This is a genomic window from Thermomonas flagellata (genome assembly GCF_022419185.1).
Lineage (GTDB): Bacteria > Pseudomonadota > Gammaproteobacteria > Xanthomonadales > Xanthomonadaceae > Thermomonas > Thermomonas flagellata.
Genome location: NZ_JAJOZK010000001.1, coordinates 112,558 through 167,259 on the forward strand (window position 1 = coordinate 112,558; position 54,702 = coordinate 167,259).

53 protein-coding genes, 1 tRNA gene and 2 pseudogenes (2 of these 56 cut by a window edge) are annotated in these 54,702 nt (G+C 72.1%); 35 read left to right on the forward strand and 21 right to left on the reverse strand.

The window, feature by feature from the left end:
- Positions 1 to 1,221: the 3' portion of a GmrSD restriction endonuclease domain-containing protein gene (locus ML340_RS00505; protein WP_240095560.1), read on the forward strand. 516 nt of this gene lie to the left of the window's left edge; only the last 1,221 of its 1,737 coding nucleotides appear in the window; the start codon falls outside the window, past its left edge; the stop codon is at positions 1,219 to 1,221.
- Positions 1,218 to 4,622, forward strand: coding sequence for a DEAD/DEAH box helicase family protein (locus ML340_RS00510; RefSeq protein ID WP_240095562.1), 3,405 nt, complete (start codon positions 1,218 to 1,220; stop codon positions 4,620 to 4,622). The genes ML340_RS00505 and ML340_RS00510 overlap by 4 nt, the downstream gene beginning before the upstream one ends.
- Positions 4,623 to 4,690: 68 nt before the next feature.
- Here the strand turns inward: ML340_RS00510 and ML340_RS00515 are convergent, their stop codons facing one another.
- Positions 4,691 to 5,185, reverse strand: a complete 495-nt coding sequence (locus tag ML340_RS00515; protein WP_240095564.1) for a hypothetical protein — start codon at positions 5,183 to 5,185, stop codon at positions 4,691 to 4,693.
- A 226-nt stretch (positions 5,186 to 5,411) separates the two neighbouring features.
- Here ML340_RS00515 and ML340_RS00520 point away from each other — a divergent pair.
- The 3 genes and pseudogenes from ML340_RS00520 to ML340_RS00530 all read left to right on the forward strand — a co-directional run bounded on the left by ML340_RS00520 (position 5,412) and on the right by ML340_RS00530 (position 7,660).
- Positions 5,412 to 5,966 (forward strand): annotated as a pseudogene (locus ML340_RS00520) (lipocalin family protein).
- Positions 5,967 to 6,003: 37 nt separating this feature from the next.
- Positions 6,004 to 6,747, forward strand: coding sequence for an HAD family hydrolase (locus tag ML340_RS00525; protein ID WP_240095565.1), 744 nt, complete (start codon positions 6,004 to 6,006; stop codon positions 6,745 to 6,747).
- A 31-nt stretch (positions 6,748 to 6,778) separates the two neighbouring features.
- Complete coding sequence (locus tag ML340_RS00530; RefSeq protein WP_240095567.1) at positions 6,779 to 7,660, forward strand: SDR family NAD(P)-dependent oxidoreductase; 882 nt, start codon at positions 6,779 to 6,781, stop codon at positions 7,658 to 7,660.
- A gap of 3 nt (positions 7,661 to 7,663) precedes the next feature.
- Here the strand turns inward: ML340_RS00530 and prpF are convergent, their stop codons facing one another.
- Both prpF and acnD read right to left on the reverse strand, forming a co-directional pair.
- Entirely contained in the window at positions 7,664 to 8,860 is a 1,197-nt protein-coding gene (gene prpF, locus ML340_RS00535; RefSeq protein WP_240095569.1) for a 2-methylaconitate cis-trans isomerase PrpF, read from the reverse strand.
- Positions 8,857 to 11,493, reverse strand: a complete 2,637-nt coding sequence (gene acnD, locus ML340_RS00540) for a Fe/S-dependent 2-methylisocitrate dehydratase AcnD (protein WP_240095571.1) — start codon at positions 11,491 to 11,493, stop codon at positions 8,857 to 8,859. The genes prpF and acnD overlap by 4 nt, the downstream gene beginning before the upstream one ends.
- Positions 11,494 to 11,595: 102 nt before the next feature.
- On the opposite strand from acnD, the gene dusA reads away from it, so the two are divergent.
- From dusA to ML340_RS00560, 4 genes are all read left to right on the forward strand, one after another.
- On the forward strand, positions 11,596 to 12,591 hold the full coding sequence (dusA, locus tag ML340_RS00545; RefSeq protein ID WP_240095573.1) for a tRNA dihydrouridine(20/20a) synthase DusA: 996 nt from the start codon (positions 11,596 to 11,598) through the stop codon (positions 12,589 to 12,591).
- Positions 12,592 to 12,717: 126 nt separating this feature from the next.
- A complete protein-coding gene (locus ML340_RS00550; RefSeq protein WP_240095575.1) occupies positions 12,718 to 13,047 on the forward strand; it encodes a PepSY domain-containing protein in 330 nt (109 codons plus the stop codon).
- Between the two features lie 70 nt (positions 13,048 to 13,117).
- A complete protein-coding gene (locus tag ML340_RS00555; RefSeq protein ID WP_240095577.1) occupies positions 13,118 to 13,801 on the forward strand; it encodes a response regulator transcription factor in 684 nt (227 codons plus the stop codon).
- Positions 13,802 to 13,825: 24 nt separating this feature from the next.
- Positions 13,826 to 15,265 carry an ATP-binding protein gene (locus ML340_RS00560; RefSeq protein ID WP_240095579.1) on the forward strand — a complete coding sequence of 480 codons (1,440 nt, stop codon included), beginning with the start codon at positions 13,826 to 13,828 and terminating at the stop codon, positions 15,263 to 15,265.
- Positions 15,266 to 15,272: 7 nt separating this feature from the next.
- Here ML340_RS00560 and ML340_RS00565 read toward each other — a convergent pair.
- Together ML340_RS00565 and ML340_RS00570 are read right to left on the reverse strand one after the other, a co-directional pair.
- Positions 15,273 to 16,080: pseudogene (locus tag ML340_RS00565) on the reverse strand (M90 family metallopeptidase).
- A complete protein-coding gene (locus ML340_RS00570) occupies positions 16,047 to 16,352 on the reverse strand; it encodes a hypothetical protein (RefSeq protein WP_240095580.1) in 306 nt (101 codons plus the stop codon). Before ML340_RS00570 ends, ML340_RS00565 begins: the two are co-directional and overlap by 34 nt.
- A gap of 150 nt (positions 16,353 to 16,502) precedes the next feature.
- On the opposite strand from ML340_RS00570, the gene ML340_RS00575 reads away from it, so the two are divergent.
- The 12 genes from ML340_RS00575 to ML340_RS00630 all read left to right on the forward strand — a co-directional run bounded on the left by ML340_RS00575 (position 16,503) and on the right by ML340_RS00630 (position 25,264).
- Positions 16,503 to 18,323 (forward strand): DegV family protein, encoded by a 1,821-nt coding sequence (locus ML340_RS00575; RefSeq protein WP_240095582.1) that lies wholly within the window; start codon positions 16,503 to 16,505, stop codon positions 18,321 to 18,323.
- Positions 18,324 to 18,361: 38 nt separating this feature from the next.
- Complete coding sequence (plsY, locus tag ML340_RS00580) at positions 18,362 to 18,991, forward strand: glycerol-3-phosphate 1-O-acyltransferase PlsY (RefSeq protein WP_240095584.1); 630 nt, start codon at positions 18,362 to 18,364, stop codon at positions 18,989 to 18,991.
- Entirely contained in the window at positions 18,955 to 19,977 is a 1,023-nt protein-coding gene (locus ML340_RS00585; protein WP_275672556.1) for a biotin--[acetyl-CoA-carboxylase] ligase, read from the forward strand. The genes plsY and ML340_RS00585 overlap by 37 nt, the downstream gene beginning before the upstream one ends.
- Complete coding sequence (locus ML340_RS00590; RefSeq protein WP_240095588.1) at positions 19,974 to 20,696, forward strand: type III pantothenate kinase; 723 nt, start codon at positions 19,974 to 19,976, stop codon at positions 20,694 to 20,696. The genes ML340_RS00585 and ML340_RS00590 overlap by 4 nt, the downstream gene beginning before the upstream one ends.
- A 9-nt stretch (positions 20,697 to 20,705) precedes the next feature.
- Positions 20,706 to 21,407, forward strand: a complete 702-nt coding sequence (locus tag ML340_RS00595) for a hypothetical protein (RefSeq protein ID WP_240095590.1) — start codon at positions 20,706 to 20,708, stop codon at positions 21,405 to 21,407.
- Between the two features lie 12 nt (positions 21,408 to 21,419).
- Positions 21,420 to 21,495, forward strand: a tRNA-Thr gene (locus ML340_RS00600).
- A gap of 46 nt (positions 21,496 to 21,541) precedes the next feature.
- On the forward strand, positions 21,542 to 22,465 hold the full coding sequence (gene rocF / locus ML340_RS00605) for an arginase (RefSeq protein WP_240095592.1): 924 nt from the start codon (positions 21,542 to 21,544) through the stop codon (positions 22,463 to 22,465).
- Positions 22,466 to 22,561: 96 nt separating this feature from the next.
- Complete coding sequence (locus ML340_RS00610; protein ID WP_240095595.1) at positions 22,562 to 22,714, forward strand: entericidin A/B family lipoprotein; 153 nt, start codon at positions 22,562 to 22,564, stop codon at positions 22,712 to 22,714.
- A 56-nt stretch (positions 22,715 to 22,770) separates the two neighbouring features.
- The gene (locus ML340_RS00615; RefSeq protein ID WP_240095597.1) at positions 22,771 to 22,923 is read left to right on the forward strand and encodes an entericidin A/B family lipoprotein; all 153 of its coding nucleotides are present in this window, start codon (positions 22,771 to 22,773) and stop codon (positions 22,921 to 22,923) included.
- Between the two features lie 80 nt (positions 22,924 to 23,003).
- The gene (locus tag ML340_RS00620; protein WP_240095599.1) at positions 23,004 to 23,165 is read left to right on the forward strand and encodes an entericidin A/B family lipoprotein; all 162 of its coding nucleotides are present in this window, start codon (positions 23,004 to 23,006) and stop codon (positions 23,163 to 23,165) included.
- Positions 23,166 to 23,295: 130 nt separating this feature from the next.
- Positions 23,296 to 24,609: a tryptophan--tRNA ligase gene (locus ML340_RS00625; RefSeq protein WP_240095601.1), complete on the forward strand. Its 1,314-nt coding sequence runs from the start codon at positions 23,296 to 23,298 to the stop codon at positions 24,607 to 24,609.
- 181 nt (positions 24,610 to 24,790) lie between these two features.
- A complete protein-coding gene (locus tag ML340_RS00630; protein WP_240095603.1) occupies positions 24,791 to 25,264 on the forward strand; it encodes a CZB domain-containing protein in 474 nt (157 codons plus the stop codon).
- Positions 25,265 to 25,334: 70 nt separating this feature from the next.
- Here ML340_RS00630 and ML340_RS00635 read toward each other — a convergent pair whose 3' ends face one another.
- The 5 genes from ML340_RS00635 to ML340_RS00655 all read right to left on the reverse strand — a co-directional run bounded on the left by ML340_RS00635 (position 25,335) and on the right by ML340_RS00655 (position 32,553).
- Positions 25,335 to 25,724, reverse strand: coding sequence for a VOC family protein (locus ML340_RS00635; protein WP_240095605.1), 390 nt, complete (start codon positions 25,722 to 25,724; stop codon positions 25,335 to 25,337).
- 76 nt (positions 25,725 to 25,800) lie between these two features.
- Positions 25,801 to 27,099: a dihydrolipoamide acetyltransferase family protein gene (locus tag ML340_RS00640; protein WP_240095607.1), complete on the reverse strand. Its 1,299-nt coding sequence runs from the start codon at positions 27,097 to 27,099 to the stop codon at positions 25,801 to 25,803.
- Positions 27,100 to 27,156: 57 nt separating this feature from the next.
- A complete protein-coding gene (locus ML340_RS00645) occupies positions 27,157 to 28,143 on the reverse strand; it encodes an alpha-ketoacid dehydrogenase subunit beta (protein WP_240095609.1) in 987 nt (328 codons plus the stop codon).
- A complete protein-coding gene (pdhA, locus tag ML340_RS00650) occupies positions 28,140 to 29,216 on the reverse strand; it encodes a pyruvate dehydrogenase (acetyl-transferring) E1 component subunit alpha (RefSeq protein WP_240095611.1) in 1,077 nt (358 codons plus the stop codon). The genes ML340_RS00645 and pdhA overlap by 4 nt, the downstream gene beginning before the upstream one ends.
- A 148-nt stretch (positions 29,217 to 29,364) precedes the next feature.
- On the reverse strand, positions 29,365 to 32,553 hold the full coding sequence (locus tag ML340_RS00655) for a lamin tail domain-containing protein (protein ID WP_240095613.1): 3,189 nt from the start codon (positions 32,551 to 32,553) through the stop codon (positions 29,365 to 29,367).
- Positions 32,554 to 32,689: 136 nt separating this feature from the next.
- Here ML340_RS00655 and ML340_RS00660 point away from each other — a divergent pair, with 136 nt between their 5' ends.
- The 3 genes from ML340_RS00660 to ML340_RS00670 all read left to right on the forward strand — a co-directional run bounded on the left by ML340_RS00660 (position 32,690) and on the right by ML340_RS00670 (position 35,862).
- Positions 32,690 to 33,568: a tryptophan 2,3-dioxygenase gene (locus ML340_RS00660; RefSeq protein WP_240095615.1), complete on the forward strand. Its 879-nt coding sequence runs from the start codon at positions 32,690 to 32,692 to the stop codon at positions 33,566 to 33,568.
- A gap of 3 nt (positions 33,569 to 33,571) precedes the next feature.
- Positions 33,572 to 34,237 carry an energy-coupling factor ABC transporter permease gene (locus tag ML340_RS00665; protein ID WP_240095617.1) on the forward strand — a complete coding sequence of 222 codons (666 nt, stop codon included), beginning with the start codon at positions 33,572 to 33,574 and terminating at the stop codon, positions 34,235 to 34,237.
- 125 nt (positions 34,238 to 34,362) lie between these two features.
- A complete protein-coding gene (locus ML340_RS00670) occupies positions 34,363 to 35,862 on the forward strand; it encodes a peptide MFS transporter (protein ID WP_240095619.1) in 1,500 nt (499 codons plus the stop codon).
- A 73-nt stretch (positions 35,863 to 35,935) separates the two neighbouring features.
- Here ML340_RS00670 and ML340_RS00675 read toward each other — a convergent pair whose 3' ends face one another.
- A complete protein-coding gene (locus ML340_RS00675) occupies positions 35,936 to 36,424 on the reverse strand; it encodes a MarR family winged helix-turn-helix transcriptional regulator (protein WP_240095621.1) in 489 nt (162 codons plus the stop codon).
- A gap of 68 nt (positions 36,425 to 36,492) precedes the next feature.
- Between ML340_RS00675 and hppD the strand changes: the two genes are divergently transcribed.
- Together hppD and hmgA are read left to right on the forward strand one after the other, a co-directional pair.
- Positions 36,493 to 37,590, forward strand: a complete 1,098-nt coding sequence (gene hppD, locus ML340_RS00680; protein WP_240095623.1) for a 4-hydroxyphenylpyruvate dioxygenase — start codon at positions 36,493 to 36,495, stop codon at positions 37,588 to 37,590.
- Between the two features lie 123 nt (positions 37,591 to 37,713).
- Positions 37,714 to 39,012 carry a homogentisate 1,2-dioxygenase gene (gene hmgA / locus ML340_RS00685; RefSeq protein ID WP_240095625.1) on the forward strand — a complete coding sequence of 433 codons (1,299 nt, stop codon included), beginning with the start codon at positions 37,714 to 37,716 and terminating at the stop codon, positions 39,010 to 39,012.
- Between the two features lie 7 nt (positions 39,013 to 39,019).
- Here hmgA and ML340_RS00690 read toward each other — a convergent pair whose 3' ends face one another.
- From ML340_RS00690 to ML340_RS00720, 7 genes are read right to left on the reverse strand one after another with little or no spacing between them, the layout of a single operon-like run.
- A complete protein-coding gene (locus ML340_RS00690) occupies positions 39,020 to 39,619 on the reverse strand; it encodes a hypothetical protein (RefSeq protein WP_240095627.1) in 600 nt (199 codons plus the stop codon).
- A gap of 45 nt (positions 39,620 to 39,664) precedes the next feature.
- Positions 39,665 to 40,075, reverse strand: a complete 411-nt coding sequence (locus ML340_RS00695) for a Na+/H+ antiporter subunit G (protein WP_240095629.1) — start codon at positions 40,073 to 40,075, stop codon at positions 39,665 to 39,667.
- The gene (locus ML340_RS00700) at positions 40,072 to 40,356 is read right to left on the reverse strand and encodes a K+/H+ antiporter subunit F (protein ID WP_240095631.1); all 285 of its coding nucleotides are present in this window, start codon (positions 40,354 to 40,356) and stop codon (positions 40,072 to 40,074) included. Before ML340_RS00700 ends, ML340_RS00695 begins: the two co-directional genes overlap by 4 nt.
- A complete protein-coding gene (locus tag ML340_RS00705) occupies positions 40,353 to 40,856 on the reverse strand; it encodes a Na+/H+ antiporter subunit E (RefSeq protein ID WP_240095633.1) in 504 nt (167 codons plus the stop codon). The genes ML340_RS00700 and ML340_RS00705 overlap by 4 nt, the downstream gene beginning before the upstream one ends.
- The gene (locus tag ML340_RS00710; protein ID WP_240095635.1) at positions 40,853 to 42,388 is read right to left on the reverse strand and encodes a monovalent cation/H+ antiporter subunit D; all 1,536 of its coding nucleotides are present in this window, start codon (positions 42,386 to 42,388) and stop codon (positions 40,853 to 40,855) included. Before ML340_RS00710 ends, ML340_RS00705 begins: the two co-directional genes overlap by 4 nt.
- Positions 42,385 to 42,816 (reverse strand): Na+/H+ antiporter subunit C, encoded by a 432-nt coding sequence (locus tag ML340_RS00715; protein ID WP_240095637.1) that lies wholly within the window; start codon positions 42,814 to 42,816, stop codon positions 42,385 to 42,387. Before ML340_RS00715 ends, ML340_RS00710 begins: the two co-directional genes overlap by 4 nt.
- Positions 42,816 to 45,638 carry a monovalent cation/H+ antiporter subunit A gene (locus ML340_RS00720; RefSeq protein WP_240095639.1) on the reverse strand — a complete coding sequence of 941 codons (2,823 nt, stop codon included), beginning with the start codon at positions 45,636 to 45,638 and terminating at the stop codon, positions 42,816 to 42,818. Before ML340_RS00720 ends, ML340_RS00715 begins: the two co-directional genes overlap by 1 nt.
- A gap of 81 nt (positions 45,639 to 45,719) precedes the next feature.
- Between ML340_RS00720 and ML340_RS00725 the strand changes: the two genes are divergently transcribed.
- Positions 45,720 to 46,592, forward strand: a complete 873-nt coding sequence (locus tag ML340_RS00725) for an NAD-dependent epimerase/dehydratase family protein (protein WP_240095641.1) — start codon at positions 45,720 to 45,722, stop codon at positions 46,590 to 46,592.
- A gap of 4 nt (positions 46,593 to 46,596) precedes the next feature.
- Here the strand turns inward: ML340_RS00725 and ML340_RS00730 are convergent, their stop codons facing one another.
- Positions 46,597 to 47,097 carry an Mpo1 family 2-hydroxy fatty acid dioxygenase gene (locus ML340_RS00730; RefSeq protein WP_240095643.1) on the reverse strand — a complete coding sequence of 167 codons (501 nt, stop codon included), beginning with the start codon at positions 47,095 to 47,097 and terminating at the stop codon, positions 46,597 to 46,599.
- Between the two features lie 221 nt (positions 47,098 to 47,318).
- Between ML340_RS00730 and ML340_RS00735 the strand changes: the two genes are divergently transcribed.
- Both ML340_RS00735 and ML340_RS00740 read left to right on the forward strand, forming a co-directional pair.
- Entirely contained in the window at positions 47,319 to 47,819 is a 501-nt protein-coding gene (locus ML340_RS00735) for a hypothetical protein (protein WP_240095645.1), read from the forward strand.
- A 77-nt stretch (positions 47,820 to 47,896) separates the two neighbouring features.
- Positions 47,897 to 48,814, forward strand: a complete 918-nt coding sequence (locus tag ML340_RS00740) for a hypothetical protein (protein ID WP_240095647.1) — start codon at positions 47,897 to 47,899, stop codon at positions 48,812 to 48,814.
- Positions 48,815 to 48,868: 54 nt separating this feature from the next.
- Here the strand turns inward: ML340_RS00740 and ML340_RS00745 are convergent, their stop codons facing one another.
- Positions 48,869 to 49,765, reverse strand: a complete 897-nt coding sequence (locus tag ML340_RS00745) for a phosphoribosylaminoimidazolesuccinocarboxamide synthase (RefSeq protein WP_240095649.1) — start codon at positions 49,763 to 49,765, stop codon at positions 48,869 to 48,871.
- A gap of 68 nt (positions 49,766 to 49,833) precedes the next feature.
- On the opposite strand from ML340_RS00745, the gene ML340_RS00750 reads away from it, so the two are divergent.
- Together ML340_RS00750 and rpe are read left to right on the forward strand one after the other, a co-directional pair.
- Positions 49,834 to 50,160: a J domain-containing protein gene (locus ML340_RS00750; RefSeq protein ID WP_240095651.1), complete on the forward strand. Its 327-nt coding sequence runs from the start codon at positions 49,834 to 49,836 to the stop codon at positions 50,158 to 50,160.
- A gap of 73 nt (positions 50,161 to 50,233) precedes the next feature.
- Positions 50,234 to 50,911 carry a ribulose-phosphate 3-epimerase gene (rpe, locus tag ML340_RS00755; protein ID WP_240095653.1) on the forward strand — a complete coding sequence of 226 codons (678 nt, stop codon included), beginning with the start codon at positions 50,234 to 50,236 and terminating at the stop codon, positions 50,909 to 50,911.
- Positions 50,912 to 50,928: 17 nt separating this feature from the next.
- On the opposite strand, the gene ML340_RS00760 is transcribed toward rpe, so the two are convergent.
- Entirely contained in the window at positions 50,929 to 51,606 is a 678-nt protein-coding gene (locus tag ML340_RS00760; protein ID WP_240095655.1) for a hypothetical protein, read from the reverse strand.
- Positions 51,607 to 51,969: 363 nt separating this feature from the next.
- On the opposite strand from ML340_RS00760, the gene trpE reads away from it, so the two are divergent.
- The 4 genes from trpE to ML340_RS00780 all read left to right on the forward strand — a co-directional run.
- Complete coding sequence (gene trpE, locus ML340_RS00765) at positions 51,970 to 53,445, forward strand: anthranilate synthase component I (RefSeq protein WP_240095658.1); 1,476 nt, start codon at positions 51,970 to 51,972, stop codon at positions 53,443 to 53,445.
- Positions 53,446 to 53,594: 149 nt separating this feature from the next.
- On the forward strand, positions 53,595 to 53,807 hold the full coding sequence (locus ML340_RS00770) for a hypothetical protein (protein WP_240095660.1): 213 nt from the start codon (positions 53,595 to 53,597) through the stop codon (positions 53,805 to 53,807).
- 146 nt (positions 53,808 to 53,953) lie between these two features.
- Positions 53,954 to 54,634, forward strand: coding sequence for a response regulator transcription factor (locus ML340_RS00775; RefSeq protein WP_240095662.1), 681 nt, complete (start codon positions 53,954 to 53,956; stop codon positions 54,632 to 54,634).
- A protein-coding gene (locus tag ML340_RS00780; protein ID WP_240095663.1) for a sensor histidine kinase crosses the window boundary here: on the forward strand, positions 54,631 to 54,702 show its start. It continues 1,284 nt past the right edge of the window; the window shows 72 of its 1,356 coding nt (coding positions 1-72); the start codon lies at positions 54,631 to 54,633; the stop codon falls past the right edge of the window. The genes ML340_RS00775 and ML340_RS00780 overlap by 4 nt, the downstream gene beginning before the upstream one ends.

A 54,702-nucleotide genomic window follows, 5' to 3' on the forward strand; every position in this document is an offset into this window, starting at 1 on the left:
AAGAACCTGGCGTCGCTGCCCAACTGGGTGTCGGTCACGCAGGTGTTCTCGACCGAAGGCGATGCCCCGCTGCTGAAGAAGGCCGGCATCACCTCGTTCGACGACCCGCGCTTCCAGCGCTACTCCGACCGGCTGAAGAAGCTGCGCGCCATCAAGGACTACACCTACGTCGTGCACGTGCTGGAACGCAGCATGAGCTACGAGGAGGTGACCGAAATCTTCGTGCGCGTGAACTCGCTGGGCGCGAAGCTGAAGTCCTCGGACCTGGCCCTGGCGCAGATAACCTCGCGCTGGCCCAACCTGCTCAAGGAGCTCGAAGCTTTCCAGGAGGAGTGCGAGAAGAGCGCCTTCACCATCGACATGGGCCACCTGGTGCGCTCCATCGTGGTGTTCGCGACGCAGCAGTGCCTGTTCCGCAGCGTCGCCAGCACGCCGGTCGAGAAGCTCAAGGACGGCTGGGCGCAGGCGCAGGAAGGCCTGCGCTTTGCCATCAACTTCCTGCGCAGCAACGCGGGCATCGAGGACGAGTCGCTGCTGTCGTCGCCGATGTTCCTGCATGTGCTGGCGGCGCTCAGCTGCGTGAAGGACAACAAGCTCACCGCCGACGAGCAGCGGCAGCTGCTGCACTGGCTGCTGGTGGCCAACGCGCGGGGCCGCTACTCGCGCGGCTCGACCGAGACGCTGCTGAACGAAGACCTGGCCATCATCTTCCGTAGCGGCAACGTGGCGGCGCTAATGGAGCCGCTCAAGCGCCAGTTCGGCCGCCTGCACGTGGAGCCGGGCGACCTGGCGGGCCGTGGCGTGGGCAGCCCGCTGTTCTCCCTGGCCTACCTGGCGCTCAAGGCCCAAGGGGCCAAGGACTGGTACAGCGGCCTGGGGCTGTCGCTCACGCACCAGGGCAAGCTGCACTTCATCCAATGGCACCACGTGATTCCGAAGTCGCTGCTCAAGGAGCGCGGCTACGAGCCCGGCGAAATCAACGAAATCGCCAACATGGCCTTCATCACCGGCCAGACCAACCGCCGCATCAGCAACAAGGAGGCGGTGGAATATCTGCGCGACGTCGTCGCCAAGCAGGGTGCGGCCGCGCTGCAGAGCCAGTGCGTGCCGGTGGACGAGGCGCTATGGAGCACCGAGCGGTATCGTGACTTCCTCTCCGTGCGGCGGCAGGCCCTGGCCGACCGCATGAACGCCTTCATCCGGGAGAAGTCGGGGACATGAGCAACTTCGCCTTCCTCCAGGCCGAATGGGCGCTGGTGTTCGAAGCGGCCAGCAAGGCCGAACACCACGCCCACGCCGATGCGCGCAGCAGCTGCTTCTACGCGCGCCGGGCCCTGGAGCTGGCGGTCAACTGGCTCTACACGCACGACAAGGCGCTGAAGCTGCCGTATCAGGACAGCCTGAGCGCGCTCATCCACGAGCCGACGTTCCGCCAGCTGGTGGGCGACGCGCTGTTCACCAAGGCGCGGTTGCTGAAGGACCTCGGCAACCTCGCGGTGCACAGCACCAAGAAGGTGCCCACGGCCGACGCCGTCACGGCCGTGCGCGAGCTGTTCCACGTCTGCTTCTGGCTGGCGCGCACCTACGGGCGCGCGGCGCGGCCCGACCCCGGCCTGTCGTTCCGGCCCGAGCTGCTGCCGCAGCCGGCGCAGACTGCCGCCACGGCCGCGTCAGCCGAGCAGCTGAAGAAGCTCGGCGAGGCGCTGCGCCAGAAGGACGCCAAGCTCTCCGAGGTGCTGGCGCAGCACGCAGCGCTGGATGCCGAACTGCAGCGGCTGCGCGAGGAGGTGGCCGCGGCCAAGAAGGCCAACAGTGCCGTTGCCGACACGCACGACTACGCCGAGGCCGAGACGCGCAAGGCCTTCATCGACCTGCTGCTGCGCGAGGCCGGCTGGCAGCTGGATCCGGCCCGCAACTTCGAGGTCGAGGTCACCGGCATGCTCAACACCGAGGGCAAAGGCTTCGTCGACTACGTGCTGTGGGGCGACGACGGCAAGCCGCTGATGCTGGTGGAAGCCAAGCGCACGACCAAGAGCCCGATGGAGGGCCAGCAGCAGGCCAAGCTCTACGCCGACTGCCTGGAGAAGCAGTACGGGCAGCGCCCGGTCATCTGCTACTCCAACGGCTACGAGCACTGGATGTGGGACGACCTTGCGTACCCGCCGCGAGCCGTGCAGGGGTTCTACAAGAAGGACGAGCTGATGCTGCTGATGCAGCGGCGCAGCGTGCGCAAGCCGCTCGCCGAGGCGGTCATCGACGGCGCCATCGTCGAGCGCTACTACCAGACGCGCGCCGTGCGGCGGGTGAGCGCTGCGTTCGAGACCGACCGCCAGCGCAAGGCCCTGCTGGTGATGGCCACCGGCAGCGGCAAGACGCGCACCGTCATCGCGCTCGTGGACCTGCTGATGCGCTGCAACTGGGTCAAGCGGGTGCTGTTCCTCGCCGACCGCGTGGCGCTGGTGAACCAGGCCGTCAACGCGTTCAAGGCGCATCTGCCCGACGCCGCGCCGGTGAACCTGGTGACCGACAGGGCCACCGAGGGGCGGGTGTTCGTCTCGACCTACCCGACGATGATGGGACTCATCGACGAGACGTTCGAGGGGCAGCGGCGTTTCGGTGCCGGCCACTTCGACCTCATCGTCATCGACGAGGCGCATCGCTCCGTCTACCAGAAGTACGGCGCCATCTTCGATTACTTCGACTCGCTGCTCGTTGGCCTGACGGCCACGCCGAGGGACGAAATCGACCGCAACACCTACGGCCTGTTCGAGCTCGAGACGGGCGTGCCGACCGACGCCTACGACCTCGACCAGGCGGTGGCCGACGGGCACCTGGTGCCGCCGGTGGCCATCTCGGTGCCGCTGAAGTTCCAGCGCGAGGGCATCCGCTACGCCGACCTGAGCGAGGAGGAGAAGGCGCAGTGGGACGAGCTGGACTGGAACGACGACGGGACTGTGCCCGACGAGGTCAGCGCCGAGGAGCTGAACAAGTGGCTCTTCAACATCGACACCGTCGACAAGGTGCTCGAGGTGCTGATGACCAAGGGCCAGCGCGTGGCCGGGGGCGACCGGCTGGGCAAGACCATCATCTTCGCCAAGAACAACCCGCACGCCGAGTTCATCGAGCAGCGCTTCAACGCCAACTATCCCGAGTACAAGGGCCACTTCGCCCGCGTGGTGACGTACAAGACCGAGTACGCGCAGAGCATCATCGACGACTTCTCCAACAGGGAGAAGATGCCGCACATCGCCATCTCGGTGGACATGCTCGACACCGGCATCGACGTGCCGGAGGTCGTCAACCTGGTCTTCTTCAAGCTGGTCCGCTCGAAAACCAAGTTCTGGCAGATGCTGGGGCGCGGCACAAGGCTGTGCAGGGACTTGTTCGGACCGGGCGAGGACAAGAAGAACTTCTTCGTCTTCGACTTCTGCCAGAACCTGGAGTACTTCAGCCAGAACCCGGCAGGCTCCGAAGGGATCATGGCGGAGTCGCTGACGACGCGGCTGTTCAAAGGACGCCTGGAGCTCGTCGCCGAGCTCGACAAGCGCCTCCAGACGGGCGAGGCTGCTCACGAGAGTGCCCCGAAGGCCTACGGGGGTCACCCCACCCTCGCGGAGCTGCGCGAGGCGACGGCACAGGCGCTGTACGAGCGCGTGGCGGCGATGAACCTGGACAACTTCGTCGTTCGCCCGCACCGCCAGGTCGTCGAGCGCTACGCGAAGCCGGCCGCCTGGCGAACGTTGGGGGCCGAGGACTTGGACGTCCTCGCGCAGCGCGTGGCGGCGCTGCCGTCGCAGCGCATCGACGACGACGAAGAGGCCAAGCGCTTCGACATGCTCGTGCTGCGCGCGCAGCTGTCGATTCTTCAGGCGCGGCCGGACTTCATGGCGCTGCGGCAGAAGATTCAGACCATCGCCGAGAACCTCGAGGGCGAGATGGCCATTCCCGCCATCAAGGCAGAGGCGGCGCTCATCCAGGCCGTTGCGAGCGACGAGTGGTGGCAGGACGTGACGGTGCCGATGCTCGAGACCGCGCGCCGCCGGCTGCGCTCGCTGGTCAAGTTGCTGCCGAAGGGCCAGAAGAAGGTGGTCTACACCGACTTCGAGGACGAATTGGGCGAAGGCACGGTCATCGACCTGCCACAGGTGGCTGCAGGCCTGAACATGGCCAAGTTCAAGGAGAAGGCGCGCGTGTTCCTGCGCGAGCACGAGTCGCACCTGGCACTGCAGCGGCTGCGGCGCAACCAGCCTCTGACCCCGACGGACCTCGAGGAGCTGGAGAAGATGCTGGTGCAGGCTGGCGGCACGCAGCCGTTGATGGCCGAGGTAAAGAACGTCGGGCTGGGTCTGTTCGTTCGGTCCCTGGTGGGCATGGACCGCGAAGCTGCCATGCAGGCGTTCGGTGAGCTGCTGCAGGGGAGCACGCTGACTCCCGAGCAGATCGAGTTCATCGAGCTGGTCGTCGAGGAGCTCACGCAGAACGGTGTCGTGCCGCCGGAGCGGCTGTTCGAGCCGCCGTTCACGGACATCCACGCCCTGGGACCGACGGCGGTGTTTCCGATGGCCCAGGTCATGCAGATCAAGCAAGTACTCGAGGAAATCCGCGCGCGGGCCGTCGCCTGACGTATTCGGTATGAACGCTGCGTGTGGCGATGGATCGCCAGCCTGATCGAGCCGCGCTCGGAAGGGCCTCAGAGGCCGACTTGGGTCGTCTGGTCCACATAGGCCGGGATGATCAGGCCCGGGTTCAGCTCGATGTTGTGGCCGCGCTTGAGCAGACCCAGCGGCCCGAACAGCACGGTCAGGGCCACCGTTGTTCCGACCTTGTCCTCACCCTGGCCGGACTTGGCCGCGCGCAAGCGAACGCGTTGGCCGTTGACCAACAGGTAGTCGACCATGATGTTCAGCTCGCCGCCCTTGCCCATGAACCCTTTCTTCTTGGACGTGATGACGGTGCCGACGGCCTTGGTGCCGGGCGCTGCGACGAGCTGACCGTTGACGGTCAGGGGCTCGTCCAGTTCGAGGTTGAAGCGTTCGCCCTCGGTGGCCACTCCGGATACCAGCTTGTCGAGCAGGCGCAGGCGGACTTCGGTGCCTTCGGGGACGGTGACGGTCTCGACGGCGGCGCCGGCCGAGGCCAGGAACAGCAGGGCAGTGGTGAAGATGGCCTTGACCCAAGTATGCATGGCGTGTCCTCCCTGGACGATGGGCAATGCGCCGATCACGGCGCGAAACGCAAGGATGGATCCCCTGGGCGCGCCGCAGCATGGCGGTACGCACCTGCTCAATCATGCATGCAAGCGCGCATGGCGGCAATGGCGCGTCGCTGGCAGGCATCGGGTGGAAGGCATTCACTGCGCGGCGACGTCGGGTCCGCCAAAAATGAGCATCGGATTTGAAGAATCGCCCCCCATGCGCACCGTGCCTGCCCTATCGTCCCTGCTGCTAGCCCCGACGGCGGCCGTAGCGGCAGCATCCGCGGTCGAACCGCTGGCGAACGCGCCGGTGTCGGCGCTCGACCTGCAGTGCTACGCCGGGACCTGGCACGAGATCGCCCACCTGCCGATGGTCTTCCAGCGCCAGTGCGTGGCCGACATCACGGCCACCTAAACCCTGCGCGTGGATGGCCTGGTGGGCGTGCGCAACACCTACCGCACGCGCGACGGCCGCACCGACGTGGCCGACGGCGTGGCGCGTCCGCTACCAGGGATGCCGGGCGCGCTGCAGGTGCGCTTCGTGCCGGATTGGCTGGCGTGGCTGCCGTTCACCTGGGCCGATGACTGGGTGGTCGAGCTCAATCCCGACTACCGCTGGGCGGTGGTCGGCAGCCCCTCGCGCGACTCCCTGTGGGTGCTCTCGCGCACGCCGGCGATGCCGCGCGCGCAGTTCGAGGCAATCCGCGCGCGCGCCGCGCAGCGCGGCGACCCGGTGCAGCATCTGGTGCTGCCGCCGGGCACGCTGGAGTGAGCCAGCCCCGCGCGGCGGGGGCGGGTAGACTGCGGTGATGCGGCCCGACGCCTCCGACTCCCCCCGCGGCATCGCCATGGTCGGCTTCGATGCCGACGACACCCTCTGGCGCAGCCAGGACTACTTCGACGCCGCGCAGGCGCAGTTCGAGCGCCTGCTCGCCGACTACGTCGATCTGGCCGACGTCGGTGCGCGCCTGTATGCGGTCGAGCAGCGCAACCTGGCCCTGTTCGGCTACGGCGTGAAGGGCATGCTGCTGTCGATGGTGGAGACGGCGGTCGAACTGACCGGCGGCCGTATCCGCGGCGAGGACGTGCATCGCATCGTCGAACTCGGCAAGCAGCTCTTGCAGCATCCGGTCGAGCTGCTGCCGGGCGTGCGCGCGGCGGTGGAGGCGGTGGCCGCCGAGTTCCCGGTGGTGCTGATCACCAAGGGCGACCTGTTCCACCAGGAGGCCAAGGTGCGCCAGTCCGGGCTGTCCGACCTGTTCGGCCGGATCGAGATCGTCAGCGAGAAGGACCCGCCGACCTACGCGCGGCTGTGCCGGGAATTCGGGATCGCGCCGCAGCAGTTCCTGATGGTGGGCAACTCCCTGCGCTCGGACATCGCGCCGGTATTGGCACTCGGCGGCTGGGGCGTGCACGTGCCCTACCACACGACCTGGGCGCACGAGGCGCAGGCGCGGGTGGAGGCGGGCGGCGAGCGCCTGCGCACGGTGCCGGACCTGGCCGCGCTGCCGCCGGCGGTGCGCGACCTGGCCGCGCTGGCCGTGGCAGGATGAGCGCCACTCACCACGCACACGGGGGCGTCGCATGATCGACCTGAGCGGCCGGGTGGCCATCGTCACCGGCGCGGGACGCGGGCTGGGGCGCGCGCATGCGCGGCTGCTGGCACAGCGCGGCGCGGCCGTGCTGGTGAACGACCTCGACCCGCCGCAGGCGGAGGCGGTCGCGGCCGAGATCGTGGCGGCCGGCGGGCAGGCGCGCGCGGTGCCCGGTTCGGCCGCCGACCCGGCGCAGGTGCAGGCGCTGGTGGACGCCGCGCGGGCGGCGTGGGGGCGGGTGGACATCGCGGTGGCCAATGCCGGCCTGCTGCGCGACCGCAGTTTCGGCAACCTCGGCGAGGACGACATCCGCGCGGTGCTGGAGGTGCACCTGCTCGGCGGCTTCTACCTGTGCAAGGCGGTGTGGCCGGTGATGCGCGCGCAGCAGTACGGCCGGATCGTGCTGACCACCTCCTCGTCCGGGCTGTACGGCAATTTCGGCCAGGCCAACTACGCGGCCGCCAAGATGGGCCTGGTCGGGCTGATGCAGACCCTGGCGCTGGAGGGCGAGAAGTATGGCATCCGGGTCAACTGCCTGGCGCCGACCGCCGCGACCCGGATGCTGGAGGGCATCCTGCCGCCCGAGCAGCTGGCGTTGTTGGATCCGGCGCTGGTCAGCCCGGCGCTGCTGGCGCTGGTGGCGGAGGCGGCGCCGACCCGCGCCATCCTGTGCGCGGGGGCGGGCAGCTTCGAGCTGGCGCACGTCACCCTGACCCGCGGGCTCTACCTCGGCCCGCAGGCGGATGCCGAGACCTTGCTCGCGCGTTGGGCGGAGCTGGCCGACCGCGACGGCGAGCAGGTGCCCGCCACCGGCTTCGACCAGGCCCGCCACGAGCTGCGCAAGGCGGGGCTGGCGATCCCGTCGGGCTGAGCCTCAGGCGCGCAGCTGCTCCGGCGGCACCCGCACCCAGCCGTCCATCAGCACCCGCGCGCTGCGGCTCATCACCGCGCGCGTCACCGTCCACTGGCCGTCGCGCCGTTCCACCGCGGCGCCCACCCGCAGCGTGCCGGAGGGATGCCCGAAGCGCACCGCGTCGCGGCGGCCGCCGCCGGCCGCGCGGTTCACCAGCGTGCCCGGCACCGCGGCGGCGGTGGCGATCGCCACCGAGGCGGTGCCCATCATCGCGTGGTGCAGCTTGCCCATCGACAGCGCGCGCACGTTGAGGTCGATGGCGCCGGCGGCGACGTGTTTGCCGCTGGAGGCCACGTAGGCCTTCGGCGGCGCCACCAACGCGAGCTTCGGGGTGTGCTGGCGGGTGGCGGCCTCCTCCGGCGCCCGGATCAGGCCCATGCGCAGCGCGCCGGCGACGCGGATCGCTTCCAGCTTGGCCAGCGCGGCCTTGTCGTCATTGATCGCCGGCTGCAGTTCGGTGCCGTCGTAGCCGAGGTCGGCGGCGTCGATGAACACGGTCGGAATGCCGGCATTGATCAGCGTCGCCCGCAGGGGGCCGATGCCGGGCACGTCGAGGGTATCCACCAGGTTGCCGGTGGGGAACATCGCGCCGCCGTCACCCTCCTCGTCGGACGGGTCGAGGAACTCCAGCACGATTTCCGCCGCCGGGAAGGCCACACCGTCCAGTTCGAAGTCACCGGTTTCCTGCACCTGGCCGCCGCTGATGGGCACGTGCACCAGCAGGGTCTTGCCGATGTTGGCCTGCCACACGCGCACGGTCACGGTGCCGTCCTGCGGAATGCGCGCGGCCGGGAGGAAGCCGCCCGCGACCGCGAACGGGCCGACCGCGGCGGACAGGTTGCCGCAGTTGCCCGACCAATCCACGAATGCGCTGTCGATGCTGACCTGGCCGTACAGGTAGTCCACGTCGTGGTCGGGCCGGGTGCTGGCGGAGATGATCACGCACTTGGAGGTGGACGAGGTCGCGCCGCCCATGCCGTCGGTGTGCTTGCCGTAGGGATCGGGCGAGCCGATCACCCGCAGCAGCAGCGCGTCGCGCGCCGGCCCCGGCACCTGCGCCGGCGGCGGCAGGTCCTGCAGGCGGAAGAACACGCCCTTGCTGGTGCCGCCGCGCATGTAGGTGGCGGGGATGCGCAGCTGTGGCGGATGCGCGCTCATGCCGCCTCCCCGCGGGCCGCGGCCAGGAAGTCCTCGGCGAAGCGCTGCAGCACCCCGCCGGCCTGGTAGATCGCCACTTCCTCGGCGGTGTCCAGGCGGCAGCTGACCGGCACCGCGACGCGCTCGCCGTCGCGGTGATGGATCACCAAGGTCAGGGTCGCGCCCGGCGCCGGCTGGCCCTCGACATCGAAGGCCTCGCTGCCGTCGATGCCCAGGGTGAGGCGGGTGGTGCCGGGCTGGAACTGCAGCGGCAGCACGCCCATGCCGATCAGGTTGGTGCGATGGATGCGCTCGAAGCCCTCGGCCACGACCGCCTCCACCCCGGCCAGGCGCACGCCCTTGGCCGCCCAGTCGCGCGAGCTGCCCTGGCCGTAGTCCTTGCCGGCGATCACGATCAGCGGCTGGCGGCGGGCGAGGTAGGTCTCGATCGCCTCCCACATGCGCAGCACCGTGCCCTCCGGCTCCAGCCGCGCCAGCGAGCCTTGCAGCACCTGGCCGTCGGCGCCGCGCACCATCTCGTTGAGCAGCTTGGGGTTGGCGAAGGTGGCGCGCATCGCGGTCAGGTGGTCGCCGCGGTGGGTGGCGTAGGAATTGAAGTCCTCCTCCGGCAGGCCCATCCGCGCCAGGTACTCGCCGGCCGCGCTGTCGGGCAGGATCGCGTTGCTGGGCGAGAGGTGGTCGGTGGTGATGTTGTCGCCCAGCACCGCCAGCGCGCGCATCCCGCGCAGGGTACGCGGGTAGGCCGCCAGCGCGCCCACCCCCGCGCGGTCCCAGTACGGCGGACGGCGGATGTAGGTGCTCTGCGCGCGCCAGGCGTACAGCGGCGGTGCGCGTTCGCCCAGCGCGCGCGGCGCGAACATCGGCGCGTACACCGCGCGGAACTGCTCCGGCTTGACGTGCGCCTGCACGATCGCGTCGATCTCCTCGTCGCTCGGCCAGATGTCCTTCAGCCGCACCGGCCGGCCCTCGGCGTCGGTGCCGAGCACGTCGCGCTCGATGTCGAAGCGCACCGTGCCGGCGATCGCGTAGGCCACCACCAGCGGCGGGCTGGCCAGGAACGCCTGCTTGGCGTAGGGGTGGATGCGGCCGTCGAAGTTGCGGTTGCCCGACAGCACCGCGGTGGCGTACAGGTCGCGGTCGATGATCTCCTGCTGGATCGCAGGGTCCAGCGCGCCGCTCATGCCGTTGCAGGTGGTGCAGGCGAAGCCGACGATGCCAAACCCCAGCCGCTCCAGCTCCGGCAGCAGGCCGGCGTCCTGTAGATAGGCCTCCACCACCCGCGAGCCGGGCGCCAGCGAGGTCTTCACCCACGGCTTGCGCGCCAGCCCGCGCGCGTTGGCGTTGCGCGCCAGCAGCCCGGCCGCGATCACGTTGCGCGGGTTGCTGGTGTTGGTGCAGCTGGTGATGGCGGCGATGATCACCGCGCCGTCCGGCAGCCGGCCCGCGGCCTCGTCGGCGCGCGCGGCGGCGAGCTTGGCTTCGTCGGCGATCCCGCGCTCGGCCAGCGCCGCCAGCGGCAGCCGGCGGTGCGGGTTGGACGGCCCGGCCAGCGTGCGCTCCACCGCGCCGAGGTCGAAGCGCAGCACGCGGTCGTAGCGCGCCTGCCGCAAGTCGTCGGCCCACAGTCCGGCCGCCTTCGCATAGGCCTCGACCAGCGCGACCTGGTCCGGTTCGCGCCCGGTCAGGCGCAGGTAGTCCAGGGTGTTGGCGTCGATCGCGAACAGCGCCGCGGTGGCGCCGTATTCGGGGGCCATGTTGCTGATGGTGGCGCGGTCGCCGATGCCGAGCGCGGCGGCGCCCTCGCCGCGGAACTCCAGGTACGCGCCGACCACCTTCTCCCGGCGCAGGAACTCGGTCAGCGACAGCACGATGTCGGTCGCGGTGATGCCGGGGGCGGGGCGGCCGCCGAGCTCCACCGCCACCATCTCCGGGGTGCGCATCCACACCGCGCGCCCGAGCATCACGCTCTCCGCCTCCAGCCCGCCGACCCCGACCGCGATCACGCCCAGCGCGTCCACGTGCGGGGTGTGCGAGTCGGTGCCGACGCAGGTGTCCGGGAAGGCCACGCCGTCCCGCGCCTGCACCACCGGCGACATCTTCTCCAGGTTGATCTGGTGCATGATGCCGTTGCCGGCGGGGATCACCTCGACATTGGCGAACGCGCGCCGGCTCCACTCGATGAAGTCGAAGCGGTCGGCGTTGCGGCGGTCCTCGATCGCGCGGTTCTTGGCGAACGCCTGCGGATCGGAGCCCGGCGCCTCCACCGCCAGCGAGTGGTCCACGATCAGCTGCACCGGCACCACCGGGTTGACCTGCGCGGGGTCGCCGCCGGCCGCGGCGATCGCTTCGCGCAGGCCGGCCAGGTCCACCAGCGCGGTCAGGCCGAGGATGTCGTGGCAGACCACGCGCGCCGGGAACCACGGGAAGTCGCGGTCGCGCCGGCGCTCGACCAGCTGGCGCAGGAAGTCGTCGCGCTGTGCGGGATCGGCTTTGCGCACGATGTTCTCGGCGTGCACGCGCGCGGTGTAGGGCAGCTGCGCCCAGGCGCCGGGGGCGAGCGCCTCGACCGCGGCGCGGGCGTCGTACCAGTCCAGCCCGGTGCCGGGCAGCGGACGGCGGAAGTCGGTATTCATGGGGCGGGTGCGGGCGTGCGGTGGGAAGCCGTATTGTCGCGCAGCGCGCGCCTGCGGATGGAGCCCGGCGCGGCCGTCGTTTGCGCTCCGTACAATGCGCGGATGCCGGCCAGTCCTGCCATCCCCCCCGCACAGCTGCGCCTGTCGGTCGCCCCGATGATGGACTGGACCGACACCCATTGCCGCGCCTTCCACCGCGTGCTGGCGCCGCATGCGCGGCTGTATTCGGAGATGGTGCACGCCAACGCGGTGATCCACGGCGACCGCGCGCGCCTGCTGGCGATGGATCCTTCCGAGCACCCGGTCGCGCTGCAACTGGGCGGCAGCGAGCCTGGACTGCTGGCGCAGGCGGCGCGGATCGGGGCGGAGGCGGGGTTCGACGAGATCAACCTCAACTGCGGCTGCCCGTCCGACCGCGTGCAGGCCGGCCGCTTCGGCGCCTGCCTGATGCGCGAACCGGTGCTGGTGGCCGACAGCGTGGCGGCGATGATCGCGGCCTGCCCGGTGCCGGTGACGGTGAAATGCCGGCTGGGCGTGGACGACGACCACGAGTGGGAGCGCTTCCTCGCCTTCATCGACACCGTCGCCGCGGCCGGCTGCCGCAGCTTCATCGTGCACGCGCGCAACGCCTGGCTGCAGGGCCTGTCGCCGAAGGAGAACCGCGAGGTGCCGCCGCTGCGCTACGACTGGGCCTACCGGCTCAAGCGCGAGCGGCCGGCGCTGCAGGTGGTGGTGAACGGCGGCATCGCGGATGCGGCGGAGGCCACCGCGCACCTCGCCCACGTCGATGGCGCGATGCTCGGCCGCGCCGCCTACCACACGCCCTACCTGCTGCACCGGCTGGACGTGCAGTGGTTCGGTGGCCCCCTGCGCACGCGCAGCGAACTGCTGCACGCCTACCGGCCCTACGTGGAGGCGCAGCTGGCGCGCGGGGTGTTCCTCAGGCACATCACCCGCCACCTGCTGGGGCTGTTCGCCGGCGAGCCCGGCGGGCGCGCGTTCCGGCAGGTGCTCAGCGAAGGCGCGCACCGGCCCGGCGCCGGTTGGGCGCTGGTGGAGCAGGCGCTGGCGCTGACCGAGCGCGCGCGGGCGGCCTGAGCCGGCGCGCCGCGCCTGAACGCCGCGCTATCCTGTTCAGGAAATTTCAGGGGCGATTCACCGCCCGGCGCCAGAATGCAAGCCCGAGCCTACTGCGTGTCCGCCATGCCGATCCGCCGCCCGCCCATGCCGACCCTGCTGGCCGCCGCCATCCTGGCGCTGCTGCCGGCCGCGCCGGTGCTGGCCGGCCCGCAGGCGCAGGGGCGCGGCAACGACGACCGCCGCGGCCACAGCAGCCTGTCCGATGCGGTGCGCCGGGTGGAGCGCAACACCGGCGGCGAGGTCCTTTCCGCCGAGCGGGTGCCCTACGACGGCCGCGAGATGCACCGGGTGAAGGTGCTCGACGACCAGGGCCGGGTACGGGTGTTCATGCAGGACCCGCGCCCCGGGCGCGGGCCCGAGCGCCGCGACGACGATGGCCGGCGTCCGCCGTCTGCACGCCCCGGCGACGACTGAACGGGTACTCTGACGGCACGGCCGGAGCGCCGGCCGCCGTTTCCTCCCGCGCACCGCACAAGGAGATCCCATGCGCATCCTGCTGGTCGAAGACGAAGCCCCGCTGCGCGAGACCCTGGCCGCGCGGCTCAAGCGCGAAGGCTATGCGGTGGACGCCGCGCAGGACGGCGAGGAGGGCCTGTACATGGGCCGCGAGGTGCCGTTCGACGTCGGCATCATCGACCTCGGCCTGCCCAAGATGAGCGGGATGGAGCTGATCCGCGCCCTGCGCGAGGAGGGCAAGAAGTTCCCGATCCTGATCCTGACCGCGCGCTCGAGCTGGCAGGACAAGGTCGACGGCCTCAAGCAGGGCGCCGACGACTACCTGGTCAAGCCGTTCCACGTCGAGGAGCTGCTGGCGCGCATCAACGCGCTGGTGCGGCGCGCCGCCGGCTGGAGCAAGCCGACCCTGGAATGCGGCCCGGTCACCCTCGACCTCGCCGCGCAGACGGTCAGCGTGCACGGCAGCAACGTCGACCTCACCAGCTACGAGTACAAGGTGCTCGAGTACCTGATGATGCACGCCGGCGAGCTGGTCTCGAAGGCCGACCTCACCGAGCACATCTACCAGCAGGACTTCGACCGCGACTCCAACGTGCTGGAGGTGTTCATCGGCCGCCTGCGCAAGAAGCTGGATCCGGACGGCAGCCTCAAGCCGATCGAGACCGTGCGCGGCCGCGGTTACCGCTTCGCGATCCCGCGCAGCGGCGAGTAAGCCGATGCGGGCTGCGCGGCCGGCATGAGCGCCACGCCCCCCGCCGGTCCGACGCCGGGGCCCGCGCGCCGCCTGCGCCTGGCGCAGCCGCGCTCGCTGCAGTCGCGCCAGCTGTGGGCGGCCAGCCTCGGCCTGGTCGCGTTCCTGGCGCTCGCCGGCTTCGCCCTCGACCGCGCGTTCCTGAGCACCGCCCAGAGCGGCATGCGCGAACGCCTGCACAGCTATGCGCTGGCGTATGCCAACAGCGACTTCGCGCGCGACGGCAGCGTGATCCCGCCGTGGGATCCGCCGGATCCGCGCTTCAAGCGGCCCGGCAGCGGGCTGTATGCGCAGATCGTGATGCCGCAGGGGCATTGGGAATCCGATTCCGCGCAGGGGCCGCGGCTGCCGCCGGCGCCGCTGCTCGGCCCGCGCGAGCAGGTGTTCGAGGGCCCGCTGCCACTCACCCAGATCAGCGGCGCGCCGGGCCAGGTCTACCGCTACGGCATCGGCCTGATCGACGCCACCCGCGCCGACGGCCGCGAGATCCCGTACACGGTCTACGTGCTGGAGGACACCACCGCGCTCGGGCGCCAGGTGGCGGCGTTCCGCTCCGCGCTGTGGATCAACCTCGGTGGCGCCGGGGTGGTGCTGCTGCTGCTGCAGATCCTGGTGCTGCGCTGGAGCCTGCGCCCGCTGCGCGAGGTGATCGCCGAGCTCAAGCGGGTGCAGGCCGGGCAGGCGGCGGGCATGAGCGAGGCCCACCCGCGCGAGCTGGAGCCGCTGACCGAGAGCATCAACGCCTTCATCCAGAGCGAGCGCGAGAACCTGGAGCGCCAGCGCAACACCGTGGCCGACCTCGCGCACAGCCTGAAGACGCCGCTGGCGGTGCTGCGCGCGCGCCTGGACAGCGGCGCCGGCGAGGCCGAGCTGCGCGAGGAGCTGGACACCCAGCTGCGGCGCATGAACGACCTGGTGAGCTACCAGCTGGCGCGCGCCGCGCGCTCGGGGCACCAGCTGTTCGCGGCGCCGGTGGAGATCGAGCCGCAGGCCGAGCAGATCGTGACCGGGCTGGAGAAGGTGTACGCCGCGCGCGGGGTGCTGTGCGAGTTCGAGATCGACCCGCAGGCGCGCTTCCACGGCGAGCTCGGTGACCTGCAGGAGCTGCTCGGCAACCTGCTGGAGAACGCCTTCAAGTGGGCCAAGTCGCGGGTGCTGCTGACCGTGGCCGAGGATGCGGCGGCGCCCGGCCGCCGGCCGGGGCTGCGCCTGCGGGTCGAGGACGATGGCCCCGGGATCGCCGAGGACCGCATCGCGCACGTGCTCCAGCGCGGCGTGCGCGGCGACGAGCGCGTGCAGGGGCACGGCATCGGCCTGGCGATCGTGCAGGACATCGTGCGCAGCTACCGCGGCGAGCTGCAGGTCGGCCGCTCGGCCGAACTCGGCGGCGCGCGCTTTGAGGTGGTGCTGCCGCCGGGGCTGTGAGCCGGCGTCAGCCGCCCAGCAAGGGCGGCCCGTAGAAGCGCTCCAGGTGCGCGGCCACCGCCGGCAGCGCCCGGCGCAGGCGCGCCGGCGCGCTGAAGTGGTACTCGGTGCAGACCGCGAAGAATTCCTCCGGCGCCTCCGCGGCGTAGGGGTCGATCGCGGTGGCATGGCCGGCCTCGACCTGCGCGTGCAGCGCATCGAAGGCGCGCTGGAAGTCCTCCGCCCACTGCCGCTGCCAGGCGCGCGGCAGCGGCGGGGTGCCGTCCATCACCCCGTCCAGCGCGTCCAGCTTGTGCGCGATCTCGTGCGCGGCCACGCAGTAGCCCTCGCCGGGCGCGGCGATGTCGGCGCGCACGTCGGCCCACGACAGCACCACCGGGCCCTGGGTCCAGGCCTCGCCGATCAATTCGTCGTCCCACTCGTGCAGCACGCCCTGCGCGTCCATCCGGCTGCGGTGGACGCGGAACGCGGCCGGGTACACCAGCAGCTGCGACCAGCCATGCAGGCCCTCGCGCCCGAACTCGAGCAGCGGCAGGCAGCACAGCATCGCCAGGCGCAGGCGCTGCACCGGGTTCAGCTGCAGGCCCTGCACCGGGGTGATGGTCTTGCGCTGCTGGAACTCGGCGACCAGCGCCTGCAGCCGCGCCTCGCGCGCGGGGTCGATGCCGCGCAGCCACGGCAGCCCGGCGGCGGCCTGGCGCCACTGCGCGGGATCGAGGTCGGCCGCCTGCGGGCGGCGTCGGAAGGGCCAGAGCATCCGCGCCAGGGCGCCGCCGCTGGATCAGCGGAACATCCCGGGCAGGAAGCTGTGCCAGCGGGGGGCCGCCGAGCGGCTGCCGCCGGCGCGCGGCGCGAGGAGCGCCGGTGCATGCGGCTTGCCGCTGCGCGGGACAGGGGCAGCGCCGGCGGGATCGAACTCGGCCTCGTCCGCGCGCTCGACCGGGCTGCTGGTGGCCGGCGTCTCCGACTCCGGGCAGCTGCCGCTGCCGTCGGCCGCCTGGTGGCGCGCATCCGCGGCCAGCGCGGGGCCGCCGCACAGGGCGGTCGCGATCAGGGCCAGACGCAGGCAGTGGCGGAGGCGGGGCATGGGCGCATCCTTGGGAGCGGCGATGGAGCGGCGCGGGCGCAAGGCACACGGCGCCAACACGCACTATAGCGTGGATCGGCCCTGAACGCGCAAACGGCCCGTGTTGCGGTGCGACAGGCACCGGTGCGCGGCGCGCCGCACACTGCACCGATGCCCACTGCGACCGCCGCCGTCCCCAGCGCCCCGCCCCTGACCGCCGCCGCCCTGCGCCGCGCCCTGATCGCCGGGACCCGCCGGGTGATTGCCGCGCGCGAGGAGCTCAACCGCATCAACGTGTTCCCGGTACCGGACGGCGATACCGGCAGCAACCTCGCCAGCACCCTCGGCAGCGTGCTACAGGGCGCGCTGAGCCGGCGCAGCCGGCACATCGGCGAGCTGCTGGCGCGGGTCGGCGACGAGGCGATCGACGGCGCGCGCGGCAATTCCGGCGCGATCATGGCGCAGTTCCTGGTCGGCCTGGCCGAACACGTGCGCGGTGCCGCGGTGCTGGACGCGGCGACCCTGGCGGCGGCGGTGCGGCGCGGCGCCGACAGCGCGCGCGCGGCGCTGGCACGGCCGGTCGAGGGCACCATCCTGAGCGTGATCGGGGCCTTCGCCGAGGCCCTGGACGAAGCGGCGCGGGCGCAGGCCGGGGATCCGCGCGCCGGGTTCGAGCAGGCCCTGCAGCGGGCGCGGCGGGCGCTGGCGGAGACCCCGCGGCAGATGCCGCTGCTGCAGAAGGCGGGGGTGGTGGACGCCGGCGCGCGCGGCTTCGTGGACTGGCTGGAAGGCATCGCCGACTACGTCGCCGGCGGACCGCGCGCGCTGCGCCTGCGCAGGGCCCCGACCGCCGCGAACGAGCCGGCCGCCGCGGCGCACGTCCATGGCGAGGTCGACCCGGCGCGGCGCTGGTGCACCGAGTGCCTGGTGCTGGGCACGGCGATCGACCGCGCCGGCCTGCGCGCCGCGCTGGAGGCGGCCGGGGCGGACTCGCTGGTGGTCGCCGGCGGCAGCACGCGGGTGCGCGTGCACGGCCATGTCGGCCAGCCGCAGGCCCTGTTCGATGCCTGCGCCGGGTTCGGGCAGGTGGAGGCGATGAAGGCCGACAACATGCTGCTGCAGCAGCGCAGCGCGCAGTCCCCGGACCGCATCGCGGTGGTCACCGACAGCGCCTCCGACCTGCCGCCGGCGCTGGCCGACCGCTTCGGCATCCACGTGGTGCCGGTGCGGGTCAGCGTGGGCGGACGCGACTACCTGGACCGGCTCGGCCTGAGCGCCGGCGAGTTCTACCGGCGGATGGCCGCCTGCGCGCAGCTGCCGCAGACCAGCCAGCCGCCGCCCGGGGATTTCCGCCGGGTGTTCGAGCAGGTGCTCGCGCACCAGCCAGGCGCGGTGTACGTCGGCCTGGCGCGGCCGCTGTCGGGCACCCTGCAGGCCGCGGAGACCGCGGCGCGCACGCAGGCGCGGCCGGTCGCCTGCGTGGACAGCCGCCACGTCAGCGCCGGCCAGGCGCTCTTGGCCTGGCGCGCGGCGGAGCTGGCTGCGGCCGGGCAGGCGCCGGCGCGGATCGTGGCGGAACTGGACGCGCTGGCGGCGCAGACCCAGACCTGGGCGCTGGCGCGCGACCTGCGGCATGCCGTGCGCGGCGGGCGCATCCCGCGTTGGGCCGGGCCGCTGGTGCGCATCAGCGGGCTGCTGCCGATCGCGCGCACCGACGCCACTGGGCGGCTGACCCTGGCCGGCGGCCTGTGGGCGCGGCGGCGCGCGCCGGAGGCGTTCGCCCGGCATGTCGCGCGCCGGCTGCCGCCGCGGGTGCGCTGGCGGCTGATCGTCGGGCATGCGGATGCGCCGGAGGATGCCGCGCGCCTGCTGGCGGCGCTGCAGGCGCGGCTGAACGTGGCCGAGGCGCATCTGGTCGAGGTCGGGCCGGCGGTGGGGGCGCACGCCGGGCCGCAGACCCTGGTGGTCGGGCTGGCACCGGCGCCGGCCTGAGCGCCGGGCCGGGGCGGGCCGGCGGCTATCATCCGCGTATGCCCGCGCTCGTCCACACCGTCGTGCCGCTGTTGGCGGCCTATCTCTTGGGATCGCTGTCGGGCAGCCTGCTGCTCGGGCGCCTGCGCGGGATCGACGTGCGCCGCCACGGCAGCGGCAATGCCGGCGGCACCAACGCGCTGCGCGTGCTCGGCTGGCGCTATGCCCTGGGCGTGGTCGCGATCGACATCGGCAAGGGCGCGCTGGCGGCCTGGCTCGGGCTGCGCCTGCTGCCGGACCCGGCCTGGGCCTGGTTGGCCGCCGCGCTGGCGGTGGTCGGCCATGTCTGGCCGGTCTGGCACGGCTTCCGCGGCGGCAAGGGCGCGGCCACCGTCGTCGGCGGCCTGCTGGTGCTGTGGCCGACGGCGGTCGCGGCGCTGCTGGTGGTGTGGCTGGCGGTGCTGGTGTCCAGCGGCTATGTGGGCCTGGCCACGGTGAGCGCGGCGCTGGCGCTGCCGCTGCTGGCGTGGGGGCTGGCCGCGCCGCCGCCGGCGCTGGCCTATGCCGGCTTCGTGGCGCTGTTCGTGGCCTGGACCCACCGTGCCAACCTGCGTCGCCTGCATGCCGGCAGCGAGCCGCGCTTCGAACGTGTCTGGCTGCTGCGGCGCGGGCGGGGGCGCGCGCCGTGAGCGCACCGGCCGACGAGCGCGCGCTGCTGCAGCGGCTTGCGCAGGGGCCGGTCAGCGGCGATGCGCTCGCGCGCGAGGCTGGCCTGACCCGCGCCGCGGTGTGGAAGCGGATCGAGGCCCTGCGCGAGGCGGGGCTGGAGATCGCCGCGGTGCCCGGGCGCGGCTACCGCTTGGCGCAGCCGCTGGACCTGCTGGACGCCGGGGCGATCCGCGCCGGGCTGGGGGCGGCCGCGCGCGCCGAGCTGGCCGGGCTGGAGGTGGCGTGGTCGCTGGATTCCACCAACGCGGCGCTGCTGCGGCAGCCGCCGCCGGCGCAGGGCTGCGCGGTGCTGCTGGCGGAGCGCCAGCGCGCAGGGCGCGGCCGCCGCGGGCGGCCGTGGGTGTCGCCGCTGGCCGCGCACGTGTACCTCTCGCTCGGACGCCGCTACGACGCTGGACTGGCGCGCCTGGGCGGGCTCAGCCTCGCGGCCGGGGTCGCGGCGGCGCAGGCGCTGGCGGCGTTGGCCGTGCCTGGGGTGCGGCTGAAATGGCCGAACGACCTGGTGGTGGAGGCCGGCGGCGGCCTGCGCAAGCTCGGCGGGATCCTGGTCGAGGGCGGAGGCGAGGCGGCCGGGCAGGCGCATGCGGTGGTCGGCCTCGGCCTCAACGTGCGCATGCCAGCGGCGGCCGCGGTGGCGATCGACCAGCCGTGGGCGGAGCTGGCGGCGCTCGCCCCGGGGCTGACCCGCAACCGGGTGGTCACCGCCCTGCTGGAGGCGCTGCTGCCGGCGCTGGCGCGGTTCGACCGCGACGGCCTGACCGCCGGCCTGCGCGAGGCCTATGCGCGCTGGGACGTGCTCGCCGGCCGTCCGGTGCAGGTGCTCGCCGGCGATGGGACGTGGCAGGGCGAGGCCTGCGGGCTCGCCCCCGACGGCGCGCTGCGGGTGCGCCTGGCGGACGGCGGCGAGCGCTGCCTGCACGCCGGCGAGGTGAGCGTGCGCGCATGAGCGAGTGGCTGTTCGACCTCGGCAATACCCGCCTGAAGTGGGCGCCGCTCGCAGCAGACGGGCAGCCCGGCGCGGTCGCCGCCGCCGCGCACGCCGAGGGCGCGGACGGCTGGGCGCGGCTGCCGGCCGGGGAGGCGGCCTGGGTCGCCAGCGTGGCGTCGGCGGACGCCACCGCGGCGCTGCTGCAGGCGCTGGGCGAACGCCATCCGCGCGTGCACCGGGTGCGCACCCTGCCGCGCCTGGGGCGGCTGCGGATCGCCTACGCGGACCCGCAGGCGCTCGGGGTGGACCGCTTCCTCGCCCTGCTGGACGCGAGCGAGCAGGCGCGGCCGGCGCTGGTGGTCGGGGTCGGCACCGCGCTGACTCTCGACCTGCTGGATGCCGACGGCCGCCACCACGGCGGCCGCATCGCCCCATCGCCGGAGCTGATGCGGCAGGCGCTGCACGCGCGCGCGGCGCAGCTGCCGGCGACCGGTGGCGCGTACGTGGACTTCGCCGCGACCACCGCCGATGCGCTCGCCTCCGGCTGCACCGGCGCTGCGCTGGCGCTGATCGCGCAGGCGCTGTCCGATGCGCGGGCGCGGCTCGGCAGCGAGGTCGAACTGCGCCTGCACGGCGGCGGCGGCGCGGCGCTGCGCCCGCATCTGCCGGCGCACGTCTGGGTGCCGGACGCGGTACTGCGCGGGATCGCCCACTGGCGCCGGCGGCTGTTGGACTAGACTGCGCCGATGCTGGTGCGCGGCGCGGTGGTGATGCTGGCGGTGCTCAATCTCGGCCTCGGCCTGTGGTGGCTGGCCGGGGCGCCCGGGCGCGTGCCGCCGTCGCGACTACCAGCGCTGGACGCCCCGCCGCTGCAGTTGGCCATGGCGGCGCCACCCGCGCCGGCGGCGATGCCGGCGCCCGTCGCCCCCTCGCCATTGCCGACGGCCACGGCAGCGCTGGCGGCCGCGGCCTCGGCGGCGGAGGCCGCACCGGTCTGCCTGCGCCTGGGGCCGTTCGCGGATGCCGCCGCGCGCGCGGCGTTGGCCGCGCGTCTGCCGGCCGCGGTCGAGGCGCAGCCCGAGGACGTGCCGACCCGCGCCGCGCGCGGCTGGAAGGTGTTCCTGCCGCCGCTGGCGAGCCGCGAGGCGGCGCAGGCCGAGGCCGCGCGCCTGCGCGCGGCGGGCGTGCGCGACCTGTTCGTGCTGGCCGAGGGCGAGGACGCCAACGCGATCGCGCTCGGCCGCTTCGGCAGCGAGGACGGCGCGCGCCGGCGCCTGGCGGAACTGCAGGCGCTGGGCGTGCAGGCGCAGGCCGCGCCGGTCGGCGGCAGCCCGGCGCAGGCCTGGCTGCGGGTGCGCGCGCCGGATCCGGCGCTGGCGGCGCAGGTGGCGGCGCTGGCCCCGTCGCGCGAGATCGCCTGCGCGGCAGGCGCGCGGGCGACCCGCTAGAATCGCCCCGACGCCGCTTTAGCTCAGTCGGTAGAGCAGCTGCCTTGTAAACAGCAGGTCGTCCGTTCGATTCGGACAAGCGGCACCAGTGCATTCGCCGGCGCGTGTCCGCTCCGCGCCCCGCAGGAGTCCCGATGGCCCGCAGCTATCCCCCGGTCAGCGTATTCGGCGTGCCCACCGACATCGGCGCCTCCCGGCGCGGCGCTTCGATGGGCCCGGAGGCCCTGCGCGTGGCCGGGCTGGTGGAGGCGCTGGTCGCGCGCGGGGTCGAGGCGCGCGACGTGGGCGACGTGCAGGGGCCGCGCAATCCGATGGCCCCGCCCCGCGGCGGCTACCGCCACCTCGAGGAAGTGGTGGCGTGGAACCGCGCGGTGTTCGAGCGCAGCACCCACGAGCTGCGCGCCGGGCACCTGCCGATCCTGCTCGGCGGCGACCATTGCCTGGCGATCGGGTCGATCGCCGCGGTCGCGGCGTACTGCCGACAGACCGGCAAGAAGCTGCGGGTGCTGTGGCTGGACGCGCACGCCGACTTCAACACCTCCGCCATCACCCCCAGCGGCAACCTGCACGGGATGCCGGTGGCCTGCCTGTGCGGGCTGGGGCCGGAGGCGCTGACCGGCCTCGGCGGGGCGGTGCCCGCGATCACCCCGGACCAGGTGCGCCAGATCGGGATCCGCTCGGTGGATCCCGGCGAGAAACGGCTGGTCAAGGAGTACGGACTGGACATCTACGACATGCGCTACATCGACGAGGTCGGCATGCGCCGCGCGATGGAGGAGGCGCTGGAGGGCGTGGACGCGGACACCCACCTGCACGTGAGCTTCGACGTGGACATGCTTGACCCGGGCATCGCCCCCGGCACCGGCACCCGGGTGCCGGGCGGGATCAACTACCGCGAGGCGCAGCTGATCATGGAGATGGTGGCCGACACCGGCCGCCTGGGCTCGCTGGACGTGGTCGAGATCAACCCCACCCTGGACAAGCGCAACGCCACCGCCAAGCTGGCGGTGGACTTGGTGGAGAGCCTGTTCGGCAAGTCCACCCTGATGCGCGACTGAAGGCCGGGGCGATCCCTCCACGGCGCGTTCACGCCCGCGGCGGCTAGTGTGCCGGCAGACCGGCATGTCCCGGCACCGTCCCCCAGGAGACCGACCATGAAGCGCCTGATCGCCCTCGCCCTGCTCGCCCTGTTCGCCAGCGCCTCGCTGACTGCCTGCAACACCATCGCCGGTGCGGGCAAGGACGTGAAGGATGCCGGCAAGGCGATCGAGAAGACCGCCGACAAGTGCAAGGACGGCAAGTGCTGAGCCGTCCCGATTCCTGACGCATTCGCGCCCCTTCTCGCCGCCCGGAGGAACCACCGATGAAGCGTCTGTCCGCCCTGCTCCTGCTGGCCGTGTTCGCCAGCGCCTCGCTCACCGCGTGCAACACCATCGCCGGCGCCGGCAAGGACATGCAGAAGGTCGGCGAGAAGGTCGAGGACAAGGCCCAGGACTGCAAGGACGGCAAGTGCTGAGCGCCTGAGCCCCGGGATTGCGCGTCCGCCCGGCGGCTGGCTAAGCTGGCCGCCGGTTTGTGAGAGACGAGGGAATCCCGATGAAGCGCCAATTCCCGCTGGGCCCGTGGGCCGTGCTGCTGGCTGCCGCGCTGGTGGCCCTGCCCGGCTGCAACACCATCGCCGGTGCCGGCAAGGACGTGCAGAGCGTCGGCAAGGCGGTCGAGAAGACCGCGGAGAAGTGCAAGGACGGCAAGTGCTGAGCTAAGGCCGCTCCCTGGCCGATCGACCCCCGAAGGCCCGCGCATGCGGGCCTTCGGCGTGTCTGGGGGCTGGCCGGGGGCGGCGGCGGCGGCGGTTACACTGTGCGCCGCTTCCCGCGCACCGCCCTGCATGAGCAAGACCCGCGTCCTCACCGGCATCACCACCTCCGGCACTCCGCACCTGGGCAACTACGTCGGCGCGATCCGCCCGGCGATCGCCGCCAGCCGCCGCGCGGAGGCGGAGAGCTTCTACTTCCTCGCCGACTACCACGCGCTGATCAAGGTGCAGGCGCCGGAGCGGGTGCAGCGCAGCACCCTCGAGATCGCCGCGGCGTGGCTGGCCTGCGGGCTGGACCCGCAGCGGGTCTGGTTCTACCGGCAGTCGGACATCCCCGAGATCCCCGAGCTCACCTGGCTGCTGACCTGCGTGGCCGGCAAAGGCCTGCTCAACCGCGCCCATGCCTACAAGGCGGCGGTGGACAAGAACCGCGCCGAGGGCGAGGACGACGATGCCGGGGTCAGCGCCGGGCTGTTCATGTACCCGGTGCTGATGGCGGCCGACATCCTGCTGTTCAACGCGCAGCGAGTGCCGGTCGGGCGCGACCAGGTCCAGCACATCGAGATGGCGCGCGATATCGGCCAGCGCTTCAACCACCTGTACGGCGAGCACTTCGTGCTGCCGGAGGCGGCGGTCGAGGCGCACGTGGCGACCCTGCCCGGCCTGGACGGCCGCAAGATGAGCAAGAGCTACGACAACACCATCCCGCTGTTCGTCCCGCGCGAGCAGCTGCGCCGGCTGGTGTTCTCGATCGTGACCGACTCGCGCGCGCCGGGCGAACCCAAGCCGACCGCGGATTCGGCCGTGTTCCAGCTCTACCAGGCCTTCGCCGCGCCCGAGGAAACCGCCGCGTTCGCGCGCGCCTTCGCCGACGGCATCGCCTGGGGCGACGCCAAGCAGGCGCTGTTCGAGCGGATCGACGCCGAGCTGGCGCCGCTGCGCGAGCGCTATGCGGCGCTGCTGGCGCGCCCGGCGGAGATCGAGGCGATCCTGCGCGACGGCGCCGAGCGCCTGCGCGCCCGCCACGCCACGCCGTTCCTGCGCCGGCTGCGCGAGGCGGTCGGCCTGCGCGACCTGTCGCGGGTCAGCCTGGCGGCCGCGCCGGAGCGCGCGAGGAAAAGCGCCGATGCGCCGAGCTTCAAGCAGTACCGCGAGGCCGACGGCCGTTTCTACTTCAAGCTGGTGCAGGGCGAGCGGGTGCTGCTGCAAAGCGTGGGCTTCGCCTCCCCGCGCGAGGCCGGCCAGCGCATCGCCGCGCTCAAGCAGGGCGAGATCGGCGCGCCCGGCAGCGACTTCGTGCTCGGCGAGGGCGTCGGCAGCGAGGAGGTGAACGCTGCGCTGGCCGCCTTCGTGGCCGACCACCTGGACGGAGCGGGCGGGACCTGAGCGGCGGGTTTGGCCGCTAGGGGCCACTTTTGACGTGGCGGGTCAGCCCGCGCGGGCCAGGGCTGGATGCGTCGCCGGGGCGGGCATGGCATGATTCCTGCTTGAATCGTGACCGTCGTCACTGCGTGGGTGTGCGTCCGCGCACGAACGGCCGATCCCCCATCCCTCCGGAGTCGACACCATGGGTCTGCTGGACTGGTTCAAGCGCAATGCAAGCAAGGATGTAAGCGTTTCCACCGCCGCGCCGGCGGCGCCACTGGAGGCGTTGACCTTCGGCGAGGGCGAGGGCCACCTCGGCAGTCTCGACATGAAGGCGGCGCTGGACGCGCATGCCGCGTGGAAGCAGCGCCTGCAGGATGTGATGGACGGCAAGCAGGCGCCGCCGGAGGTGCACCAGGTGGCGCGCGACGACCTGTGTGCGCTCGGCCAGTGGCTGCACGGCGAGGGCCGCGCCAAGTTCGGCGGTAGCGACGAGTACCGCACCCTGCTCAAGACCCACGCCGAGTTCCACCTGTGCGTGGGCGATGCCCTGAGCGCGCACCTGGACGGCCGCGGCGAGGACGCCGAGGACTGCAAGAAGAAGATGCGCGGGATGTCCGATCGCGTGCAGCTCGCGCTGGTGCGGTTGTTCATGCGCGCACGCGGCCTCGGCTGAGGCCGCCCCCGGCGCGGACCCTGCAGGCCGGACCGGATCGCGCCGCCGCCCGGAAACGGGCCGGCCGCGCCTAGTCCCAGGTGCGCGGGGTCAGCCCGCGTTCCGGATCCGCCATCGGCACCACGCAGAAGCGCTGGCCGGTCGGGGCCTCCATCACCCACCAGCGCTCGCGCACGAACGCGAGCTTGCGCGCACCCAGCGCTTCCAGGCGGGCGGCCTCGGCGTGCACGTCGTCGGCCTCGATGTCCAGGTGCACGCGCGAGGGATGCGCGACCTGCTGCACTTCGATGTGCAGGCCATGCGGCGTGTCGCCCAGGCGCTGGTAGCGCCCGGCGGCATCGCCCGCCGCGCGGTCGGCGACGGTGCAGCCGAGCGCCTGCGCCCAGAAGTCGGCGGCGGCGTCGAGATCGTCGGTCTGGCAGTCGATGATGAAACCGGCGAGGCGGCTGCGATGGGCCATGGCGGGGCCTGTGGTGGGGGATGCAAGCAACGGCGGCGGGCCGTGGCCTGCCGTCGCCGGGAGCGCAGCCGCAGGGTTACTGCGGCAGGGCCAGGTCGTCCAGCAGCGCCTTGAGGAAGCGCGCGGCCTCGCCGCCGGTGCAGGCGCGGTGGTCGAAGGTCAGCGAGATCGGCAGCCGCCGGTGCACCTCGATGCCGCCGATCACTGCCACCACGTCGTGGCACAGCTTGCCGGCGCCGACGATCGCCACGCACGGCGGCACCACCACCGGCGTCGCATAGCGGCCGGCGAACATGCCGAAGTTGGACAGCGAAATGGTGTAGCCGGTCAGCTCGCTGGCCGGGATGCTGCGGCTCTCGACCTGCGCGCGCAGGCGGTCGATGCCCTCGCGGATGCCGCGCGCGTCCAGCACGTCGGCGTTGCGCAGGGCCGGCACGAACAGGCCGTCCTCGGTGTCGACCGCGATCCCGATGTCCACCTGCGGATGCAGGGTGCGGCTCAAGGCCTCGCCGTCGAACCAGGCGTTCAGCGCCGGCACCGCCCTGCACGCGGCCACGATCGCGCGCACCAGGCGCACGGTGATGTCCTGCTTGCCGATCCAGGCGTGCAGGTCGGCGTCGTCCACCAGGGTGGTGGGCACCACCTTGGCGTGGGCATCGGCCATCACCCGCGCCATGTTGCGGCGTACGCCCTTGAGCTGCTCCGGCTGGCCGGAGGCGGCCACACCCGGTGGCTGGGTGCGCATCGGCTTGCCGGATTGCGACAGCGGGCCGCGCGGCGCCGGCGCCGCGGCGGGCGCGGCCGCGGCGCGGGCAGCGGCGGCGGGCGCGGCGCCGGCCTTGGCCGAACCGTCCGCGGCGGCGCGCTTGACGTCGTCCATCGTGACCGTGCCGTCCGGGCCGCTGGCGCGCACGCGGGCGAGGTCCACGCCCAGCTTGCGCGCCAGTGCGCGCACCGCCGGGAGCGCCCTGACGCCGCCCACCGCGACCGCGGCCTCGCTGACCACCGCGTCGCCGACCTGCATCGCGCCGACCACGGTGCCGGCATCCGCCGGCTGTGCTGGCGCAGCGGGCGCCGGTGCGGCAGGCCGGTGGTGGTGGCCGGTGTCGTGGCCCTCCGCGCGCTGCGGCAGGCTGGGGTCGATCTCGAACTCGGCCAGCAGGGCCCCGGTGGCGATCACGTCGCCCGGGCCGCCGGCGAGCTTGAGCACCTTGCCGGACACCGGCGAGGGCACCTCGACCACGGCCTTGGCGGTCTCCATCGACACCAGGTTCTCGTCGAGGCGGATGCTGTCGCCGACCTTGACGTGCCATTCGACGATGGTGGCGTCCGGCAGGCCTTCGCCGAGGTCGGGGAGGTAGAACGGCTTGTTCATGGCGGGCTTCACGATGGGCGGTCAGCGGTGGCGCGGCGGGCGCGCCGCGAGGAGGGGTCAGGCATGCGCCAGCGCGCGCCGGGCGGCGGCGACGATCTTGTCCACGCTCGGCAGGTACTTCATCTCGAGCCGGAACAGCGGGATGTGGGTGTCGTAGCCGGTCACGCGCTCGACCGGGGCCAAGAGGTCGTACAGGCATTCCCCGGCGATCCGCGCGGCGATCTCGGCGCCGAAGCCGGCAGTCTTGGCGGCTTCGTGCACGATCACGCAGCGGCCGGTCTTGGCCACCGATTCGGCGATGGTGGCGAAGTCCAGCGGCTTGAGCGTGGCCACGTCGATCACTTCGGCGCGGATGCCTTCGTCGGCCAAGCGGTCGGCGGCCTCCAGGGTCTCCTTCACCTGCGCGCCCCATGTCACCAGGGTGATGTCGCAGCCGTCGCGCAGCACGTAGCACACGTCCAGCGGCAGGGCCTGGCCATCGTCCGGCACCAGCTCCTTGTACTGGCGGTAGATGCGCTTGGGCTCCATGTAGATGACCGGGTCCGGGTCGCGGATCGCGGCCAGCAGCAGGCCATAGGCGCGCTGCGGCGAGCTGGGCATCACCACGCGCAGGCCGGGCACGTTGGTGAAGATGGCCTCGTTGGCCTCGCTGTGGTGCTCCGGCGCGCGGATGCCGCCGCCCCACGGCACCCGCAGCACCATCGGGCAGTGCAGGCGGCCGCGGGTGCGGTAGCGCATGCGCGCGGCATGGCAGACGATGAAGTCCACCATCGGGTACATGAAGCCGTCGAACTGGGCCTCGGCCACCGGCTTCATGCCCTGCGACGCCATGCCGACGGTCAGGCCGGCGATCGTGGTCTCGTCCAGCGGGGTGTCGATCACCCGCTGCGCGCCGAAACGCTGCTGCAGGCCGGCGGTGGCGCGGAACACGCCGCCGTTGACGCCCACGTCCTCGCCGAGCACGACCACCGACGGGTCGTGCGCGATCTCCCAGGCCAGCGCCTGGGTGATCGCCTCGATCAGGGTGATCGGCTGCGCGCTCATGCCCGCCCCTCCTGCGCCAGCGCGGCCGCGCGCTGCGCCTGCACGTCCGCCGGCATGTCCGCGTAGAGGTAGTCGAACATCGCTTCCACCGGCTGCACCGGGGTCTCCAGGTAGGCGTTGATCTCCGCGTCCACGCGCTGGCCGCATTCCTCTACCCAGGCCTGTTCCTGGGCGTCGTCCCACAGCCCCTGCGCCACCAGGAAGGTGCGCAGGCGCAGGAAGGGCTCTTTCTGCCATGCCGCCTTGACCTCGTCCTCGCTGCGGTAGCGGCGGGCGTCGTCGGCGGTGGTGTGGTCGTGCAGGCGGTAGGTGACGAACTCGAGCACGCTGCCGCCCTCGCCGGCGCGCGCGCGCTCGCCGGCGCGGCGCATCGCCTCCAGCACTGCGACCAGGTCGTTGCCGTCCACTTGCAGGCAGTGCAGGCCGCCGGCGATGCCCTTCTGGGCCAGGGTCTGGGCGCCGGTCTGGGCCTTGCGCGGGACGCTGATCGCCCAGCCGTTGTTGATCACGCACAGCACCACCGGCAGGGTGAACGCGCCGGTGGAGTTCACCGCGGCGTAGAAGTCGGTCTTGGAGGAACCGCCGTCGCCGCAGGTGGCCACCGCGATCCGCGGCTCGCCGCGCAGCTTGAAGGCCATCGCCGCGCCGGCCGCCATCAGGCACTGGGTGGCGATCGGCACGCACCAGGGGTAGTCGTGCGCCGGCGCGCCGGTCAAGAGATTGCCGCGCTCGTCGCCGCCCCAGTAGAGCAGCACGTCGCGTGGGCGCAGGCCGCGCGCGAACTGGGCGCCGTACTCGCGGTAGCTGGGCGCGAACACGTCCTCCGGCCGCAGCGAGGCGCCGATCCCGACGTGGGTGGCCTCGTGCCCGAGGCAGCTGGCGTAGGTGCCGAGCTTGCCGGTGCGCTGCAGGGCGATCGCCTTGCCGTCGAAGGTGCGCACGAACAGCATCTGCTTGAACAGCGGCACCAGCGCGGCTGGCTCCGGCACCGCCGGCGGCAGCGGGGCGACGAGCCGGCCGTCCGGCCCGAGGTATTGCAGGTAGTCGATCTGGAAGCTGGCAGCGAGCGTCATGCGCCGGATCCGGGGGGATTGGTTGCGAATGATACGGACGCCGCGTTCGGGTTCCGTTGCGCGCTGCAAAAAACGCGCCCGCCGCGGGCGCAAAAAAGAAGGCGCAGCCGGGGGCTGCGCCTTCGCGGGAAGCGACCGGCCGCGAGGATCAGGGCAGGTCGAGGATGGCGGTGTTGTTGCTGGGGTTGGTGTCCGTAGTCGTCGTACTGACCATGGCGGTCAGGCGTATACGCTGTCCAGGAGGGAATCCGGCCGGGGCATATAGCCGCACGCTGAAGTCGGATGCCCCACCACCCGGTAGCGGTGCAGTGGTGCTGCACTGGAACGTGCCCCCATTGTTCGTGGTCGGGGAGCAGATCCAGTTCCGCGGTGGAGTGATGGCGACGGTGACACCCGCCGGCAGCGAGGCATCCACCTGCACGCGTGCGTTTTGCAGGGCATCCGGGCCGAGGTTTCTGGCCGTCAGCGAGGTGAAGATCCGCTTCGCGTTCGAGAACACGACCTGCCACGCCGCGCTGGCGTCGCCGGCCTCGCCGAGGCGGACGGTCACCCGCACCGGGTCGTGGTCGGAGGTGCGCAGCGGCGGGTTGGCCGCGGTGTACGGCGGATTGAACTGCGCCAGATAGGCCTCGCGGAAGTCGGCGTTGACCCGCGCGTGGTCGACGAATACCGCGTCCACGCCCGGGGTGGTCAGCAGCGACTGGCTGACCAGCGCGTGGTCGAGGGTCTGGGTGATGTTGGCGTAGATGTACGAGTAGCGCTCGTCGGGGTCCGCGGTCAGGGTGTTGCCCACCACCAGCGGGGTGCCGCCGTTGGCCGCGGTCAGCGGGCTGTCGTACCAGCTGAGCACCTGCGGCGCCGGCGCCGGGTTGCCGACGGTGATGCCGAGCGCGTCGACATAGCCGTCGTTGACGTCGAAGGCGTTGAAGTCGCCGACCACGATCACCTTCTCGCCGGGCACGCCGCCGATCACGCCGTTCTGGATGTCGCGCACCAGCCCGGCCAGGTAGACCGCCTGCTCGCCGCGCTTGGCGCGCACCTCCTCGCTCTTGGTGGCATAGCCGAGGCTGCCGGGCGCGGTGCTGTCGATGCTGCCCAGCGAGCGCTGGTGGGCCACAACCACCGTCAGCGGGAAGCTGCGGCCGTTGGCGAAGTGCACCACCGCCTTCATCCGCAGCGGCGGGCGGTCGTTCAGCAGCTTGTTGCTGGGGGTGCCGTCGGCGTTCTTCTGCACCACGGTCTTGCCGTGCTGCTCGACCTCGACCACCTCGACCCGCGGCGGCACGCCGACGCTGCGGGTGTTGACCAGGAAGCCGACGTTGATGCCGCCGACGTCGTTGCCCGGCACCAGGTAGGCCTGGTACTGCGGCGCCTTGTCGCAGGTGGCGTTGAGCTTGTTGCCCAGGGTCTGCAGGGTGGACAGGTTCTCGACCTCGACCGCGCCGAGGATGTCCGGGGTCTGCAGCCAGTCGCAGATCACCGCGGCGGCCTTGGTCACGCGCTTGTCGAAGTTGGCGCTGGTGTAGACCGGGCCGGGGCCGTCGTTCTGGTCGTTGAAGAAGCGCAGCAGGTTGAAGCCGGCCACGGTCAGGTCCTCCGGCTGCGGCGCCGGAACCGCCTGCGCGGTGCCGGAGACGATCGTCGGCGGCTCGGCGGCGTCGTACAGGATCTCCCACGCCGGCACGCTGTAGCTGTTGCCGAAGTAGGTCAGCACGCCGACCAGCCCGGTGACGGTGCCGCGCGCATCCACCCGCGGGGTGCCGCCCGGCGGCACGATCAGCGGGTAGACCTTCAGCCGCTCCTGGTTGCCGTCGAAGTACGGGATGGTGGACTGCTTGGCCGGCGGGATCGGGAACGGATCGAAGATGCTGATGCCGGCCTCGCGCAGCGGGCGCGGCACGCCGTCGACCACGATCTCGAACTCGCCGTTGAGATCGCTGGCGGTCAGGGTGTCGGAATTGCTGGTGCCCGGCGAGGGCGCCACGATCCGCCCGGACGGCACCGCCACCCGCATGCCCTCCAGATGCTCGAGGGTGTCAGGGGTGCTGTTGGGCGGGGTCATCGCCGCGGTGATCACCACCGGCGCCGGCAGCGGGTTGCCGCTGGAGGTGACCGCGATGTTGGACGGCAAGAGCTGGGTGGTCGGCAGCGGGCTGGTGCCGTAGAACTCGGCGACGGTGCCGGTGACCTGCACCGCATCGCCCACGTTCACGCTCGGCGCGCCGCCGGTGAACACGTAGATGCCGTCGGAGGTCGCCGGGTCGCCGTCGCCGACGATCGACTGCATGAAGAAGCCGCTGGTGCGCTTGGCGGTGACCACGCCGGTGGTCACCACCGCATAGCCCTCATACGGCGACTTCCAGCTGTTGCCCTGGATCTGGCCGATGCTGAGCGCGGCGGTGTCGTCGTTGAGGATGGTGCCAAGGCCGGTGAGGTCGCCCGGCAAGGCCCCGACCACGTTGCTGAGGGTGACCACGAAGCTCTCGTTGAGCTCGGGCACGGTGTCGCCGTAGACCAGCACGGTGAAGGTGTAGGTGGTCTGCCCGGCCGGGATCACCTGGTGGGTGAGGGCCTTGGCCTCGTAGTCGCTGCCGGCGGTGGCGGTGCCGTCGCTGGTGGCGATGTCGAAGCTGACCCCGCCCGCCGGCGCCGGGGCCGACAGCGAGACGGTGAAGGTGAACGCGGTGGTGCCGCTGTTGCCTTCCAGCAGGGTCACGTCATCGATGCTGATGACCGGCGTCACCGGGCCGCAGGTGCGCACCGGGCTGGCGCTGTTGCGCGGGGTCGGGGCGCCGACCGCGAAGTCGGCGCTGTTGTTGTCGGTGTCGGTGCAGCCGTCGGCCGCGCGCAGCACCGCGGTGGTGTTGCCCGGGGCCGCGGTCGGGGCGGTTTCGGCGCAGTTGGCGCTGCCGAAGCCGACGAAATCGACCACCGCGCCGCCGAGCGGGCAGCTGCCGCTGAGGGTGGTCTGGTTGTTGACCAGCGCGACCTTGCCGGCGGTGGCGCTCATGGCGATGGTGCCGGTGGCGTCCGGGGTCGGCAGGTTGGTGGTGCCGCCGGCGCCGTCCGCCTGCTTGACCAGGTAGTAGCCGCCCGGCGCGATCGAGCCGCTCAGGTTGGTGCGGGTCCAGCTGGTGCCGGTGGAGGAGGCGTACTGCACCGACCAGCCGCTCAGGTTGACCGGAGTGGTGCCGTTGTTGTGCAGCTCGATGAAATCGCTCTTGTAGGTGGCGCCGCTGTTGCCGCCGCCGCCGTAGACCTGGCTGATCACCACCTGCGCCTGCGCCGCCCCGGCGGCGCCCAGCAGCAGCAGCGCCAGCCCGAGGCGCCTTGCCATGTGCATCATGAGAGTGTGTCCCCTTGGATGGCCGGGCCGACCGCGCCCGGTCGCGCGATTGTGCGGCATTCCGATGACGGCTGCATGTCGGGGCCCGGGCGGCCCGGGATGCCGGTCCGGCATGCGAGAATGGGCCATGGCCTCCGACCGCAACCTGCGCGACCTCGAAGCAGGCATCCACACCGACCTCGACGGCCGCCTGACCTACGGCGGCTACCTGCGGCTGGACCTGCTGCTGGCCGCGCAGCAGCCGCTGTCGGACCCGCCGCACCACGACGAGATGCTGTTCATCGTCCAGCACCAGGTCAGCGAGCTGTGGCTGAAGCTCTTGGTGCACGAGCTGTCGGCCGCGCGCGAGCACCTCCGGCACGACCGGGTCTGGCAGTTCGGCAAGGTCGCGGCGCGCTGCAAGCGGGTGCTGGAGCAGCTGACCGCGCAGTGGTCGGTGCTGGAGACGCTGACCCCGCCGGAATACCTGCAGTTCCGCGACGTGCTCGGGCCGGCGTCGGGATTCCAGTCCCTGCAGTACCGCCTGGTCGAGTTCCTGCTGGGCAACAAGAATGCCGGGATGGCGCGGGTGTTCCGTCACGACCCGGCGGCGCACGCGGCGCTCGAGGCGGAGCTGCACGCGCCCAGCCTGTACGACGAATTCCTGCGCTACTTGGCGCGCTGGGGGCATGCGGTGCCGCAGGCGTGCCTGCAGCGCGACTGGTCGGTGCCGCACGCGCCGCTGCCGGCCCTGCTGCCGGTGTTCGAGCGCATCTACGCCGATCCGGACCGGTACTGGCGCGAATACGCCCTGAGCGAGGACCTGGTGGACCTGGAGACCCAGTTCCAGCTGTGGCGGTTCCGGCACATGCGCACGGTGATGCGGGTGATCGGCTTCAAGCGCGGCACCGGCGGCTCGTCCGGGGTGGATTTCCTCAAGCGCGCCCTGGAGCTGTCGTTCTTCCCCGAGCTGTTCCAGGTGCGCACCCATCTGGCGCCGCCGGGGGCGGCGCCCGCCGCGGGCTGAGCGATGGCCGCGGCGCCGGTGCAGGCGGCGGTGCCGGTCGCGCTGCAGCTGGGCGCGCTGGTCGCGGCGGCGGTGGTGCTGGCGGCGGCCGCGCGCGGCCTGCCCTGGTACAAACTGGAGGGCGACCGCGAGGCGCAACGCGTGCTGCTGCTGGCCACCGCGGCACTGGCGGCGCTGCGCTGGTTCAATGCGGACGCGCTGGCCGGCAGCAGCCTGCACTTCCTCGGCGCCACCGTGGCCACCTTGATGTTCGGTCCGCGCTTCGCGCTGTGGGCGCTGGCGGTGGCCAGCCTGCTGGCGTGGATCGGCGGCACGGCCTGGCTGGGCTGGGCACCGGACTTCCTCGCCTGCGGGGTGGTGCCGGTGCTGGCGACCCAGGCGCTGTACCGGATCGAGCAGGCCCATCTGCCGCCCAACCTGTTCGTGTACGTGCTGGTCAACGGCTTCGGCGGCGGCGCGCTGGCGATGCTGGCCTCGCACCTGGCCAAGGCTGGGGTCGCGGCGTGGTCCGGGCTCGGCGATCCGGCGTTCTATCTGGTCAGCGCGGTGCCGATGATGTTCGGCGAGGGCTTCCTGAGCGGCGGGACGATGGCCCTGGTCGTGGTGTACCGGCCGCAGTGGTGCGCCAGCTTCGACGACGACCGCTACCTGCGCCCGCCGCCCGCCTGAATGCGTCCCGGTTTGACGGGATGCCCGCGCCTCGGTGATGCTCCGGCGCCGGCCGCGCGCCGGCCCAGTCCGGCGACGCGCGCCGGGCGAGGGACAGAAAACAGCCGATTTGGAGGGGAGACCGCATGAGCGGAGCCGTCGACACGTCCACCCCGGTGCAGCCACCGGAATTCCCGCAGCGCCTGGGCCACCCGCGCCCGCTGTGGATGCTGTTCATGACCGAATTCTGGGAGCGCTTTGCCTTCTACGGCATGCGCTGGGCGCTGACGCTGTACATCGTCGCCCAGTTCTTCGGCGGCGATGCGGCCGGGCAGGCCTCCGCCAGCCGCACTTACGGTGCGTTCCTGGCGCTGGTGTACGCCACCGCGATCTTCGGCGGCTACGTCGCCGACCGCGTGATCGGCTACCAGCGCTCGATCCTGGTCGGCGCGGTGGTCTCGGCGATCGGCTACTTCATGGTCGTGGTGCCCGACCACACCCTGTTCCTGCTCGGCCTGGCCACGATCATCGTCGGCAACGGCCTGTTCAAGCCGAACATCTCCGCCCAGGTCGGGCAGCTGTACGCGCAGGGCGATGCCCGCCGCGACTCCGGCTTCACCATCTTCTACATGGGCATCAATGCCGGTGCGTTCGTGGCCCCGATCATCACCGGCCTGCTCGCCGAGCGGTTCGGCGGCCCGGACATGCCGGCCTACAAGGCGGTGTTCCTTGCCGCCGGCATCGGCATGCTGATCTCGACCGTGTGGTTCTGGTTCGGGCGCCATCAACTGGGCGGGATCGGCCGCCCGCCGGCCGGCGCCGAGGGGCCGACCCGGGTGCTGGCCGTGCTCGCCGGGGTGGTCCTCGCGGTGCCGCTGGTCTACTTCCTGATGTCGATCGACGCCGGCATCCTGCTGTGGATCCTGGCGGCGCTGTTCGTCGGCCTGTGCGTGGTGGTGCTGGCCGAGGGCGTGCGCGAAGGGCCGGTGAACCGCGACCGCGCGCTGGCGATGCTGGTGATCTTCGCGTTCAACGTGCTGTTCTGGATGTTCTTCGAGCAGGCCGGCAGCTCGTTCAACTTCCTCGCGCAGAACATCGTCAACCGCGACTTCGGCGGCTTCGAGTTCCAGGTCGGCTGGTTCCAGTCGGTCAACCCGATCGCGATCCTGGTGCTGGCGCCGGTGTTCGCCTGGCTGTGGGTGCGCCTCGGCCGCGCCAACCCGTCGATCCCGCGCAAGTTCGGCCTCGGCCTGATCCTCAATGGCCTGGCCTTCCTGCTGCTGATGTACGCGCTGTCGAGCCTGGTCGACCCGGCCACCCACAAGATCCCGTTCTGGACCCTGTTCATGGTGTACGTGATCCAGACCGCCGGCGAGCTGTGCCTGTCCCCGATCGGGCTGTCGATGGTGACCAAGCTGGCGCCGGTGCGGGTGGTCGGGCTGGCGATGGGCGGCTGGTTCCTGTCCACCGCGATCGGTAACAACCTGTCCGGCATCTTCGCCGGGCACGTCAGCGGCGAGGGCGGCATGACCGTGGCCTCGGCCCAGGCCGGCTATACCTTCGGCTTCTACGCCCTGGTCGGCGCCGGCGTGCTGCTGTTCCTGATCGCGCCCCTGATCCAGCGCTGGATGCACGGCGTGAAGTAAACCGTCCCGCACGGGACGTGGCGCAAAGGACGGCGGCCTGCGGGCCGCCGTCTGCGTTGGGAGCGGCGGGGCCTCAGCCGGCGGCCGGCGCGCCCTCCTCGGCGCGCAGTTCCAGCTCGTCCAGGCGGTCGAGCAGGTCGAACAGGCAGTGGCGCTCGTTCTCGCTCATGTCCGCCAGCAGCCGGCGCTCGAACTGCAGCGCCTGCGGCACGATCTGGTCGTAGATCGCATAGCCCGCCGCGGACAGGCGCAGCACCGAGCGCCGGCGGTCGTCCTCGTCGAATTCGCGCTCGATCCGCCCGGCCTCCAGCAGGCGCGCCACCGCGCGGCTGACCGCGACCTTGTCCATCGCGGTGCGCTGCGCGACCTGGTTGGCCGACAGCCCCGGGTAGCGGCCGAGGATCGCCATCACCCGCCACTCGGTCACCGCCAGCCCGAAGCGGGTCGAGTACTCGCGCGCGATCGCGCTGCTGATGCGGTTGGACAGCACGCTCAGGCGGTAGGGCAAAAAATGCTCGAGGTCGAGGGTGGCGTGATCGGCGGCGGACGGGGCGGTGGTCATTGCTGCATCGCGGCTTGAAATGGTTGCTTATGAAACAATAGGATGGGCGCCCCGACCAGGATCCGGCCATGAGCGCGCACCCCAATCTTGGCATGCAGCCGACCACTTTCGAGAACCCGATGGGCATCGACGGCTTCGAATTCGTCGAATACGCCGCCCCGCCGGAGCAGGCCGGCCACCTGCACGACTACTTCCGCCGCCTCGGCTTCGTGCAGGTCGCGCGCCACCGCAGCCGCCCGATCAGCACCTACCGCCAGGGCGACTGCACCTTCCTGATCAACGAGGACCCGGATTCGTTCGCCGCGCGCTTCGCCCGCGAGCACGGGCCGTCCGCGTGCGGCTTTGCGATCCGCTTCCGCAAGCTGGCCGAGTGGGTGCGGGTGCAGGCGCTGAAGAACGGCGCCGAGCCGTTCCCGCTCGAGGACGAGCTGACCAAGGCGGTGGCCGCGCCGGTGATCAAGGGCATCGGCGGCTGCATGCTGTACCTGGTCGACCGTTACGACGCCACCGGCACCATCCACGACCCCGACTACGAATGGCTGCCGGGCGCGGAGAAGATGCCGCGCGGGTTCGGCCTGACCTTCATCGACCACCTCACCCACAACCTCTACCCGGGCAACATGGAGAAGTGGGCGGACTACTACGAGCGGCTGTTCAACTTCCGCGAGATCCGCTACTTCGACATCAAGGGCGCCAAGACCGGCCTGCTGAGCAAGGCGATGACCGCGCCGGACGGCATGGTGCGCATCCCGCTCAACGAGTCGCGCGACCCCAAGAGCCAGATCAACGAATACCTCGAGCAGTACAAGGGCGAGGGCATCCAGCACATCGCCCTGTTCACCGACGACATCTACGCCACGGTGGAGCAGATGCGCGCGGCCGGGATCGCGTTCCTCGACACGCCCGATACGTATTTCGAGGTGATCGACCAGCGCATCCCCAACCATGGCGAGGACGTGGCGCGGCTGCAGGCCAACCGCATCCTGATCGACGCCGACCCGGAGACCAAGACCCGCAAGCTGCTGCAGATCTTCACCCAGAACGCGCTCGGCCCGATCTTCTTCGAGATCATCCAGCGCAAGGGCAACGAGGGCTTCGGCGAGGGCAACTTCCAGGCCCTATTCGAGTCGATCGAACGCGACCAGATGCGGCGCGGGGTGCTGTGATGATCGGTGGCCGCTCGCCCTGAGCCTGTCGTGGGGCGGGTGGACGTGCATGGTTCGACAGGCCCACCACGCACGGCCAGCACGAGGTGGCCTTCGACCGGCCGACCGGGAGCGAGCAAGGACATGACGACCCAATCCAAGGGCTACCAGACCGGCTTCGGCAACGAATTCGCCAGCGAGGCGCTGCCAGGCGCGCTGCCGGTCGGGCAGAACTCGCCGCAGCGCTGCGCCTACGGGCTGTACAACGAGCAGCTGTCCGGCACTGCGTTCACCGCGCCGCGGCACGCCAACCGCCGCAGCTGGCTGTACCGCATCCGCCCGGCGGCGATGCACGGGCCGTTTTCCGCGTTCGCCGGCGCGCCGCAGCTGCACGGCCGCTTCGACGGCGGGCCGGTGCCGCCGGACCAGCTGCGCTGGGATCCGCTGCCGTGGCCGGAGGCGCCGCGCGACTTCCTCGAGGGCCTGTTCACCATGGCCGGCTGCGGCGGGCCGGAGGCCGGCAGCGGGATCGCCGTGCACCTGTACGCCGCCACCCGCGACATGGACGGGCGCTACTTCTACGATGCCGATGCCGAGCTGCTGCTGGTGCCGCAGGAGGGGCGGCTGGTGGTCGCCACCGAGCTGGGCGTGCTGGAGCTGGCACCCGGCCAGATCGGGGTGGTGCCGCGCGGGGTGCGCTTTGCGGTGCGGCTGCCCGACGGCCGCGCGCGCGGCTACGTGTGCGAGAACTTCGGCGCGCTGCTGAAGCTGCCCGACCTCGGCCCGATCGGCAGCAACGGGCTGGCCAACCCGCGCGATTTCGAGACGCCGGTCGCGGCGTTCGAGGACCGCGAGGGCGCGTTCGAACTGGTCGCCAAGTTCCAGGGCGCGCTGTGGCGCGCCGACATCGGCCATTCGCCGCTGGACGTGGTCGCCTGGCACGGCAACTACGCGCCGTACCGCTACGACCTGGCGCGCTTCAACACGATCGGCTCGATCAGCTTCGACCACCCCGACCCGAGCATCTTCCTGGTGCTGCATTCGCCCAGCGACACGCCCGGCACCAGCAACATGGACTTCGTGATCTTCCCGCCGCGCTGGCTGGTCGCGCAGCACACCTTCCGCCCGCCGTGGTTCCACCGCAACGTCGCCAGCGAGTTCATGGGCCTGGTGCACGGCGCCTATGACGCCAAGGCCGAGGGCTTCGTGCCGGGCGGCAGCTCGCTGCACAACGGCATGATCGGGCACGGCCCGGATGCGGAGACGTTCGAGCGCGCCAGCCGCGCCGACCTGTCGCAGCCGGACGTCATCCGCGACACCATGGCCTTCATGTTCGAGAGCCGGCACGTGCTGCGGCCGACCGCGCAGGCGCTGCAGGCGCCGTGGCGGCAGCGCGGCTACCAGGCCTGCTGGGCCGGCCTGCGCAAGCACTTCCCCGGCTGAGCGCGGCTCACGGCGCGCGCGCATCGGCGCCGGCGGCCCCCGCCGGCGCGGACGCCAGCGCGGCCGCCAGGGCCGGCAGCAGATCCTCGGGCAGTACTTCCTGCAGGCGCGCGGCCACCCGTTCGCCGTAGCGCGGGCTGGTCAGCCGGCGCAGCAGGGGCACCGCCTCGAACAGGCCCGCCAGCAGCGCGTCCTGGTCGGCGGCGAACTGGATGCGCGCCTTCAGCTCGACCGCGTCCGGATGCCGCTGCAGCTGCAGCATGTCGACCACGTACAGCTTGGCGGCGACCAGGCTGCGGCGCTGCCCGCCCCGTGGCGCCGCCGGCGTGCTGGCCGCCGGCGCTGCCGGCGCGCGCGCGGGCAGCGGGGGTGGCGCAGACGCAACGTGCGATGCGTTGGTGAGCGCTTGCGCCGCATCCTCCAGCAGGCCGGCGTCGCGCAGGCGCTGCAGCAGCGGCAGCGCATCGCTGCCCAGCAGGGCCAGCAGTTCGTCCAGCCGGCGGCGGCCGTCGGCGAGGATCAGCGCGCGGCGTTCGCGCAGGGACAGGCCGAATCGGCTGCCGGCCTGCAGCGCCGCGAGGGCGCGTGGGGTCTTGGCGAGCAACATGCACCGGGCTCCGCGAAGGCCCGGCCATGCTGGCCGGCGCGAGTGTCAGCGCGGTGACGGCGGGGCTGCGGGTGTGCGCACCGAGGGGTCGGGGGCTGCGGCAGGCGCAGGCGCGGCGTCGGCCGCGGGCAGCGCCGCGGCGGTCGGCAGCGGCGGCTTGCGCCCCAGGTGCAGCGCCAGCGCCGCCATCGCCAGCAGGTGCGCGCTGATCGGCGCGGTCACGAACAGGAAGGCGGTGATCAAGAGCTCGCGCGGCTGCGGGTCGGTGCCGGTGAAGGCGTGGTAGCCGACCGAGGCCACCAGCACGCTGCCGACCCCGAGGGTGCTGGCCTTGGTCGGCGCGTGCAGGCGGCGGAAGAAGTCCGACAGCTTGAGCAGGCCGAGCGAGCCGACCAGGATGAAGAAGCAGCCGGCGGCCAGCAGCGCGGTCAGGGCGATGGCGACGATCCAGCTCATTCGACGATGTCCCGGCGCATCACGTACTTGCTCAGCACCACGGTGCCGACGAAGCCCAGCATGGCGATGATCAGCGCGGCCTCGAAATAGATCGCGCTGCCCAGGGCCATGTCCAGCAGCATCAGCTCGGCGATCACCGCGACGTACAGGGTGTCGAGCGCGAGGATGCGGTCGGTCACGGTCGGCCCGCGCAGCAGGCGCACCAGCGCCAGCAGCATGGCCAGCCCGACCACGTGCATGGCCACGACGATGGCATAGGCCAGCAGGCCTTCGGGGGTCATGGGAACAGCTCCATCAGCGGGGCCTCGTAGCGCTGCTTGATCTGGCGGACCAGCGCCTCGGGCTCGCGCAGGTCGAGCACGTGCACCAGCAGCCAGCGGCGGTCGGGCGAGAGCATCGAGGACACCGTGCCCGGGGTCAGGGTGATGATGCTGGTCAGCGCGGCGATGCCGTGGATGTTGCCGATGTCCAGCGGCACCCACACGAAGCCCGGCTGGATCCGGCGCTCCGGCCCGAGCACCTGGCGCGCGACGGTGAGGTTGGCGTGCACGATGTCCCACGCCAGGCGCGCCAGCAGCCGCGGCAGCGGCCGCAGGCTGCCGATGCGCGCGAACTCGCGGTCCAGGCGCGCCGCGAAGGGTGGCACCAGCAGCGCCAGCAGCAGCGCCATCGCCACGCTGCCGGCGTCCACTGCGTCGTTCATCAGCAGCCAGAAGCAGAACACCACCGCGCTCAGCGCGGGCGACGGCAGCCAGCGGCGGCGCGCGGCGGCGGGGGTCATGGCGCCTTCCCCTGCGGCAGCTGCGCGCGCACCTGCGCGAGGTACGCCTGCGGCGCCTGCAGCTGGGCGGCGCTGGCGCGCAGGTAGTCCAGCAGCGGCGCGGCGGCCAGCACCATGGCGATGCCGTAGCCGAGTAGCAGCACGATCGCGGCGGTCTCGCGCGGGCGCGCCGGGGCGGCGACGATGGTCGGTTGCGTGCCCGCCGGCAGCGGCGGCAGGCGCCAGAACAGGCGGCTGCCGGCCCGCGCCAGCCCGACCAGCGTCAGCAGCCCGGTGGCCAGCACCAGCAGCCAGATCCAGAACGTCGGCGCGCCGGGCGGCACCGCCTGCAGCAGCAGCAGCTTGCCGACGAAGCCCGACAGCGGCGGCAGCCCGGCCAGGGCGACCGCAACCAGCAGGAACAGCACGCCGGGCAGGCTGCGGTCCGGCAGCTGCGCCGGCACGTCCTTGCGGTCGCCGGCGCGCCCGCGGCGGCGGCGGATCAGGTCCGCCAGCAGGAACAGCGCGGCGCCGGCGAAGGTGCTGTGCACCAGGTAGAACAGGCCAGCGCTGACCGTGCCCTCGGTGTGCAGGGCGAAGGCCACGAACAGGGTGGCCGCCGAGCCCAGCATCAGGTACGCGGCGAGGGTGCGCAGGCGCACCGCCGCCAGCACCCCGAGCGCGGCCAGCAGCAGGGTGGCCGCGCCGAGACCCAGCAGCGCCGGCCAGGCGAAGCCGGCCAGCGGGCCCGCCGCGAACAACAGGCTGGCCACCCGCAGCAGGGCATACAGCCCGACCTTGGTCATGATCGCGAACAGCCCGGCCACCGCCGCCGGGGCATGGGTGTAGGTCTGCGGGAGCCAGAAGTACAGCGGCAGCAGCGCGGCCTTGGCGCAGAACACCACCAGCAGCAGGCCGCCGGCGGCTGCGACCAGCGCGGCGTCCTGCGCCGGCAGCGCGGCGATGCGCTGCCCCAACTCGGCCATGTTGAGGGTGCCGAGTAGCCCGTACAGCAGCCCCAGCGCGACCAGGAACAGGCTGGAGGCGGCGATGTTGAAGCTGACGTAGTGCAGCCCCGCGCGCAGGCGCTCACCGCGTCCGCCGCTGAGCAGCAGCCCGTAGGAGGCGATCAGCAGCACCTCGAAGAACACGAACAGGTTGAACACGTCGCCGGTCAGGAAGGCGCCGTTCAGGCCCATCATCTGCAGCTGGAAGAAGGCGTGGAAATGCGGCGCGCGCCGGTCCCAGCCCGCGCTGGCATGCAGCAGCACGGCGATCGCCAGCAGCTGCGCGGTCAGCAGCAGCAGCGCCGACAGCCGGTCCACCATCAGCACGATGCCCAGCCGCGCCGGCCAGTCGCCGAGCAGGTAGACCTCGATCCGGCCGCTGCCGGCGCCGACCAGCAATTGCAGCGCGGCGACCAGCACCAGCGCCTGCGCCAGCGCCGCCAGGCCGCGTTGCGCGGCGATCCCGGCGCGGCGGCGCTCGAGCAGCAGCGCCAGCGCGCCGGCCACCAGCGGCACCACCACCGGCAGCAGCGGCCACGGGGTCATGCCGCGCCTCCGCCGGCCGCGCGGTCGTCGCCATGGTGCGCGCCGCGCGCCGCGGCATGCCGCTGCGCCTCGGCGGCGCGCCAGGCGGCTTCCGCCTCGCGTCCGTCGACATGGTCGCTGCGGTTGTCGTTGCGGCTGCGGATCGCCACCACCACCACCACCGCGGTCATCGCGAACGCGATCACGATCGCGGTCAGCACCAGCGCCTGCGGCAGCGGGTCGGCGTAGTGCGCCAGGTCCGCCGGCACGCCGTCGCGCAGCACCGGCGGCTTGCCCGGGACCAGGCGGCCGCCGGCGAAGATCAGCAGGTTGACCGCGTAGGACAGCAGGGTCATGCCGAGGATCAGGTCGAACACCCGCGCGCGCAGCAGCAGGTAGACCCCGGCCGCGGTGAGGATGCCGATGGCGCTCGCCATCGCCAGTTCCATCAGGCGTCCTCCCCGGTCATGGGCGAGCGCCGCGCCGGATCGACGCGGCCGGCGTGCGCCTCGCGCACCAGCGCCGGGCGCACCGTGCCCAGCATCGACAGCGCCAGCATCGCCCCGGCGAACACCACCATGTACACCCCGGTATCGAACACCAGGGCGCTGGCCAGCGACAGCGGGCCGACCAGCGGCAGCGTGAGGTCGAGGTGGCCGCTGGTCAGGAACGGGCGCGCGAAGGCCAGCGCACCCAGCCCGCCGGCGGCGGCGATCAGCAGCCCGATCCCGATCCCGCGCACGTAGTCGAAGCCGAAGCGCGACTCCACCGAAGCCGCGCCCTGGATCACGTACAGCACCAGCAGCGGCACCGCCAGCACCAGCCCGGCGATGAAGCCGCCGCCGGGTGCGTTGTGGCCGCGCAGGAACAGGAACACCGACACCGTCAGGGTCAGCGGGAACAGGATCTGGGCGAGGTCGGCCGGGACCGGCAGCTTGACCGGCGGGCCGGGCATCCGCTTCTCCGGCGCCAGCCGCGCGCGCCGCAGCAGGGCGTGCACGATCAGGGCGGCGACCGCGAACACGGTGATCTCGCCGAAGGTGTCGAAGCCGCGGAAGTCCACCAGGATCACGTTGACCACGTTGCGGCCCCAGGCCTCGGGCAGGGCGCGTGCGAGCAGTTCGCCGCTGATGGTGGCGTGCGGGCGCACCATCATCTGGTACGCCAGTGCCGCCACCCCGGCACCGGCCAGCAGCGCCACCGCGGCGTCGCGCGCGCGCCGCGCCGGCGCGCGCTCCGGCGGCGAGCGCGCCGGCAGGTAGTGCAGCGCCAGCAGCAGCAGGACCAGGCTGACCATCTCCACCAGCAGCTGGGTCAGGGCCAGGTCCGGCGCGGACAGGAACACGAAGGCCAGGCTCACCATCAGCCCGGCGCCGCCGAGCACGATCACCGCCAGCAGGCGCTGCCGGTACAGGCGCAGCGTCCACAGCGTGCACGCGACCAGCACCAGCCACAGGCCCCAGCCGAGCGCGGGCAGCGGCTGCGGGGCCGGCCATGCCAGCGCCGCAGGCGACCCGAGCAGCCACGGCGCCGCGCCCGCGGCGAGCGCGGTCAGCACCAGCCATAGCAGGCTGCGCTGCAGGCCGCCGTTGGCCAGGGCCTCGGTGAAGCGTGCGGCCAGCGCATACAGCGCCTCCTGGTTCCAGCGGAACACGCGCCGGCCGAGCGAGCGGCGCACGCTGGCGTGCAGGTCGAACAGCCGGCGCAGGCCGAAGTACAGCGCGACGCCGCCGGCCACGCTGGCCAGGCTCATCAGCAGCGGCGTGTTGATGCCGTGCCAGACCGCCAGGCTGTAGGCTGGCATCGCCGGGCCGAGGATCGCCGCGGCACCGGCGTGCAGGACCGGGGCCACCGTCAGCCCCGGCAGCACGCCGACCGCGACGCACAGCACCACCAGCACTTCGACCGGGATCTTCATCCAGCGCGGGGGTTCGTGCGGGACGCGGTCGATCGCGCGCGGGCCGCGGCCGAAGAAGGTCTCGTACACGAAGCGCAGGCTGTAGGCGACGCCGAAGATGCCGAACAGCAGCGCCGCCAGCGTGATCCCCGCGCGCATCAGGCGGTGGCCGTCGAGGCTGAGCGCCTCGGCGAAGAACATCTCCTTGGACAAAAAGCCGTTGAGCAGCGGGATCCCGGCCATCGCCAGCGCGGCGATGATCGCCAGCGCCGAGGTCCAGGGCATGTAGCGGCGCAGGTTGCCGAGCCGGCGCATGTCGCGGGTGCCGGTCTCGTGGTCGATGATGCCGGCGGCCATGAACAGTGAGGCCTTGAAGGTGGCGTGGTTGAGGATGTGGAACACCCCGGCCACCACCGCCAGCGGGGTGGACAGCCCGAACAGCAGGGTGATCAGGCCGAGGTTGGAGATCGTGGAATACGCCAGCAGGCCCTTGAGGTCGTGCTGGAAGATCGCCAGCCACGCGCCGCCGACCAGGGTCAGGGTGCCGACCGTGGTCACCGTGTAGAAGAACAGGTCGGTCCCGGACAGCGCCGGATACAGCCGCGCCAGCAGGAACACGCCGGCCTTGACCATGGTCGCCGAGTGCAGGTAGGCGGACACCGGGGTCGGCGCGGCCATCGCGTGCGGCAGCCAGAAATGCAGCGGGAACTGCGCGCTCTTGGTGAACACTCCGGCCAGCACCAGCGCCAGTGCCCACGGATACAGCGGGCTGGCGCGGATCGCATCGCCGGCGGCCAGCACCGCCGACAGCTCGTAGCTGCCGACGATGCGCCCGAGCAGCAGCACCCCGCCGAGCAGCGCCAGCCCGCCGGCGCCGGTGATCGCCAGCGCCATGCGCGCGCCCTCGCGCGCGTCCTCGCGCTGCGACCAGAAGCCGATCAGCAGGAACGAACTGATGCTGGTCAGCTCCCAGAACACCACCAGCAGCAGCAGGTTGCCGGCCAGCACCACGCCCAGCATCGCGCCCATGAACAGCAGCAGCAGGGCATAGAAGCGGCGCGCGCTGTCCTGCGGCGAGAGGTAATAGTGCGCGTACATCACCACCAGCAGGCCGATCAGCAGCACCAGCCCGGCGAACATCCACGCCAGCCCGTCCAGGCGCAGGGTGAAGGCCAGCCCGGCCTGCGGGATCCACGGCAGCGACAGCAGCGGCACCTGCCCGGCGAGCACCGCCGGCGTCAGCAGTGCCAGCACCCCCAGGCCCAGCAGCGGCGCCAGCGCCGCCAGCCAGGCGCTGCCGCCGCGCGAGCTGCCGCGCGCGAGGGCGACCAGCAGCGACAGGGCGAACGGCAGGGCCAGCAGCAGGGCGAGCATCGCGCTCCGTGGGGGTGACAACAGGGGGATGCCCGGATGATAGCCCAGCCCCGCGCGCGGCTCGCCGCCTATCATGCGCGGATGCAGGCAGGCGCTCCGCTCGCGCTGGTGTTCGGGGGCAGCGGCCAGATCGGGCGCGCGCTGCTGCCGCGTCTGCTGGATGCGGGTTGGCGGGTGCTCGCGGTCACGCGCCAGCCGGGCGCGGCCTTGCCGCGCATGCCCGGGCTCACGTGGCAGGCGGGCGATCTGGCGCACCTGCCCGCGCTGCCGGAGCAGGCGCAGGCGATCGTCAGCGCCGGCCCGCTTGACCTGTTCGCGCAGTGGTTGCCGCGGGTACCTGGCGGCGTGCGGGTGGTCGCGTTCGGCTCGACCAGCGTGCATACCAAACAGGCCTCGCCGGATCCGCACGAGCGCGCGCTGGCCGCGCGCCTGCAGGCGGCCGAACACCGCCTGGCCGTGCTGGCGGCGGACGAGGGGCGCTCCATCACCCTGCTGCGTCCGACCCTGATCTACGGCCGCGGCGGCGACCGCAGCCTGAGCGCCATCGCCGCGCTGGGGCGCCGGTTCGGGCATGTGGTGCTGCCGAGCGCGGCGCGTGGCTTGCGCCAGCCGGTGCATGCCGACGACCTCGCCGACGCGGCGCTGGCGGCGCTGGCGCGACCGCTGCCGGGTTGGCAGGCGTTCGACCTGCCCGGCGGCGAGACCCTGCCCTATCGCGAGATGGTGCGGCGGGTGCTGGCAACCCTGCAGCCGCCGCCGCGGCTGCACGCGCTGCCGCTGCCGCTGTACCTGACTGCGCTGCGCACCGCGCAGGCACTGGGGATCGCGCGCGCGCTCGGCCCGGCGACCGTGCGCCGGATGTGCGAGGACCTGGTGTTCGATCCGCAGCCGGCGCGCGCGGCCCTCGGCTACGCGCCGCGCGCGTTCGCGCCGCGGCCCGGACAGTTCGGCTGAAGGCTCACCAGCGCCAGCCCAGGCGGCGGTAGAGCTTGGCCAGCACCCAGGCCGGACCGACCAGCAGGTATTTGAGGTCGGTCAGGAAGCTCGGCTTGCGCCCCTCCAGCAGCCGGCTATGGCCGATGAACTGCGCGATCCAGGCCAGCACGAACACCGCCAGCGCCAGCCGCAGCAATCCCGGTGTACCGAGCCCGTCGTGCAGCCAGCGGGTCAGCCAGGCCATCGCCACGAATACCGCCAGCATCCCGTAACCCAGCCGGCGCGAGGCGCGGTTGTAGAACACCCAGGCCGCGAACATCGCCAGCGCCGCCCACAGCCCGGGCCGGAACCACGGCCCCGGCACCGGCACGCACCACAACAGGCCGATCACGCTCCACAGGATCAGCGGCACCGCGACCACGTGGATGCGCTGGTTGAGCGGATGGCGGTGGTCGTCCGAATAGCGGGCGAACCAGGCGTCGATCGGGCGCTGGCCCGGCGCCGGCGGGACATCGGCGTGCATGGCGCACCTCCTGCAAACTTCGGCGGCGAGGATAGCGCGCCACCCGGTGAGCCGCATGCCGGATGGGTTGACGCCGGCGCAGCGGGGGGGGGGGTAGAGTCGGCAGTGAAGGGGCATCGCGCGGACAGACGGATCGGTTGGCATCCGCCGCGTAGCGTGAAGCCAGGGCATGTGCATTGATCGGGGGCTTGGGGATGGACATGCGGATCGCATCGTGTCTCGTGTTCGTGCTGGTCGCGGCATGCGCGGACGCTGGCGGGCAAAATGCCGCCGAGACGGCGTTCTCACCCGTTGAGCGCGAGGTGCTCGAACGGGAGCTTGCGGTGTCGCTGGCGCCGATCCGGTCGGGCGCCGAGCTGAATCGCTATCTGGCCGCGCACCCCATGGCTGCGACCCCGCTAGCAGCGCTGTCGGCCCCGGCCAGGGAGCGGTTCCTGCGCAGCCTGGTGTTCGGCAAGGATGGTCTTGCGACCTTCGACTACCGGGACATCCAGCGTGAATTGACGGCCACCCAGGCCTACCGCCTGCTGGCCCTGTTCGGTGTGCAGCGCAGCACTCCGTCCATCCCGGGGTTGCGGGTGGAGACCCGCGTGGACGAATTGATCCTGCTGCATAAAGCGGAAGGGCTGCGTGCGGCGGCGGATTATCTGAATTACAAGTGCGAGTCGCGCGCGACCTGTGCGCCAGCGCATGGGCTGATCTGCATCGGCGCCAATTGCTGAGCCGCGGCCCGACCGATCTGCAGGCATCAGGGATGGCGTCGTGCATAACGGTGGCCGTGCCCGCATAGAATCGCCGTATGCCACATCGATACGCCCTGACCCTGCTTGCGGGCTTGATGGCCTGTTCCAGCATCAGTGCGGGCGATACCTCTTCAATTGCATTGCGCTACGCGCGCTTGCATGCCGTCGAGCAGGCCGCGCTGCGATTGGAGGATGCCCAGGCGCGGGATGCCTTGATCACCAAGCGTTATCAAGCCTTCTTCCCGGGGCGGATGACCGCACAGGCCTTGCGGCGGACGTCGGTTGCGGATCTGCATTGGCTGTTCCGTGCGGCCGCCATCCCGGCGTTTTACACCCCCCAGCGGCGCTACGTGGAGGACATGCAGCGCGTGGTGGAGGAGCTGGCCGCGCGCGGCGCGGCGACCGATGCCGAGCATCAGGAATTGTTCCAGGCCATGGTGGCGCTACGCGATTTCGCTGCCGCGCGGGCGGTGCTCCAGCGCGCGCCAGGCATGCACGTCGATCCACTCCCGATCGTGCCGGCGGCGTTCGACGATCCGGCGGTGACGGCTTTCGATGTCGAGGCCACTGCGGACGTATTGGTGCCGCTGCGATTGGATGTTCGCCGCGGCGCGCATCTGGTGGTGGTCGCGCATCCGGCCTGCGCGTTCTCGCGCAATGCGATCGAGGCGATCGAGCGCGATCCTGCATTGGCAGAGTTCTTGGCAAGCACGACGGTCTGGATGGCGCCCGTCAGCGGCCGCCTCCACCTGCAGGACTTCCGCGACTGGAACCGGGCGCACCCCGGTGCCCATCTCGTGCAAGCCTGGCATGCCGGGCAGTGGCCGCAGATCACGGACTGGGCAACACCGCAGTTCTATGCGCTCCGCGACGGCAAGGTCGTGGCCCATGTGGTCGGGTGGCCGAAGAGCGGCCGACGCGAGGAGCTGCGCGCACTGCTGCAGCGCTGGCGCGCGGCCGACGGAGGTCATTGACCCAGGCCCGCTGCCGGGTGAGGTTTGGGTACCGCCGCTGGCAAGCGTGGGCCGTCAGTCGACCGTGATCCCGGCCAGCCGCTGCAGCGCCTCGGCGTACTTGGCGCGGGTCTTGGCGATCACCTCGGCCGGCAGGCGCGGGCCGGGCGGGGTCTTGTCCCAGTCCAGCGTCTCCAGGTAGTCGCGCACGAACTGCTTGTCGTAGCTCGGCGGGCTGGTGCCGACCCGGTACTGGTCGGCCGGCCAGTAGCGGCTGGAATCCGGGGTCAGCAGCTCGTCCATCACGTAGAGCTTGCCGTCTTCGTCGGTGCCGAACTCGAACTTGGTGTCGGCAAGGAGGATCCCGCGCTGCGCGGCGTAGTCGCGGGCGAAGCCGTAGATCGCCAGGGTGGCGTCGCGCACCGCCTCGGCCAGCTCGCGGCCGACCAGGTTGACCGCGGTGGCGAAGTCGATGTTCTCGTCATGGTCGCCCACCGCCGCCTTGGTGGACGGGGTGAAGATCGGCTCGGGCAACTGCTGCGCCTGCCGGAGGCCGGCGGGCAGCGCGATGCCGCTGACCGCGCCGCTGCGCTGGTAGTCCCTCCAGCCGCTGCCGATCAGGTAGCCGCGCGCGATGCACTCCACCGGCACCGGCGTGAGCTTCTTGGTCACCACCGCGCGCCGGGTGTACAGCGCCGGGTCCACGCCGGCCGGCAGCACCGAGGCGACATCGATCCCGGTCAGGTGGTTGGGCAGGATGTGGGCGGTCTTCTCGAACCAGAAATTGCTGATCTGGCAGAGCATCTCGCCCTTGCCGGGGATCGGGTCGGGCAGCACCACGTCGAATGCGCTCAGGCGGTCGGTCGCGACCATGAGCAGGTGGCCGTCGCCGAGGTCGAACACGTCGCGGACCTTGCCGCGGTGGAGCAGGGGCAGGCCGGGCAGGTCGGACTGGAGCAGGGTGGTGGCCATCGGGCGACGGGCGGCGGGGGAAGCCCAGTGTACCCGCGCGGCGGGGCGGCGCCGGTACACTGGCGGGCATGACGCGCTGGTACGGCAAATTCTTCGGGCTGATCGCCGGCTGGCTGCTGTTGCGGCATCCGGCCGGCGGGTTGATCGGGCTGCTGATCGGGCATGCCTTCGACGCGGACTGGTTCAAGGCCGAGGCCGACGACCCCTACCGGGTGTTCGGCCTGACCGCGGAGGCCAGCGACGCCGAACTCGACCAGGCCTACCGCCGGCTGATGGCGCAGTACCACCCGGACCGGCTGGCCGGGGCCGCGCCGGAGCTGCAGCGCCAGGCCGCGCAGAAGGCTGGGGAGATCAACGCCGCCTACGACCGCATCCGTCGCCTGCGCCGGCGCTGACCCGGCCGCGGGTGGCGCCGGCATGCCCCGGGGCGTATACACTGCAAGCCTGTCTGCGCCCCGGGGAGCCTCCATGCAGCCGACCGTGATCGCCCCGTCCATCCTGTCCGCCGACTTCGCGAAGCTGGGCGCGGAGGTGGAGGCCGTGCTCGCCGCCGGCGCCGACTGGGTGCACTTCGACGTGATGGACAACCATTACGTGCCCAACCTCACCATCGGCCCGCTGGTGTGCGAGGCGCTGCGCAAGCACGGCATCACCGCGCCGATCGACGTGCACCTGATGGTGGAGCCGGTGGACCGGATCGTGCCGGACTTCGCCAAGGCCGGGGCCAGCCTGATCAGCTTCCATCCCGAGGCCAGCCGCCACGTGCACCGCACCATCCAGCTGATCAAGGCGCAGGGCTGCCAGGCCGGGCTGGTGCTCAACCCGGCCACCCCGGTGGAGGTGCTGGACTGGGTGCTGGAGGACCTCGACCTGGTGCTGCTGATGTCGGTCAACCCCGGCTTCGGCGGGCAGGCGTTCATCCCGTCCGCGCTGGACAAGCTGCGCCAGGTGCGGGCGCGGATCGACGCCTGCGGCAAGCCGATCCGGCTGGAGATCGACGGCGGCGTGAAGCCGGAGAACATCGGCGCGATTGCGGCCGCCGGGGCCGACACCTTCGTCGCCGGCAGCGCCATCTTCGGCCAGCCCGACTACGCCGCGATCATCGCGCGCATGAAGCAGGCGGTGGCGCAGGCGCGCGGCGGCTGAGGCCGCGCACGCCGCGCTCAGTGGCGGGAGGTCGCGGTGCCTGTCGCCGCGACCGCCACGCAGCAGGTGCTGCAATAGCAGGTACTGCCCGGCGTGTCGCGCGAACAGCAGCGTTCGCTGCTGCAGCCTTGGGTGGCGTTGCAAACGGCTTGCAGGTGGGGGTGGCCGGCGCAACCCCCGGCAGGGAGCGCGGGGCGCGCCGTGGAAATAGCGGCATGCGTCTCCTGCGCGCCGGTGATGCCGGTCTCGGGCGCGAAGTCGACTTCGCAGACGTTGCGCGAATAGACGATGCCGGGGATGGTCTTGGTGGTCTTGCCTATCACCTGGAACACATAGCGACCCGCCTCCCCGAAGACTTTGCGGGGATGGAACTTGCCGTCGTCGGCGCGCTGCAGGGCCAGCTGCTGCTGCGCATCGAACTCGAATCCGCCGCGCACCATCGGCGGCAGGAACTGGGCGCCGTCCTCGGGGCGATAGAGATACATGCGCCCGCCATCGGGACGCAGGATGCTGATCTCGCGCACGTCGGACATGTCGTGCGGCACGATCCGCAGGACCTGGCCCTGCTGGCGCACGGAACAGGTGCCGGCGTCCGCGGCGGACTGCGCATGGATGGCGCCCGGCGACAGCCCGAGCCAGGCCGCAAGGACGAATGCGATGGGCGTCGCGGCGCGGAAAAACGAAACTCTGCGCATCTGCCTGCCCCTTAGCATGTGCAGTCCTGCCTCTACTACCATGCGCCATGCGGAGCGTCAATGCCGGCCTGGTCTGCCGCGCCGCGCACAGAAAAACGCCGATGCCACGGGAGGGGAGGGGTGGGCACCGGCGTCCGGGGAATGGGTTCGGGCGTCCTGCCCTTCCGTCGTCCCTGCGATGGCCTTCGATGCTGCGCGCGGGATGTGACGCCGGCGTGACCGTGGCGGGGCAACCCTGCGACGCGCGCGGCGGGCGGCGATGCTACAGTGGCGACTCGGGGCAGCGGCTTGCGGACGGCGGATTCGGCTGGCGAAGGTGGCGCACGCACGCCGGCGCTGCCTGCTGTTGAAGGATGCCTGCGTTTGTTGACCCACGACCGCTTCCTGCGCTACGCCGCCGACGGCCATACCTTGGTGCCGCTGGTGCGCGAAGTCCCCGCCGACCTCGATACCCCGCTGTCGGTCTATCTCAAGCTGGCCGACGGCCCGCACACCTACCTGTTCGAATCGGTGGAAGGCGGCGAGCGCTTCGGCCGCTATTCGATCATCGGCCTGCCGGCGCGGCGGGTGTACGAAGTCCGCGGCCACGCCCTGACCGTGCGCGAGCACGGCGAGGTGGTGGAGACGCGCGAGGTGGCCGATCCGTTGGCCGAGGTCGAGCGCCTGCGCGCGCAGCAACGGGTGCCGCGGGTCGAGGGCCTGCCCGGGTTCACCGGTGGCCTGGTCGGCTGGTTCGGCTTCGAGTGCATCGAGTACATCGAGCCGCGCCTGCGCGCCCACCCGAAGCCGGACGAGCTGGGCACGCCCGACATCCTGCTGATGCTCAGCGACGAGCTGGCGGTGTTCGACAACCTCAAGGGCCGGCTGTACCTCATCGTGCATGCCGACCCGCGCGCGCCGCAGGCCTGGGCGCGCGCCAACCGCCGGCTGGACGCGCTCACCCATCGCCTGCGCCACGCCGGCGCGCCGTATCCGGAGACGCTGCAGCCGGCGGCGCTGGACGAGGCCGATTTCGTCAGCGGCTTCACCCGCGAAGGCTTCATCGCCGCGGTCGAGCAGGTGAAGGACTACATCCGCGCCGGCGATGCGTTCCAGGTGGTGCTCAGCCAGCGCCTGAGCGTGCCGTTCCGCGCCCGCCCGGTGGACGTCTACCGCGCCCTGCGCGCGCTCAACCCCTCGCCGTACATGTACTTCCTCGACACCGGCGCGACCCAGGTGGTCGGTTCCTCGCCGGAGATCCTGGCGCGCCTGCAGGATGGCAAGGTGACGGTGCGCCCGATCGCCGGCACCCGCCCGCGCGGGCGCACGCCGGAAGAGGACCGCGCGCTGGAGGCCGAGCTGCTGGCCGACCCCAAGGAGCGTGCCGAGCACCTGATGCTGATCGACCTCGGCCGCAATGATGCCGGGCGGGTGTCGCAGGCGGGCAGCGTGGAGGTGCGCGAGCGCTTCGTGATCGAACGCTACAGCCACGTCATGCACATCGTCAGCGAGGTCACCGGCCGCCTGCAGGACGGCCTGAGCTATGCCGACGTGCTGCGCGCGACATTCCCCGCCGGCACCGTGTCCGGCGCGCCCAAGATCCGCGCGCTGGAGATCATCCGCCAGCTCGAGCCGGTGAAGCGCAACGTGTACGCCGGCGCGATCGGCTACCTCGGCTGGCACGGTGATGCCGATACCGCCATCGCCATCCGCACCGCGGTGATCCAGGACGGCCGCCTGCACGTGCAGGCCGGCGCCGGGATCGTGTACGACTCCGACCCGCAGAAGGAGTGGGAGGAGACCATGAACAAGGGCCGCGCCCTGTTCCGCGCGGTGGCGCAGGCGGCGCGCGGGCTGTGAGCGTGTGCCCGCCGCGGGCCGGCGGTGGATGACGAAAAGTTCATGTCGGCGCAAGCCGGGCGAGAGGGGGGCGGGTGCAATCTGTCCCGGCGATGGGGATGGATGCTCCATCGGACATGTCTTACCCACCCACTCGATAGGTACCCGCCATGAACGTCACCCGCAACCTGCTGATCGCCGCCGCCCTGACCGCCTTCACCGGCGTCGCGTTCGCCGCCACCCCGGCCGCCCCGGCGCAGGACGCCGCCCCGGCCAAGGAAGCGACCGCCGCCAAGCCGGCGCCGAAGAAGCACCACAAGAAGAAGGCCCACAAGAAGGCCGAGTCCACCGCCGCGACCCCGGCGGCCCCGGCCGGCAAGTGATCTTGCAGGTCCTGTCCCCCCGCTTCCCCCGGGGTTGGACGCGGCCCTAGCCCCCTCGTCCGCCGCGTCTGCAGGACCGCAGGCCCATACCCCGCCGGTGCATGCCGGCGGGGTATGCTTTTTTCCGAGGACAGGATTTCAAGCCCATGCGCATCCTGCTGGTCGAGGACGATCCCCACACCGCCGCGTTCGTGAGCAAGGGCCTGCGTGAGGACGGGCATGCCGTGGACCATGCCGCGGACGGCAAGCAGGGCCTGTTCCTGGCCACCACCGAGCCGTACGACGCGATCATCCTCGACCGCATGCTGCCGGGCCTGGACGGGCTGACCCTGTTGCAGACCCTGCGCGGCGCCGGCAACCGCGCGCCGATCCTGGTGCTGACCGCGCTCGGTGAGGTCGACCACCGGGTCGAAGGCCTGCGCGCCGGGGCCGACGACTACCTGGTCAAGCCGTTCGCCTACGCCGAGCTGAGCGCGCGCCTGGACGGCATCGCCCGCCGCGTGCGCGCCGACGACGGCCAGCGCGAGGTGACCCGCCTGAAGGTCGGCGAACTGGAACTGGACCTGCTCGCACGCGAGGCCCGCCGCGGCGGCAAGCGGATCGAGCTGCAGCCGCGCGAGTTCCGCCTGCTGGAATACCTGATGCGCCACGCCGGCCAGGTGGTGACCCGCACCATGCTGCTGGAAGGCGTGTGGGACTACCACTTCGACCCGCAGACCAACGTGATCGACGTGCACATCAGCCGCCTGCGGCAGAAGATCGACCACGGCTTCGAGCGGCCGCTGGTGCAGACCGTGCGCGGGGCCGGCTACCGGCTGGTCGAATGAGGCGGCCGCTGCTGTCCACCAGCGCGCGCCTGGCGCTGGCGGTGGCCGGTGCCTTCCTGCTGGCCTGG

Coding starts and splice junctions, on each gene's coding strand:
- ML340_RS00510 (WP_240095562.1), top strand. CDS start 1,218: ATGAGCAACTTCGCCTTCCTCCAGGCCGAATGGGCGCTGGTGTTCGAA.
- ML340_RS00515 (WP_240095564.1), bottom strand. CDS start 5,185: ATGCATACTTGGGTCAAGGCCATCTTCACCACTGCCCTGCTGTTCCTG.
- ML340_RS00525 (WP_240095565.1), top strand. CDS start 6,004: ATGCGGCCCGACGCCTCCGACTCCCCCCGCGGCATCGCCATGGTCGGC.
- ML340_RS00530 (WP_240095567.1), top strand. CDS start 6,779: ATGATCGACCTGAGCGGCCGGGTGGCCATCGTCACCGGCGCGGGACGC.
- prpF (WP_240095569.1), bottom strand. CDS start 8,860: ATGAGCGCGCATCCGCCACAGCTGCGCATCCCCGCCACCTACATGCGC.
- acnD (WP_240095571.1), bottom strand. CDS start 11,493: ATGAATACCGACTTCCGCCGTCCGCTGCCCGGCACCGGGCTGGACTGG.
- dusA (WP_240095573.1), top strand. CDS start 11,596: ATGCCGGCCAGTCCTGCCATCCCCCCCGCACAGCTGCGCCTGTCGGTC.
- ML340_RS00550 (WP_240095575.1), top strand. CDS start 12,718: ATGCCGACCCTGCTGGCCGCCGCCATCCTGGCGCTGCTGCCGGCCGCG.
- ML340_RS00555 (WP_240095577.1), top strand. CDS start 13,118: ATGCGCATCCTGCTGGTCGAAGACGAAGCCCCGCTGCGCGAGACCCTG.
- ML340_RS00560 (WP_240095579.1), top strand. CDS start 13,826: ATGAGCGCCACGCCCCCCGCCGGTCCGACGCCGGGGCCCGCGCGCCGC.
- ML340_RS00570 (WP_240095580.1), bottom strand. CDS start 16,352: ATGCCCCGCCTCCGCCACTGCCTGCGTCTGGCCCTGATCGCGACCGCC.
- ML340_RS00575 (WP_240095582.1), top strand. CDS start 16,503: ATGCCCACTGCGACCGCCGCCGTCCCCAGCGCCCCGCCCCTGACCGCC.
- plsY (WP_240095584.1), top strand. CDS start 18,362: ATGCCCGCGCTCGTCCACACCGTCGTGCCGCTGTTGGCGGCCTATCTC.
- ML340_RS00590 (WP_240095588.1), top strand. CDS start 19,974: ATGAGCGAGTGGCTGTTCGACCTCGGCAATACCCGCCTGAAGTGGGCG.
- ML340_RS00595 (WP_240095590.1), top strand. CDS start 20,706: ATGCTGGTGCGCGGCGCGGTGGTGATGCTGGCGGTGCTCAATCTCGGC.
- rocF (WP_240095592.1), top strand. CDS start 21,542: ATGGCCCGCAGCTATCCCCCGGTCAGCGTATTCGGCGTGCCCACCGAC.
- ML340_RS00610 (WP_240095595.1), top strand. CDS start 22,562: ATGAAGCGCCTGATCGCCCTCGCCCTGCTCGCCCTGTTCGCCAGCGCC.
- ML340_RS00615 (WP_240095597.1), top strand. CDS start 22,771: ATGAAGCGTCTGTCCGCCCTGCTCCTGCTGGCCGTGTTCGCCAGCGCC.
- ML340_RS00620 (WP_240095599.1), top strand. CDS start 23,004: ATGAAGCGCCAATTCCCGCTGGGCCCGTGGGCCGTGCTGCTGGCTGCC.
- ML340_RS00625 (WP_240095601.1), top strand. CDS start 23,296: ATGAGCAAGACCCGCGTCCTCACCGGCATCACCACCTCCGGCACTCCG.
- ML340_RS00630 (WP_240095603.1), top strand. CDS start 24,791: ATGGGTCTGCTGGACTGGTTCAAGCGCAATGCAAGCAAGGATGTAAGC.
- ML340_RS00635 (WP_240095605.1), bottom strand. CDS start 25,724: ATGGCCCATCGCAGCCGCCTCGCCGGTTTCATCATCGACTGCCAGACC.
- ML340_RS00640 (WP_240095607.1), bottom strand. CDS start 27,099: ATGAACAAGCCGTTCTACCTCCCCGACCTCGGCGAAGGCCTGCCGGAC.
- ML340_RS00645 (WP_240095609.1), bottom strand. CDS start 28,143: ATGAGCGCGCAGCCGATCACCCTGATCGAGGCGATCACCCAGGCGCTG.
- pdhA (WP_240095611.1), bottom strand. CDS start 29,216: ATGACGCTCGCTGCCAGCTTCCAGATCGACTACCTGCAATACCTCGGG.
- ML340_RS00655 (WP_240095613.1), bottom strand. CDS start 32,553: ATGGCAAGGCGCCTCGGGCTGGCGCTGCTGCTGCTGGGCGCCGCCGGG.
- ML340_RS00660 (WP_240095615.1), top strand. CDS start 32,690: ATGGCCTCCGACCGCAACCTGCGCGACCTCGAAGCAGGCATCCACACC.
- ML340_RS00665 (WP_240095617.1), top strand. CDS start 33,572: ATGGCCGCGGCGCCGGTGCAGGCGGCGGTGCCGGTCGCGCTGCAGCTG.
- ML340_RS00670 (WP_240095619.1), top strand. CDS start 34,363: ATGAGCGGAGCCGTCGACACGTCCACCCCGGTGCAGCCACCGGAATTC.
- ML340_RS00675 (WP_240095621.1), bottom strand. CDS start 36,424: ATGACCACCGCCCCGTCCGCCGCCGATCACGCCACCCTCGACCTCGAG.
- hppD (WP_240095623.1), top strand. CDS start 36,493: ATGAGCGCGCACCCCAATCTTGGCATGCAGCCGACCACTTTCGAGAAC.
- hmgA (WP_240095625.1), top strand. CDS start 37,714: ATGACGACCCAATCCAAGGGCTACCAGACCGGCTTCGGCAACGAATTC.
- ML340_RS00690 (WP_240095627.1), bottom strand. CDS start 39,619: ATGTTGCTCGCCAAGACCCCACGCGCCCTCGCGGCGCTGCAGGCCGGC.
- ML340_RS00695 (WP_240095629.1), bottom strand. CDS start 40,075: ATGAGCTGGATCGTCGCCATCGCCCTGACCGCGCTGCTGGCCGCCGGC.
- ML340_RS00700 (WP_240095631.1), bottom strand. CDS start 40,356: ATGACCCCCGAAGGCCTGCTGGCCTATGCCATCGTCGTGGCCATGCAC.
- ML340_RS00705 (WP_240095633.1), bottom strand. CDS start 40,856: ATGACCCCCGCCGCCGCGCGCCGCCGCTGGCTGCCGTCGCCCGCGCTG.
- ML340_RS00710 (WP_240095635.1), bottom strand. CDS start 42,388: ATGACCCCGTGGCCGCTGCTGCCGGTGGTGGTGCCGCTGGTGGCCGGC.
- ML340_RS00715 (WP_240095637.1), bottom strand. CDS start 42,816: ATGGAACTGGCGATGGCGAGCGCCATCGGCATCCTCACCGCGGCCGGG.
- ML340_RS00720 (WP_240095639.1), bottom strand. CDS start 45,638: ATGCTCGCCCTGCTGCTGGCCCTGCCGTTCGCCCTGTCGCTGCTGGTC.
- ML340_RS00725 (WP_240095641.1), top strand. CDS start 45,720: ATGCAGGCAGGCGCTCCGCTCGCGCTGGTGTTCGGGGGCAGCGGCCAG.
- ML340_RS00730 (WP_240095643.1), bottom strand. CDS start 47,097: ATGCACGCCGATGTCCCGCCGGCGCCGGGCCAGCGCCCGATCGACGCC.
- ML340_RS00740 (WP_240095647.1), top strand. CDS start 47,897: ATGCCACATCGATACGCCCTGACCCTGCTTGCGGGCTTGATGGCCTGT.
- ML340_RS00745 (WP_240095649.1), bottom strand. CDS start 49,765: ATGGCCACCACCCTGCTCCAGTCCGACCTGCCCGGCCTGCCCCTGCTC.
- ML340_RS00750 (WP_240095651.1), top strand. CDS start 49,834: ATGACGCGCTGGTACGGCAAATTCTTCGGGCTGATCGCCGGCTGGCTG.
- rpe (WP_240095653.1), top strand. CDS start 50,234: ATGCAGCCGACCGTGATCGCCCCGTCCATCCTGTCCGCCGACTTCGCG.
- ML340_RS00760 (WP_240095655.1), bottom strand. CDS start 51,606: ATGCGCAGAGTTTCGTTTTTCCGCGCCGCGACGCCCATCGCATTCGTC.
- ML340_RS00770 (WP_240095660.1), top strand. CDS start 53,595: ATGAACGTCACCCGCAACCTGCTGATCGCCGCCGCCCTGACCGCCTTC.
- ML340_RS00775 (WP_240095662.1), top strand. CDS start 53,954: ATGCGCATCCTGCTGGTCGAGGACGATCCCCACACCGCCGCGTTCGTG.